Origin of the sequence: Chryseobacterium sp. T20, assembly GCF_047345655.1 — a bacterium.
GTDB lineage: Bacteria > Bacteroidota > Bacteroidia > Flavobacteriales > Weeksellaceae > Chryseobacterium.
In genome coordinates this window covers 1-57,671 of sequence record NZ_JBLFDU010000018.1, presented here as the reverse complement: position 1 = coordinate 57,671, position 57,671 = coordinate 1, and the positions used below count along the sequence as shown (strand labels likewise).

The 57,671-nt window shown below is 35.4% G+C and carries 42 protein-coding genes; 21 read left to right on the top strand and 21 right to left on the bottom strand.

The window, feature by feature from the left end; all coding sequences use genetic code 11:
• Positions 1–140 precede the first annotated feature (140 nt).
• Positions 141–1,010: a T9SS type A sorting domain-containing protein gene (locus ACMA47_RS24150; protein WP_413931845.1), complete on the bottom strand. Its 870-nt coding sequence runs from the start codon at positions 1,008–1,010 to the stop codon at positions 141–143.
• A gap of 155 nt (positions 1,011–1,165) precedes the next feature.
• Here ACMA47_RS24150 and ACMA47_RS24145 point away from each other — a divergent pair, with 155 nt between their 5' ends.
• A complete protein-coding gene (locus tag ACMA47_RS24145) occupies positions 1,166–4,393 on the top strand; it encodes a hypothetical protein (protein ID WP_413931844.1) in 3,228 nt (1,075 codons plus the stop codon).
• Positions 4,394–4,469: 76 nt separating this feature from the next.
• Here the strand turns inward: ACMA47_RS24145 and ACMA47_RS24140 are convergent, their stop codons facing one another.
• Positions 4,470–6,437, bottom strand: a complete 1,968-nt coding sequence (locus tag ACMA47_RS24140; RefSeq protein WP_413931843.1) for a T9SS type A sorting domain-containing protein — start codon at positions 6,435–6,437, stop codon at positions 4,470–4,472.
• A gap of 198 nt (positions 6,438–6,635) precedes the next feature.
• Between ACMA47_RS24140 and dusB the strand changes: the two genes are divergently transcribed.
• Complete coding sequence (dusB, locus tag ACMA47_RS24135; protein ID WP_413931842.1) at positions 6,636–7,631, top strand: tRNA dihydrouridine synthase DusB; 996 nt, start codon at positions 6,636–6,638, stop codon at positions 7,629–7,631.
• Positions 7,632–7,682: 51 nt separating this feature from the next.
• Here dusB and deoC read toward each other — a convergent pair whose 3' ends face one another.
• The 5 genes from deoC to ACMA47_RS24110 all read right to left on the bottom strand — a co-directional run bounded on the left by deoC (position 7,683) and on the right by ACMA47_RS24110 (position 12,176).
• Positions 7,683–8,426 carry a deoxyribose-phosphate aldolase gene (gene deoC / locus ACMA47_RS24130; RefSeq protein ID WP_413931841.1) on the bottom strand — a complete coding sequence of 248 codons (744 nt, stop codon included), beginning with the start codon at positions 8,424–8,426 and terminating at the stop codon, positions 7,683–7,685.
• A 4-nt stretch (positions 8,427–8,430) separates the two neighbouring features.
• Positions 8,431–8,901 (bottom strand): Lrp/AsnC ligand binding domain-containing protein, encoded by a 471-nt coding sequence (locus ACMA47_RS24125; protein ID WP_002976659.1) that lies wholly within the window; start codon positions 8,899–8,901, stop codon positions 8,431–8,433.
• 27 nt (positions 8,902–8,928) lie between these two features.
• Positions 8,929–9,864 carry an endonuclease/exonuclease/phosphatase family protein gene (locus ACMA47_RS24120; RefSeq protein WP_413931840.1) on the bottom strand — a complete coding sequence of 312 codons (936 nt, stop codon included), beginning with the start codon at positions 9,862–9,864 and terminating at the stop codon, positions 8,929–8,931.
• A gap of 381 nt (positions 9,865–10,245) precedes the next feature.
• Positions 10,246–10,917: a tRNA (guanosine(37)-N1)-methyltransferase TrmD gene (gene trmD / locus ACMA47_RS24115; protein WP_034694892.1), complete on the bottom strand. Its 672-nt coding sequence runs from the start codon at positions 10,915–10,917 to the stop codon at positions 10,246–10,248.
• Positions 10,914–12,176, bottom strand: a complete 1,263-nt coding sequence (locus tag ACMA47_RS24110) for an NAD(P)/FAD-dependent oxidoreductase (RefSeq protein ID WP_413931839.1) — start codon at positions 12,174–12,176, stop codon at positions 10,914–10,916. The genes trmD and ACMA47_RS24110 overlap by 4 nt, the downstream gene beginning before the upstream one ends.
• Positions 12,177–12,242: 66 nt before the next feature.
• Here ACMA47_RS24110 and ACMA47_RS24105 point away from each other — a divergent pair, with 66 nt between their 5' ends.
• Entirely contained in the window at positions 12,243–13,106 is an 864-nt protein-coding gene (locus ACMA47_RS24105; protein WP_413931838.1) for a glycoside hydrolase family 25 protein, read from the top strand.
• 114 nt (positions 13,107–13,220) lie between these two features.
• Here the strand turns inward: ACMA47_RS24105 and ACMA47_RS24100 are convergent, their stop codons facing one another.
• Both ACMA47_RS24100 and ACMA47_RS24095 read right to left on the bottom strand, forming a co-directional pair.
• Positions 13,221–14,876 (bottom strand): alpha/beta fold hydrolase, encoded by a 1,656-nt coding sequence (locus ACMA47_RS24100; RefSeq protein WP_413931837.1) that lies wholly within the window; start codon positions 14,874–14,876, stop codon positions 13,221–13,223.
• 121 nt (positions 14,877–14,997) lie between these two features.
• Positions 14,998–15,510: a 5' nucleotidase, NT5C type gene (locus ACMA47_RS24095; protein WP_413931836.1), complete on the bottom strand. Its 513-nt coding sequence runs from the start codon at positions 15,508–15,510 to the stop codon at positions 14,998–15,000.
• Positions 15,511–15,728: 218 nt separating this feature from the next.
• Between ACMA47_RS24095 and ACMA47_RS24090 the strand changes: the two genes are divergently transcribed.
• A complete protein-coding gene (locus ACMA47_RS24090) occupies positions 15,729–17,621 on the top strand; it encodes an ABC-F family ATP-binding cassette domain-containing protein (protein ID WP_413931835.1) in 1,893 nt (630 codons plus the stop codon).
• A gap of 151 nt (positions 17,622–17,772) precedes the next feature.
• On the opposite strand, the gene ACMA47_RS24085 is transcribed toward ACMA47_RS24090, so the two are convergent.
• The gene (locus ACMA47_RS24085; RefSeq protein ID WP_413931834.1) at positions 17,773–18,828 is read right to left on the bottom strand and encodes a Gfo/Idh/MocA family oxidoreductase; all 1,056 of its coding nucleotides are present in this window, start codon (positions 18,826–18,828) and stop codon (positions 17,773–17,775) included.
• Positions 18,829–19,805: 977 nt separating this feature from the next.
• Here ACMA47_RS24085 and ACMA47_RS24080 point away from each other — a divergent pair.
• The 3 genes from ACMA47_RS24080 to ACMA47_RS24070 all read left to right on the top strand — a co-directional run bounded on the left by ACMA47_RS24080 (position 19,806) and on the right by ACMA47_RS24070 (position 23,513).
• Entirely contained in the window at positions 19,806–22,043 is a 2,238-nt protein-coding gene (locus ACMA47_RS24080; RefSeq protein ID WP_413931833.1) for a TonB-dependent siderophore receptor, read from the top strand.
• Positions 22,044–22,137: 94 nt separating this feature from the next.
• Entirely contained in the window at positions 22,138–22,653 is a 516-nt protein-coding gene (locus ACMA47_RS24075; RefSeq protein ID WP_413931832.1) for a hypothetical protein, read from the top strand.
• A 269-nt stretch (positions 22,654–22,922) separates the two neighbouring features.
• Positions 22,923–23,513, top strand: a complete 591-nt coding sequence (locus ACMA47_RS24070) for a hypothetical protein (protein WP_034694879.1) — start codon at positions 22,923–22,925, stop codon at positions 23,511–23,513.
• Positions 23,514–23,610: 97 nt separating this feature from the next.
• Here ACMA47_RS24070 and ACMA47_RS24065 read toward each other — a convergent pair whose 3' ends face one another.
• Complete coding sequence (locus ACMA47_RS24065) at positions 23,611–24,246, bottom strand: peroxiredoxin (RefSeq protein ID WP_413931831.1); 636 nt, start codon at positions 24,244–24,246, stop codon at positions 23,611–23,613.
• Between the two features lie 94 nt (positions 24,247–24,340).
• Here ACMA47_RS24065 and ACMA47_RS24060 point away from each other — a divergent pair, with 94 nt between their 5' ends.
• The gene (locus tag ACMA47_RS24060) at positions 24,341–25,228 is read left to right on the top strand and encodes a mechanosensitive ion channel family protein (protein ID WP_413931830.1); all 888 of its coding nucleotides are present in this window, start codon (positions 24,341–24,343) and stop codon (positions 25,226–25,228) included.
• 291 nt (positions 25,229–25,519) lie between these two features.
• Here ACMA47_RS24060 and ACMA47_RS24055 read toward each other — a convergent pair whose 3' ends face one another.
• Together ACMA47_RS24055 and sucC are read right to left on the bottom strand one after the other, a co-directional pair.
• A complete protein-coding gene (locus tag ACMA47_RS24055) occupies positions 25,520–27,721 on the bottom strand; it encodes a reprolysin-like metallopeptidase (protein WP_413931829.1) in 2,202 nt (733 codons plus the stop codon).
• A gap of 402 nt (positions 27,722–28,123) precedes the next feature.
• On the bottom strand, positions 28,124–29,314 hold the full coding sequence (sucC, locus tag ACMA47_RS24050) for an ADP-forming succinate--CoA ligase subunit beta (protein ID WP_045500844.1): 1,191 nt from the start codon (positions 29,312–29,314) through the stop codon (positions 28,124–28,126).
• Positions 29,315–29,773: 459 nt separating this feature from the next.
• On the opposite strand from sucC, the gene ACMA47_RS24045 reads away from it, so the two are divergent.
• The 3 genes from ACMA47_RS24045 to ACMA47_RS24035 are packed head-to-tail and all read left to right on the top strand — an operon-like array spanning position 29,774 to position 34,149.
• Positions 29,774–31,447 carry a peptidase domain-containing ABC transporter gene (locus ACMA47_RS24045; RefSeq protein ID WP_413931828.1) on the top strand — a complete coding sequence of 558 codons (1,674 nt, stop codon included), beginning with the start codon at positions 29,774–29,776 and terminating at the stop codon, positions 31,445–31,447.
• Position 31,448: 1 nt separating this feature from the next.
• Entirely contained in the window at positions 31,449–32,762 is a 1,314-nt protein-coding gene (locus tag ACMA47_RS24040) for an HlyD family secretion protein (protein ID WP_413931827.1), read from the top strand.
• Complete coding sequence (locus tag ACMA47_RS24035; protein WP_413931826.1) at positions 32,746–34,149, top strand: TolC family protein; 1,404 nt, start codon at positions 32,746–32,748, stop codon at positions 34,147–34,149. The genes ACMA47_RS24040 and ACMA47_RS24035 overlap by 17 nt, the downstream gene beginning before the upstream one ends.
• Positions 34,150–34,240: 91 nt before the next feature.
• On the opposite strand, the gene ACMA47_RS24030 is transcribed toward ACMA47_RS24035, so the two are convergent.
• The 4 genes from ACMA47_RS24030 to ACMA47_RS24015 all read right to left on the bottom strand — a co-directional run bounded on the left by ACMA47_RS24030 (position 34,241) and on the right by ACMA47_RS24015 (position 38,474).
• Complete coding sequence (locus ACMA47_RS24030) at positions 34,241–35,518, bottom strand: chloride channel protein (protein ID WP_413931825.1); 1,278 nt, start codon at positions 35,516–35,518, stop codon at positions 34,241–34,243.
• 2 nt (positions 35,519–35,520) lie between these two features.
• Positions 35,521–35,907: a DUF423 domain-containing protein gene (locus ACMA47_RS24025; RefSeq protein WP_034694871.1), complete on the bottom strand. Its 387-nt coding sequence runs from the start codon at positions 35,905–35,907 to the stop codon at positions 35,521–35,523.
• A gap of 1 nt (position 35,908) precedes the next feature.
• Positions 35,909–36,979, bottom strand: a complete 1,071-nt coding sequence (locus ACMA47_RS24020; RefSeq protein ID WP_413931824.1) for a hypothetical protein — start codon at positions 36,977–36,979, stop codon at positions 35,909–35,911.
• A gap of 166 nt (positions 36,980–37,145) precedes the next feature.
• Complete coding sequence (locus tag ACMA47_RS24015; protein ID WP_306595131.1) at positions 37,146–38,474, bottom strand: hydroxymethylglutaryl-CoA reductase, degradative; 1,329 nt, start codon at positions 38,472–38,474, stop codon at positions 37,146–37,148.
• A 156-nt stretch (positions 38,475–38,630) separates the two neighbouring features.
• Between ACMA47_RS24015 and ACMA47_RS24010 the strand changes: the two genes are divergently transcribed.
• Both ACMA47_RS24010 and ACMA47_RS24005 read left to right on the top strand, forming a co-directional pair.
• Positions 38,631–39,890 (top strand): putative DNA modification/repair radical SAM protein, encoded by a 1,260-nt coding sequence (locus ACMA47_RS24010; RefSeq protein WP_413931823.1) that lies wholly within the window; start codon positions 38,631–38,633, stop codon positions 39,888–39,890.
• A 171-nt stretch (positions 39,891–40,061) separates the two neighbouring features.
• On the top strand, positions 40,062–40,820 hold the full coding sequence (locus tag ACMA47_RS24005; protein ID WP_413931822.1) for a TIGR03915 family putative DNA repair protein: 759 nt from the start codon (positions 40,062–40,064) through the stop codon (positions 40,818–40,820).
• 433 nt (positions 40,821–41,253) lie between these two features.
• Here the strand turns inward: ACMA47_RS24005 and ACMA47_RS24000 are convergent, their stop codons facing one another.
• Positions 41,254–42,054 (bottom strand): DNA alkylation repair protein, encoded by an 801-nt coding sequence (locus ACMA47_RS24000; RefSeq protein ID WP_413931821.1) that lies wholly within the window; start codon positions 42,052–42,054, stop codon positions 41,254–41,256.
• 94 nt (positions 42,055–42,148) lie between these two features.
• Here ACMA47_RS24000 and ACMA47_RS23995 point away from each other — a divergent pair, with 94 nt between their 5' ends.
• From ACMA47_RS23995 to gap, 4 genes are all read left to right on the top strand, one after another.
• Positions 42,149–42,499, top strand: coding sequence for a winged helix-turn-helix transcriptional regulator (locus ACMA47_RS23995; RefSeq protein WP_413931820.1), 351 nt, complete (start codon positions 42,149–42,151; stop codon positions 42,497–42,499).
• A gap of 62 nt (positions 42,500–42,561) precedes the next feature.
• Positions 42,562–43,440, top strand: a complete 879-nt coding sequence (locus ACMA47_RS23990; RefSeq protein WP_413931819.1) for a DUF4846 domain-containing protein — start codon at positions 42,562–42,564, stop codon at positions 43,438–43,440.
• 83 nt (positions 43,441–43,523) lie between these two features.
• The gene (gene pfkA, locus ACMA47_RS23985) at positions 43,524–44,510 is read left to right on the top strand and encodes a 6-phosphofructokinase (RefSeq protein WP_413931818.1); all 987 of its coding nucleotides are present in this window, start codon (positions 43,524–43,526) and stop codon (positions 44,508–44,510) included.
• 32 nt (positions 44,511–44,542) lie between these two features.
• On the top strand, positions 44,543–45,547 hold the full coding sequence (gap, locus tag ACMA47_RS23980; RefSeq protein ID WP_047096698.1) for a type I glyceraldehyde-3-phosphate dehydrogenase: 1,005 nt from the start codon (positions 44,543–44,545) through the stop codon (positions 45,545–45,547).
• Positions 45,548–45,613: 66 nt separating this feature from the next.
• Here the strand turns inward: gap and ACMA47_RS23975 are convergent, their stop codons facing one another.
• The gene (locus ACMA47_RS23975; protein ID WP_413931817.1) at positions 45,614–46,933 is read right to left on the bottom strand and encodes a hypothetical protein; all 1,320 of its coding nucleotides are present in this window, start codon (positions 46,931–46,933) and stop codon (positions 45,614–45,616) included.
• A gap of 151 nt (positions 46,934–47,084) precedes the next feature.
• On the opposite strand from ACMA47_RS23975, the gene ACMA47_RS23970 reads away from it, so the two are divergent.
• The gene (locus tag ACMA47_RS23970) at positions 47,085–48,275 is read left to right on the top strand and encodes an oxygenase MpaB family protein (protein WP_413931816.1); all 1,191 of its coding nucleotides are present in this window, start codon (positions 47,085–47,087) and stop codon (positions 48,273–48,275) included.
• 463 nt (positions 48,276–48,738) lie between these two features.
• Positions 48,739–49,740 carry a recombinase RecA gene (recA, locus tag ACMA47_RS23965; RefSeq protein ID WP_034694853.1) on the top strand — a complete coding sequence of 334 codons (1,002 nt, stop codon included), beginning with the start codon at positions 48,739–48,741 and terminating at the stop codon, positions 49,738–49,740.
• 306 nt (positions 49,741–50,046) lie between these two features.
• Here the strand turns inward: recA and ACMA47_RS23960 are convergent, their stop codons facing one another.
• Both ACMA47_RS23960 and ACMA47_RS23955 read right to left on the bottom strand, forming a co-directional pair.
• Entirely contained in the window at positions 50,047–51,480 is a 1,434-nt protein-coding gene (locus ACMA47_RS23960) for a hypothetical protein (protein ID WP_413931815.1), read from the bottom strand.
• A 141-nt stretch (positions 51,481–51,621) separates the two neighbouring features.
• Entirely contained in the window at positions 51,622–54,516 is a 2,895-nt protein-coding gene (locus ACMA47_RS23955; protein ID WP_413931814.1) for a prolyl oligopeptidase family serine peptidase, read from the bottom strand.
• Positions 54,517–54,674: 158 nt separating this feature from the next.
• Here ACMA47_RS23955 and htpG point away from each other — a divergent pair, with 158 nt between their 5' ends.
• Together htpG and ACMA47_RS23945 are read left to right on the top strand one after the other, a co-directional pair.
• Positions 54,675–56,567: a molecular chaperone HtpG gene (htpG, locus tag ACMA47_RS23950; protein WP_413931861.1), complete on the top strand. Its 1,893-nt coding sequence runs from the start codon at positions 54,675–54,677 to the stop codon at positions 56,565–56,567.
• A gap of 543 nt (positions 56,568–57,110) precedes the next feature.
• Positions 57,111–57,503: a helix-turn-helix transcriptional regulator gene (locus tag ACMA47_RS23945; RefSeq protein ID WP_413931813.1), complete on the top strand. Its 393-nt coding sequence runs from the start codon at positions 57,111–57,113 to the stop codon at positions 57,501–57,503.
• Positions 57,504–57,671 lie beyond the last annotated feature (168 nt).

Genomic DNA, 57,671 nt, shown 5'->3' with positions numbered 1-57,671 from the left:
GAAATGGATTAAAAATAAAACATCAAAAACAATACCACCAAATTAAGAAATATATAGGATACAAAAACTTAAAAACCAGGAAACAATCACAAAAAAGCCACTTCAGTGAAGTGGCTTTTTTATTTTTATCTAAAAAGAAATTAGTCTTTAAGAACTTTCTGAGAAACCGGCTGGTTGTTTACTGTACCTGTAACGATGTAGTTTCCTTTTGCCAATTCAGCTACACTTACAGATTCGTTTTGTTTTACTGAAGTTTCTTTTACAAGTTGTCCGAACATATTGAAAACTTTCACGTCTTTTACATCAGATCCGAAAACAATCTCATTATTTTTAACGAAAGAGTTCTTTACGAAGTTTCCTGACTTTGCGTTTTTAGCATCAATAACCGCTAAAGAAGCAGTAGATGAAGTAATTGTCAAAGAAATATCATCTATTCTCCAGTTGGCAGTACCAAGAGATGGAGTTCCTGTACCAGGGCTATCACTTCCGTAGATTCTTAAGGTAACCGGAGCTGATTCTGCCCCTATTAAATTAGATCCTGAAAAAGGAATATTATTCAATGTCCATGTACTATTATTGTTAACAATTACGGTACCTATTGCTGTTGCATAGTTATCAATACTTGAATATACTGTAATTTTTCCAGGTCCTGTAGAGGTTCCTCTGGATCCTAAATTTAAAGAATTTAAAGTTACTTTATTACCCGCAACAGGAGTTACCGTTACACTAAAATAAGTACTTGTAGCAGTTGAAAGAACCTCTTTAAAAGCTGCAGCGCCAAAATTACTGGATCCGCTTGCTCCTGTATATCCTGAAGAAACAGATGAAGTCGTAATTAAATTAGTAGTACCATTATTATTTCCCTGAGTTGCTGCAAACGCTACACTTGAAATATTAGCATTAGTACCAGAAATGGGATTTACAGAACTACCATCCCAAAGGTAAGTTGTTTGTGCAAAAGCAACTGCGCTTATCACAACTGTTGCAAAAAGAGAATAAAGTTTTTTCATGATTTAATTTTTTTGTTGTTAATAATTTTCTTTCCGTAACAAAACTACATTCTAATTTTTTTTTTGGGACAATAAAGAGGTTAAGTTTTTGTTAATTATAGTTGACCTCTTAATGTTAACATTTTTTAATTATTTTTACGAATTATTTTTAAAAGTTGCGGAATTTTGTCATTCTATTCGTTTTGTTCTTCTTAGGCATATTTTCAGGAAATGCTCAGGTCTTTTCGTGGAAAAATCCCAATGTCCCGGAAGACAGCATCAAAAGAGACAGTATTCTTGCAGCAAAGCTGGAACAGGACATCTTTGCAAAGGACACTCTGGATTTCATAAGAACGCATAATAAGATCATTATTGATGAAGCTGTACTCGCCAAGAATGATAAAAAAAGATTCTTAGGAGAACTTAATTCAAAAGGTTCTATCATCCGGGGGATTACTTTTGGTAATAATCAGGGGCAATCTGTACAAAGTTCTATGGATCTTCAAATTTCTGGACGGTTATCAAAAGATGTAACGATTTTAGCGAGTATTTCAGATCATAACCTGCCTATACAAGCTGATGGCTATACCCAGACTTTAGAGGAGTTTGACAAAATCTATATGCAGCTTAATATTAAAGATAAGTCTATCCTCAGAGCAGGACATCTTGATCTTGTAGAAGCTAAGAATTATTTTGCCAAATACCAGAGAAGAAGTATGGGACTTCAGTTCCAGACAGAATTCGGTAAAGAGAATAAGACATTCGTAGATATCTCTGCAGGTGTGGCACGAAGTGAATTCCACAGAATACGTTTTCAGGGGGTTGAAGGTAACCAGGGACCTTACCGTCTGACAGGTAAGAACGGTGAACAATTTATCACGCTGATTTCCGGTTCTGAACAGGTTTTTATTGATGGAATTTTAATGAAGCGTGGTGAAAACCAGGATTATATTATCAATTACAATACAGGTGAAGTTACCTTTACCAGTTTCCGTCCTATTTTCCAGCAGAATTTCATTACCATTTCTTATAACTACGCCAACAGGAATTATTCAAGGTATTTGTTTACAGGGAAGCTTGAGCATCAGAGAGAGAAATTCAAAGTAGGATTCAACTGGTTTATGGAAAATGACAACAAAAATGCACCTCTTTCTCTAAACCTTTCTAAAGAAGATGAACAAATTCTTGCAGAAGCTGGAAATAATCCTGACCTGATGTATGCTCCTTCAGGAGTGATAACGGAATATGATGTCAATAAAATTTTATACAAATTAAGTGCTGCAGGAAATTTCTATGAATATTCTACGGATTCAAGTTTAACGCTTTATCAGGTTTCTTTTACCTATTTCGGAGTTAATCAGGGAGACTATAAAATAGCACAGACCACTAACAACGGACGTGTTTTTGAATATGTAGGCCCTAATGGCGGAGATTACAGAGCCGTAAGAAAACTTCCTTCTCCTCAGAAATCGCAGGTATACTCTCTGAACTCAGAATACCTGTTAAATGAAGGAAAAATAGGCGCTGACATCTCTCTGAGTAACTATGATGTCAATTTATTTTCATCAAAAGATTCTGATCAGAACATGGGGTATGCATGGCGTATTTTTGGAAATAAAAGTTTCACAAAGAATACATGGAGAGGAACTCCAAGCTTTGAATATCAATATATAGACAGACAGTTTCATATCCTTGACCGTATCAATGATGTGGAATTCTCCAGAGACTTCAACCTTACACAGGAATTCAATAAAAAGACCCAAAACAGATTTACCTTCAGCTTCCTTAATAAATGGAATAATAAATCTACGCTGAATTACCGCATCAATTACCTGAATGAACAGGATTCCTACAAAGGGATTAAAAATGACCTTGACTTCGGCTGGCTGACGGGAAAATTCTTTACGAAAGGGAATCTGTCTTATCTGAGTACCAATGCTACTCTTCAGGATACAAAGTTCATCCGTGGTGGAGTTTCAACAGAATTTACCGGTAAAAAAGGAAGCTGGGCCATTGGTGGAAGCATGGAGCATAACGAGAAAAAGTACAATGATACTCAGCTTTTGGATGTCACAAGTTTCAGCTGGAAAGAAATCTTTTTGCAAAAGAAAATCGGTGACAGTACAAGAACCAAATTATTGGCGAAAGTATATATGAGAGATAATGACTCAGTACGTGATAACAGACTTCAGAATATGAACAATATTTTAGGGATCATGGCTGAAAGTCAGATTATCAAGACCGAAAGAACCAGTTTAAATGCTCTAATTCACTACCGAAAATTCTTCTACGCAGGTGCAGAAGGTGAAGTAACCCGTAATAATGATTTTGTTGTTGGAAACATCTTATACAATCAACAACTGTTCAGAAACGGTATGCGTCTTCAGGCTTTCTATGAACTGGGGAACGGACAGGAAGCCCAGAGGGAATTTCAGTACATCAAAGTAACGGACGGACAAGGTGTCTATAAATGGACCGATTATAACGGAGACGGCGTTCAGCAGCTGGACGAATTTGAAATTGCCGAGTATTCCGATCTTGCCCAATACATCCGTGTGTATACTAATTCTGTAAGATATATTCCTTCCAATAAAAATAAATTGCAGTTGGCCTTATTTGTTAATCCGGCTATTGTTTTCAACTCTGAAAATGGATTTTTAAAACGTTGGAATTTCAATATTTCATTAAACTCTCAAAACTCATTCTACAAAAAGGAAAAAGTACTTGTTCTGAATCCTTTTGAAAAGAACAGTGACCAGATTCTTAAAAATCAGAACATTCTTGCTTCTGTACAGTTTAATCCAACCGATAAATCAGGCTGGAACGGAAATTACAGATTCATCACCAATGATAATCTCATCAATGCGAATTTCAGTAATGAAGAACGTGAGCAGACTTCTCATTTCCTGAATATAGGATATTGGTTCAATAAAGAATTCAGAGTGGATTGGGAAAACTCGGTGCACGATATTCAAAACTCTTCACAATTATTTAAAACCAGAGATTATCGTCTCAATAATTTTGAAACCAAGCCAAAAGCAACTTATAAATTTACAGATGCTATCCAGGCTGAATTATCTTCTGCTTTCCGTCAGAAACAAAGATTGGATGGTGAAGAACTTCTTAAAGCATTTGATGTTACGGGAACGATTCAGTGGGAGCGAAGAAAAACGTCTATCCGTGGAAACTTCTCATTCATCAGTAACAACTTTACAGGAAACAATTTCAGTATTGTAGGAAACCAGATGCTGGATGGGCTTAAACCTGGAAAAAACCAGGTATGGAGTGTATTTATCCAACAGGCTATCAACTCGTTTATCCAGCTGAATCTTAATTACGAAGGAAGAAATTCCGGTGACCGTACCATTCATATCGGAAGTATGCAGGTAAAAGCAAGTTTCTAATAATGACCATTATTTTTGACAATAAAAAATCCCCAATATCGCTATTGGGGATTTCTTTTGGTTATTAGTTTAACAGTTATTTTTTAATGATTTTCAAGGATTGAGATCCTTTTTCTGTATTTATTTTTAGAATATAAACTCCTGCAGTGACACGTCTCATATCTACAGAACCTTTTTCAGCGTTAATTGTTTCGCTAAGAACTCTCTGGCCTGAAACATTATACACTTCAACATCTTTAATCCTTGTATCATTATTGATATAAAGGAAATCTGTAACAGGGTTTGGATAGGCATTTACCGTATTCTTTTTCGCAGCTTCATTGGCCGCTAACACTGCGACTGTAAATTCAAAGCTTCCAAGATCTGGTGTTAAAGCATTTCTTATATTACCATCTGCATCCAGAGTTACTTCAACAACCGGAGTTCCTTTGTTATCAAGAGCTGCATTTCCTGTAGCTGATAAATGGAAATCAGTAGCTGATAAAAATACTGGCAGAACATTCAAAGAATTTACATTTCCTCCGAATCCTGCCTGGATATCTGCAAGTGTTGCTTTTGCAAGACCTCCAATATAGCCCAGATTAGTTCCTGAAGAATAGAAATTATTAAAATTAATGGAAGAGAAAACACCACTTGCTGCTCCTGCATAAATAGTATACCGGTCTCCTGCCTGAGTCTGGGTATTCACAAAAAGATTATTTCTTACATCAATCCCTCCCAAACCGGTTACTCCACTTGTGATATTTAAAGCCGATGGTCTTCCTGCAACAGTCTGGCTTAAGTTCATCACAACGGTATTATAGTAAAGTTTATATCCACCTCCTGCACCAATAACGATTCCGTTTCCATTATCATTTACACCTCCGGTGGTTGCATATCCATAACCGGCTACCCCACTCACTACATTATTGGCAACTAAGGTATTAGAGGTAAGGCCTGTTGCTGCAAGATAAATCCCCTGTGCTCCATATCCTGAAACATTGGTGTTTTTTATCCCGTTAATTTTATTATTATCTATAGTTACTCCGGTGGTTGCTGCTGCTGCGTAAATCCCTGCAAAAACAGTTCCTGTTCCGCTGGAGTTAAAGTTGGAAATTGTATTCCCTCTTACGATGATATTGGCCGTTGCAGAAGCTCCCGTATTACCAGCGGTTACAGTTATCCCTGCAGCTCCTCCGGTAGAAGTTCCGGTATATCCAAGATTGGTAATAGTATTGGAAATAATGGAAGAATTAACAGTGGCAGTGGCAAACCAAACTCCTCTCTTGATCTCAGCAATGGTAGTCTCGAAATTACCAATCGTGTTATTGCTTACCGTTACTCCATCTGCTCCCTGTACATAAATTCCGCCAAGGCGGATAGCATCAGTTCCTGTAGCACTTAAATCATTTCCTGTCACCAGAGTATTCGCGCCATTACCTGCCGCTGTAGCAGCAAATAAATACATTCCCATATACGCTTTCTTCACTGCATTATTCTGAATGGTAACATTATTAAAGAAGCCTCCTGTAGGTGTCGCTGCACCATCATACATGACAAAAGCAGAAGAAGTATTGATACCATTTACAATATTCAGGTTTTTAACCATAATATTAGTATTTGCGGCGGCAGCGGAAGCCGCTATAAAAGTAAGTACCTGCGGGGCTGTAGTAGAAGTATTGGTAAGAGTAAGATCTCTTGTAGTTCCTGAAGCAGCATTGCTTCCATCCAGGGTAATGTTACTACCCAGTATTCTTACTAAGGGCGCACTGGCAATATCACCGGAAATAGCAGCTGTAACTCCTATTGCGGGTTTTATAGCAACAGAAGTATAGCTTGTCGCTCCGCCACTGGCATTCAGACTCGCGGTGGCTGTTTCTGTTGTGTTTGCTGTGATACTGATTGTAATTGCTCCCTGGTGTGTTCCCGCATTAATAGCATCGAATGCTCCTTTTAATGTGGTATAGGTTCCTGTAGCTGTTCCTGCCGTGGCAGAGATATTCACTTGTGAATAAAAATTTGATGAAACCAAAATTGCCATCAAACAAAATAGAATTTTTCTCATGACATTAATTTTTATTATACTAAATATAAAAAATAATTATCAATAAAATTCAATAAATATTGATAATCAATTAAATATATTAAATAAAAATTAAACATAATATCATAAAATCCCTTAAACAACCCTACTCAAACAAAACACAATACCACATTTTAATTTATAAAAATTTGTTTTTTCAGAATTTCGTAAATTTGCACCATGATAAAAATAGGCAACATAGAACTGCCGGAATTTCCACTTTTGCTGGCTCCGATGGAAGACGTAAGTGATCCTCCGTTCAGACGTTTGTGTAAAATGCATGGTGCAGATTTAATGTATTCGGAATTTATTTCTTCCGAAGGGTTAATTCGTGACGCTATCAAGAGTCGTAAAAAGCTGGATATTTTCGATTATGAAAGACCCGTTGGGATACAGATTTTTGGTGGTGACGAAGAAGCTATGGCTATGTCTGCAAGAATTGTTGAAACGGTAAATCCGGATCTGGTAGATATTAATTTTGGATGTCCTGTAAAAAAAGTTGTCTGCAAAGGAGCAGGAGCTGGTGTTTTGAAAGATATCGACCTTATGGTACGTCTTACAAAAGCTGTTGTAAGCTCTACTCATCTTCCTGTCACTGTAAAGACCCGTTTAGGATGGGACAGTACCAGCATTAATATTGATGAAGTAGCAGAACGTCTGCAGGAAACAGGAATCAAAGCGCTTACCATACATGCAAGAACCCGTGCTCAAATGTACAAGGGTGAAGCAGACTGGGAACATATTTCAAGAATTAAACAAAATCCTAATATTGAAATTCCAATTTTTGGGAATGGTGATATAGATTCTGCTGAAAAAGCATTAGAATATAAACAAAAGTATGCATGTGACGGTATTATGATCGGACGTGCTGCCATTGGATATCCATGGATCTTTAATGAAATCAAACATTTCTTTAAAACAGGAGAGCATTTACCTGAACCTACTATTTCAGACCGATTACTGGCTGTTCGTCAGCATGCAGAATGGAGTGCAGAATGGAAGGGAGAAAGATTAGGATTGGTTGAAATGAGACAACATTACAGCAACTATTTCCGAGGAATTCCTCATTTCAAGGAGTTCAGAAAAAAATTCCTGGAAGTGTTTACTATGGAAGAAATGAACAGTTTGATTAAAAAAACCCAACAATTCTACGAAGAATATCAGGCACAACTATAAAAATAAAACCATCAGCAAAACTGATGGTTTTTTTATATTGAGAATTTAATATTAATATCCTTCTGATGAAGATTCGTTTTTAATTAATCCCAGAGCTGAAGAGGTTCCAATTCTTTTAACTCCCATTTTGATCATTTTTTCAGCATCTTCAGGAGTTCTTACTCCGCCTGCTGCTTTTACAGGAAGTTTCCCAGCATTGCTGAGCATAATTGTTATTCCTTCAAAGGTTGCTCCGTTAGGCTTTCCTTCGGCAGTCTGATAAAATCCTGTAGATGACTTGACAAAAATTTTCGACAATTCATTTTCAGAAAAATTCTCTTCTGCCCAGGTAGAAATCTTTTTAGTAAGATCTGCAATTTGTTCATCTGTTAGTGCTGCAATTTCAATAATCCATTTTGCAACTTTATGATGTTCAAGAGATAATTTTGTACATTTTACAAATTCTTTTCTTACCAGTTCTATATCTCCCTGCAGATAAGCCGTATAATTAGTAACAAAATCTAATTCATCTGCTCCGTCTTCTATTGCTTTTGAAGCTTCTGCAAGTTTTTCATCAATAGAGTACGTTCCTTCGTGGAAACCTATTACAGTTCCTACTACAACATTTGAATTTCTTTCCTGAATAAATTTTTTGATCTCAGATACATAATCCGGTCGAATCATCACGGCAAAAATACCATTGTCTATTGCTTCCTGAGCAAGTTCTTTATCTTTTTGAAGTGTTTCTTCGTGGGAAATACCTGACTGTTCTGGTGTTTTCAGGTAAGTTGAATCCAAATATTGGGCTATGTTCATATTATTATACTTTCAATTGTCTGTAAATACCTTGTTCTAAAGATATAAAAGTTTCTGTTCTTGTTACTCCCTTCAGCTTTTGAAGCTTACTAAGGATTTGCATTAAATGATCATTGTCTTTACAAAGCACTTTCAGGAAAATGGTATAATTTCCTGTAGTATAGTGGGCCTCCACCACTTCGTTGATATCATGCAAAGACTTTACCACTTCCGGATAATGGCTTGGTTGATCCAGAAATACACCGATGTAGGAAATCACTTTGTATCCAATTTTCTTAGGATTAAGAAATGAAATTGAATTTTCAATAACTCCTGCATGTTCGAGTTTTTTGATTCTTTGATGCACTGCAGTGGTGGAAATTCCGACATTTTTTGAAATGTGGGCTAAAGAAGTTTTAGCATTATCCATCAACATGTAGATGATTTCTTTGTCAATAGAATCTAAATGGTAGCTTGTGTTGCTCGAATTTTTCATTTTCTACTTTTTTATTATTTATGTTTTTTAATGTAAATTTTTAAATTTTACAAAAACCGGAAAGTGATCGCTATATCCACCTAAATACCGGGTACCGGCATAAGTTCGGAATGGCCGTCCTTCAAAATTTCTGGTTCTGCTGCGGATTTTTTCAGAATTAAATATATGGGCATCCTGAAAAGCCAGCGTCTTATTATCAAGCAAAGATCTTGACATAATGATCTGATCATACAGCAATCCAGATTTATAATGAAAAGTAGAATAATTTCTTGTAGAAAACAATTGTTGAAAAGGGTTCATTAAAACCTTCTCATGGTCATTGTCATAGAGAATCTGTACTAAATTTTCATCATCCGGGTTTTCGTTAAAATCACCACACAATATAACATGCTCTTTATCAGCATTTACAATTTTCATAATCCGTTGCCGTATTTCATTCAATATAAAGGTTCTTTTAGGTTTATTGATATCTTTTTCGCGCTTAGAGGGAAGATGGGCGACAAAGACATTAATAATTTCCCCTTTATATTTAATTTTTGAAAAAAGTACGTCTCGGGTTGTGTCGTAATTTTCTGTGTTTTTATTTACTATTTCAAAAAAGAAAGTAATGGTTTCTGAATCTATTACCTCTACTTTATTTTTATCATATAACATGGCTACATCCACTTTTCGTTCGTCCATAGAATTGTAATGTACAATTCCGTATTCCGAATTAAAGGGCTCCATTTCTACTAGATCTTCCAAAACTTTCCTTCCGGAAACTTCAGATAATCCTATTACAAATGGTAATACTTCATTATCCTCCTTCATCAACTGAAATACATGAGAGATTTTGAAAAGCTTATTTCTATATCTCTTTTCATCCCAATTCCTTAATCCTGACCGGGTAGGATCTAATTTGTGGACAGGTTTCGGATCGGGTAAAAATAAATTTTCAACATTATAAAAAGAGAACAGCTCCATCTACACTAATTTCTATACTTTTAATTTATTATGTCCTTTTTACTTTAAGATGTAAATTTATTATTTTTTTTCAAATTTTCGTGATTTACCTCTAAAACAGTAAATCAATTTCCAATAAAAAACAATTCAAATATAGTAAAAAATACTAATGAAATAAGTCATTATGAATTAATTTTTCAATCATCCCGCAGTTTCGATATATTAATCAAAATTGAGACAATAAACAAAATATGGAATAATAGAAATAAATTTTCAATTTAAAATCAGAAACATTAATATTTTTCACACTTATTAAAATTACAACAAATATTATTCCATTTATCTATAATAAATGGAATTAAATATTGAAGCAAAAATTAGATCATTTCTGACAATTTTCGCTTACAGTAAATCGGGGCGTTTTTCCTTTGTAATTCTTACGGCTTCATCATGACGCCATTCTTCAATTTTTCCGAAATTCCCACTCAACAGGATTTTAGGAACATCCAGGCCTTTATAGCTTTCAGGTCTAGTATAGATGGGTGGTGAAAGAAGATCATCCTGAAAACTGTCTGTTAAAGCGCTTTGTTCATCATTCAAAACTCCAGGAAGCAATCTGATAATGGAGTCTGCCAAAACACAGGCAGCCAGTTCTCCTCCTGTAAGAACGTAATCTCCAATTGAAATTTCTTTGGTGATATGAAGATCTCTTACCCTTTGGTCTATCCCTTTGTAATGTCCGCAAAGAAAAATTAAATTTTCTTTGATAGACAATGAATTGGCTATTTTTTGGTTTAAAGTTACCCCATCCGGAGTCAGATAGATCACTTCATCATAATTCCTTTGAGATTTAAGCTCTGATATACATTTATCCAATGGCTCAACCATCATTACCATTCCTGCTCCGCCTCCGTAGGGCTCATCATCAATTTGTCTGTGCTTATTGATTGCCCAGTCTCTCAGATGATGAAAATGTACTTCTACCAGTCCTTTATCCATTGCTCTTTTCAAAATAGAAGTTTGGAACGGACTCTCCATCAATTCCGGAAGTACGCTTATTATGTCAATTCTCATTGTAATGTTCCGTTTTTCTTAGTAGGTATAATAATTAATCTTAAAGAAGAATCTTTGTTGATATAACTCCACATCCAGTTGAAGAATATGGCCAGTTTATTTCGAACGCTCAAAATTAGCATTAAATGGAGAAACATCCAGAAATACCACGCCAGAAATCCCTGAAATTTTATAAACGGCAGATCTACAACCGCTCTGTGCTTCCCAATAGTCGCTAAAGAGCCTTTGTCATCATACTCGTATTCTTTCCATTCTTCCTGGCTTTTCTTTAATAGATTTTTACCTAAATTTTTTGCCTGATTAATGGCTACGTTGGCTACCTGAGGATGTCCCTGTGGATATTTAGGAGTTTCCATATAGGCAATATCCCCGATAGCATAAATATTATCGTAACCCTGTACTTTATTATATCGATCTACAATATATCTATTTCTTACTAATTTTTCTTCCGGAAAACCTCCTACAACATTTCCTGTAACTCCGGCTGCCCAGATCACATTATTGGATGGAATTTCTTTTCCGCTTTTCAAATGAACTTTATCTCCGTCATAATCTGTCACTACTTCTCCACTCATAAAAGTTACTCCAAGATCTTTAAGGTATTTTTCAGATTTCTCCTGAGCCTCACTACTCATTACTGCAAGTGGTTTTTCGGTAGAACTCACAAGAATAATCTTCAAGTGATCAAAGTTCATATAAGGATAATCTCTTGGAAGAATATCTTTTTTCATTTCAGCAAAAGCTCCAGCCAGTTCTACTCCTGTAGGACCGCTTCCAACGATAACAATATTCCAGTTTCCGTCATCGCTTCGGCTTTTTTCAATAATCAGTTTTTCAAAGGTCATCAAAACATGATTTCTGATACTGATGGCTTCCTGGGTATTTTTCATCCCGAAAGCTTTTCCTTCCAATTCTTTGTTTCCGAAAAAATTAGTCTTACAGCCCGTTGCGATGATGAGTTTATCGTAAGTAAATTCTGCTTCGTCTGTAATGACTTTATGATTGGCAGGATCTATTTCTTTGACTTCCGTCATACGGAACTGTGTGTTTCTGGATTGCTGAAAAATCTTTCTGAAGGGAAAGGAAATGTTGGAAGGTTCTATCCTTCCTGAGGCTACCTGATAAAAAAGCGGCTGAAACATATGGTGGTTCATCCGGTCGAGAACAATGACCTTTTTGTTCTTGTTATTCAATGTTTTTGCAAGCTGCAGCCCCGCAAAGCCTCCTCCAATAATGATGATTTTTTCGCGTGTTTCCATAATACACAAATTTACTGATTTTATTTTAGCATTTAGCAGTGAAAAAAGTTAGTTTTGCAAAACTTTATGACACCAAAAAAGTACACCAAAAAAACTGCCAAACAAGTCCATAAATCAAGACGGAAGAAGTATTTTTTCCGAAGATGGGTGATATTGGCTATTTTAATGATAGCATTAGTAGGAACAGGGCTTTATTTAAGACAGTCTATCAGTTATTACTATGCATTGTACTTTAATAAATTTAAGCATAAAAAGCTTCATAACAGTGAAAAGGAAGCCGCAAGAATTCAGAGAATATTAGCCAGCAACCTTGATAAAACCTATGGTTTTGATGTTTCTCATTATCAAAACCGTGAAGATATCAAATGGGACAGTCTCAGCATTGGAAATAAAACGATTCCGTTAGAGTTTGTTGTCATGCGCGCCACGATGGGAAACCGAAGTGCCGATAAGCATTTTGACGAATTCTGGGAAAGTGCTAAAAAGCATGATCTTATCCGTGGTGCCTATCATTTTTACAGAGCTGATGAAGACCCTGTGATTCAGGCTAATAATTTTTTAGAGAATGTAAAACTTGAGAGCGGAGATCTTCCCCCGATTCTTGATATTGAAAAAATTCCAAAGCGTAAAACCAACAAAAAACTGATTGAAGATCTGAAAGTATGGTGTAAAATTGTAGAAGATGCCTATGGCGAAAAGCCGATTATCTACACCTACTATCATTATTATAAAGATTTTCTGAAAGGCGAGTTTGAAGGTTACCCTTTATGGCTTGCCAATTACAATGACGTTCCGTCTCCTTCACCTGATGATGAGTGGGATTTCTGGCAGTTTACAGAAAACGGAATTGTTCATGGTATCAACGCTAAAGTGGATCTTGATATTTACAATGGTAATTCGTGGTCATTAAAAAGATTGACACTGGATTAGAAGAAAGAAAATGAAAGCAGAAAAATAGGAGTTGATAAAATTTCGATGAGCCAATTTTTAAAATAAGCTGACTGATATCACTTTCATCCTCCATCTCCCTGCCTCCAGCCTTTATTAATTACTTTTTCCTAAAAAATCCAGAATATCTGTATTGAGCTGATCTGCGTTTTCAAAAGGAATCATATGGGTGGCCTTGTTGTAGATTTTAAGTTCAGCATTGGGTATTTCTTGAGCCATAAGTTCGGTATGATCACGTTTGATCACATCATTCTCACCGGCAATAACCAATACATTACTTCCAATTTTATTTAAATCTTTCTTCGCAATGCGCGGCTGTGTCAGCATAATTTTCAAAAGCCTTTGTTCATTAAACTTTTCCGGATCCTTCAGCTCTTTCATCACCAGCATTTTATTTTCAAAATGATCAGTAAGCCTGTCATCTACTCCATCAGGAAATGCATTGGCTCCAATTACAATCAGCTTATTCAGTTTTTCAGGATATTTCAGGGCAAATTCCAGTCCGGTATTTCCGCCATCACTCCAGCCTGCAATATTTACTTTATTGAGTTTTAATTGATCTGCGACTGCTTTTACATCATCAGCAAACATTTTGTAGGTAAAATCCTTTTTAGAAGAATCTGTACTTTTCCCTTGTCCTCTTGTATCTATAGCAATTACTTTATACTGCTTTGATAAAACAGGAATCTGCTGATAAAAATCTTTAATACTTCCTGAATTGCCATGAAGCAGAATCAATGGTTCTCCTTCACCATAAACCTCATAATAAAGGTTGGTATCCTGAAGTTTCAGATAGTTTCCTACGGCTTTATTTTGACCATACACTGTTTGCTCCGATTCCTGAATATATTTTGATACATCGGGCATCAGTGCTTCTGCGCTATCATCTGCAAAACCGTTTTCATCATCCATATTTTTGTCTCCGTTTTTATCCATTTTTACATCGATATTAATGGCAGGTGCGGCAAGAGTCATTTTTGTCCATTCTCCGTAAAATTTCCTTATAAATCCTGTTTTAAACAATGCTGCACTTATATTGACTCTCCCTTCAAATTCTTTTAAAAACTGAATTCCTATAAAAAACTTTCCATGAACCCAGATATTACGGTCATTAACATCCAATGTATAAGTTCCGTCTTTAATCATTTCGCTGGTAAGTTCAACAGTAATCTCCTCATCAAGAATATTATTATCCGGAAAACCATCTTTTTCACTATAAATAGTATACCGCATGATGACAGGCTTATCAGAAGTATAGCTGGCTATATTCAGGTTAATATTCTTAATCTTTGATTTCTTTTTAGCATTAAAAGCCAATGCGGTTTCACCAAGAAAATCTTCTTTTCTGAGATGTGGATTTACAGAGTACATAACACTTTTTGTCTTGGTATTGACTCCCCAGTTTTTATCAACAAGTTTCTTAGGCTTAATGGTAATCTCTTTAATATTTTTAATTTTCTCTGTTAAAAATATTTTTTGCTGATCATTTTTTTTAAAATTCTGTATTGTTTCCTGGTAAGGGTCAAATCCCGGTACTTCTATTTTTATTTTCTGCTGAGGATCCGTATTGGAAAGATCAATTGAAAAATTTCCTTTTTCATCCGAGATTGTTCCGATTGATTTTTTTTCAATTCCAATTTTCACATAAGGAATTGGATGGTTTTCATTTTTAGAAATAATGGTTCCGGAAATAACCTGGGCATGAAAGGCTGAAGCTGTCAAAAGGAAGAATAAAGTATGAGATATTTTCATGTTAAAAGTTTGACGCAAACTTATTTATTTTCAACAGTCCACTATCACAACACTTTATTAAAATTATTCTCCCTTTAGTTAAAGTTGTTTTAAATATTTCCTCATTATAAATATTTCCTACTTAAAGGATACTCATAATTTCTTCCCAGGAATGAACTCTTTCGTAAGTATCATTTTCTATCAGTTCATTATGAGGTTGGGTAAATATCAGTCTCTGCCCTGAAAAATGATCTAAATTTTTAGGATAATCATCAATCATTACATCTCCGGCCACTACTTTTTTACTTCCGCAAAGAACAATCTGTTCCCAGGTAATGAATGGAAAATGCTCTGCCAGCCAATCGTACTTCTCTCTTAAGCTGTTCGGAAACTCCATTCCGGCAGATACAATATAGAGTTCATATTTATTATTCAGATATTCCATTGCCTCACGGCTTCCTTTCATGACAGGTAAGGTTCTGAAAAAACCTACTTCATTCACGTGTTTTTTTCCATTGGGAAAAGATTCTATTTCAGGCTTACCAGCCAAATCACTGATTTCAATTTCTCTTCCTGTATCTCTTTTTTCAAATTGTACCAGCTGATGATATACATCCGCCATTACCCCGTCCATGTCGACAATAACTTTTTTCATTGTTTCAATCAGATTTTTGTATTATTTATTACTATTTTAAAATGTGTATTTCATTGTGGTTGATCAAATTTACTGATTAGTTTTTTCAGGCAAGGGACACAGTCTATTAAAAAATCATAAATATTCATTTTTATAAGAGGCGTTCCGGAAAGTTTTATGGCTACATTTTCGTATTTTTGCGACTTAGTTAAAAAATAAAACCAAACTATTAATTCCCAATGAATTACGTTTCTGCAGAAAATCTTACCAAATCTTACGGCATCAAAGTTTTGTTTAAAAATATTGCTTTCCACATCAATGAAGGAGATAAAATAGCGATTGTTGCCAAAAACGGAAGTGGAAAATCTACCCTTCTGAAAATATTAATGGGTAAAGAAATTGCAGACAGCGGAACTGTGGTCATCAATAAAGATATCCAGGTAGTATTATTTGACCAGGAAATTGATTATGATCCTAAGCTCAGCATTGAGGAATTCATGATGACCCTTGATTCTGAGCCTATCCTGGCCCTTAAAAACTATCATAAATCACTTCATTCTACAGATAATGATTTTATTGAGAAAGCTTTGGCTGATATGGAAGTTCATAAAGCCTGGGATCTGGAGAATGAAATGAAACAGATTCTTTCCCAGCTTAAAATCACTGATCTGGATGCTAAAATGGGCACTCTTTCCGGAGGGCAGATCAAACGTGTCGCGTTGGCTAAACTTTTAACAGAAACAAGAGCCGAGCACAGGCATACCCTTCTTATCATGGACGAACCTACCAACCATCTTGATGTGGATATGGTAGAATGGCTTGAAAACTATCTGAACAAAGCAAAAATCACTTTATTGCTTGTAACCCACGACCGATATTTCCTTGACAGTGTTTGTGACATTATCTGGGAAATGGAAGATCAGAATCTGTATGTTCATAATGGTTCTTATGCTACTTACCTTGAGAACAAGATGATTCGTGAGGAAAATCTTAATGCAACAATTGACAAGGCCAATAACCTTTACAGAAAGGAACTGGAATGGATGCGAAGACAGCCGAAAGCCAGAACCACAAAATCAAAAAGCAGAATTGATGCTTTCTACGAGACTGAAAAGGTTGCCAAGACCGACACCAGAAAAGACGGACTGGAACTTGATTTTGAAATGAAGCGCCTGGGAAATAAAATTCTTGAACTTAAACATATTGATAAGAGTTTTGGCCCTAAAGTTTTATTGAAGGATTTCAGCTACCAGTTTCAACGTGGAGAAAAAGTAGGAATCATTGGAAAAAATGGGGCAGGAAAATCTACCCTGCTTAATATTATTCAAGGTTTTGAAAAAGCCGACAAGGGAGAAATTGAAACTGGAGAAACTATTTCTTTCGGTTATTTCTCACAAAAAGGTCTTACTTATAAAGAAGATGAACGTGTGATTGATTTCATCAAAGAAATTGCAGAATTTTATCCTTTAGCTAATGGCAAAAGTTTATCAGCATCACAGTTCTTAAGATTATTCTTATTTGATGATCAGACACAATATTCTCCTATTTCTAAACTCTCGGGTGGTGAAAAAAGACGACTTCACCTGATGTATATCTTGTATCAGAATCCTAACTTCCTGATTTTTGATGAACCTACAAATGACCTGGATCTTCCTACATTAACAGTTCTGGAAAATTTCCTTCAGCAATTTCAGGGATCTTTAATTATCGTTTCCCACGACAGGTATTTCATGGACAGAATTGTAGACCATGTTCTGGCTTTTGAAGGAAACGGAAAAATCAGAGATTTTGTAGGAAACTTCTCAGAATACAGAGAAGCAAGAAGCCGTGAGGAAGCTTTAGAAAAAAATGCAGCGATAAAACCTGAACCGGTTAAAGAAACGGCTGCCATTGTAGAAAATACCACATCTTCCTGTGCTAAACGAAAATTGACTTTTAAAGAACAAAGAGAACTGGAAACCATTGAAAAAGAAATGCCTGAATTGGAAGAACAGCGCACTAAAATTCTGGATAAGCTCAACAACGAAGCTGATTACGAAAAAATAGCCACACTATCTTCAGAGCTGGAAAGCGTTTCAGAAAAACTGGAAAACCATGAAATGAGATGGCTGGAACTTCAGGAACTCCTTTAATAGTTATGAATTAAAAATAATGAATTATGAATGAATTCAAAGAGTTTGAGAGTAAACGAGTTGAAGACTTCGAATCACAACCGTTATCAACCTTGAACTTTAAACCTTAAACTTTGAATCTTGAATTCATTCATAATTCATAACTTATCATTTATAATTCTATTATTCTTTCTTCTTTTGCACTTTCAAGAGAAGCGTCTATGATTTTCATATTCTGAATAACTTCTTTTCCGGGAGAGGGTAAAGCATATCCAAAAACGATGTGTTCATAGATCTGCTGGTAATAATTCATGTAGTTTCCGGCTTCACTGGAGGTAAAAACTCTTTCTGTTTCGGAATCGTCATTCAGGAAGTTTAAAATTCCGTCCGGTTCTTTTAGAGGCTGTGTCCATTCTTTACCATATTCAGGAATAGCGCCTGCTACCAGTTCATTTTCCTGATTATCGGTTCTTTCCTGCAAGAAAGTTCCTCGGTCTCCATGAATTGTGTAAGCATAGTGACCTTCTTTACTGAAAACAGACGATTTCAGCCTCACTCTCAGATTATCTTTATAGAATAATAGAATTTCAAAATAATCGTTAGCGAACTCAGTTCCTTTCATAGAAAAAACATCTGCAAACAGTTTTTCAGGATATCCAAAATACTGTACAGCCTGATCTACAAGATGGGCTCCCAGATCGTGAAGTGATCCTGATCCCACCTGGTCAGGACTTTCTTTATGCTGCTTTCCGCTAGCGGTTATACGGAATCTGTCAAAGCGGATTTCAGTTTCTTTAATATTGCCTATTTTCTTATCATCCAGAATCTTTTGAACCTGTAGAAAATCACGATCAAATCTTCTGTTTTGATATACACTTAAAAACAATCCTTTTTCTTCTGCCAATTGTACCAGCTCTTCTGCTTCAGAAACATTTACTGTAAAGGGTTTTTCCACAACAATGTTTTTTCCTGCTTCCAGTGCTTTTTTAGCATACTCATAATGGGTCTGAACCGGAGTATTGATAATCACCAATTCTACATCAGCATGCTGAAGCATTTCTTCCACAGAACGGTAGATAGTTGCTTCCGGATACTTTTCCTTCGATTCTTCCTTGCTTCTTTCCACCACAGCAGACATAAAAAATCCCGGATGTTCTTTTAAGAAGGGAGCATGGAATACTTTCCCACTCATTCCAAAGGCGCAAAGCCCTGCTTTTACCAATTGCATATTATAATTTTTAACAAATATCATAAAAACTCTTCAATATTATCAAAAGCTTGTGACAAAGTCAAAGTTGAAATTCTACATTTTCGACCGTTTCTCTTTCAAATACATATTAATTAGTACAGTAATAAAGACAGAAAATTCTATTTTTTTCTTAGTATTTACCTGAAAATGCGTACAAATACCCATTTTATCCTATTTTACAACAAGGGTGTTTAAACGTAAAAAACTAAGTTTCAGTACATTAATAAAAAATGTTTAACTGATAAAATACGCCAAAATAGGAATTTTTAAAATACCATCCCAAAAACCCTTTATTTAAAGGAAAATTTGATAAATGTTGAAAACTTTTTAAAAAAAATCACAAACGTTTTATTAACTTTGAGATACAAATAAACTCGAGCGCTAACTCGAGTTTATTTTGAAATTCCAAAATGGAAAATATTAATTCGTTTCTGGAACTTATAGTAGTTCTTATTCAACTTTTCAAGGAGATCAAACCTTTAATAAAGAAGAAGCAATAAGATCTGTTCTAGTAAAAGCCTCCTACTTTAGGAGGTTTTTTTAATTAATTTGTTGTTTTGTTGAGACAACAAATTGATATAACAAATTTATAAAATTTTGTTACATAACAAAATTTTTATATCATCATTTAATGTTTCTGCATTATCTACAATATTTAAGACCGCTTAAAACATCTCAACCATAGTTAACAATAATCTTTGGATCTATAGAAAAAATTACCTCGCTATCTACATAAAATTCAAAGATATGCTTTTCCTTTCTTAAGATATAATCTATCTTACTATTTCTTAGCTATCCAAAAAACTATTATACTGATTCTTTGCTTTCAAAAAGTATAGAAATAATCCATCTCATTAACTCATTAAATATGATTTAAATCATAAAATTATTTTTATCTATTCTAAACAAATACTTACATTTGCGCCTTATTTAAAACTGTTCTACATAAAAATAAAATGAAAAGACAATTACTTTCTTTAGGTCTTCTATTCATCGCTGTTTCAGCAAGTTCACAGATGAAAAATGCGGAAGCAGACACCATCAGAACTCAGACCATTGAGGATATTAATCTTCACAAAACGGGAAATCCTAACCAGGCAAGACCATTATCGACAAAGTCAAATCTGACGGTAATGGAAAACCCACAACCTATTGCTATTGTTACTCACGAAATCATTGAGCAGCAACAAGCGAAGCAGCTGAGTGATGTTCTTCAGAATGTAAACGGAATGTACGTTACTTCATCAAGAGGAAATTCTCAGGATAGCTTTGGTGGACGTGGTTTCATTTTAGGAAATGATAATATCTTCAAAAACGGAACAAGAGTAAACAGTGGAGTTTTTCCTGAAGTAAGCGGACTTGAAAGAGTTGAAGTTTTAAAGGGAGCAAATGCAATGTTATTTGGTAATGCTGCAGCAGGTGGTATCATCAACATGATTACAAAGAAGCCTAAATTCAATTTTGGTGGAAGTGTAGGACTCAATGGCGGAAGCTGGAATTCTTACAAACCAACTGTTGATATTTATGGCCCTCTATCAAAAAATATTGCTTTCAGAGTAAATGGAGCTTACGAATATGCAGAAAGTTTCAGAGATGTTGTAGAATCAGAGAAATATTACTTCAATCCTTCATTCCTTTTCAATTTAAGCCCAAAATCGCAATTGATCGTTGAGGCAGATTATCTGAAGAATAATTTTACTCCTGATTTCGGTCTTGGATCTATCACTAATCCTGACGGAAGTTATAAAATCAATGATCTTCTCCCTAAAAATGCTTTCTTAGGTGCGGACTGGCAATATCAAAATGTAGAACAAGTTTCTACCAATGTAACTTTTAATCACCAGTTTACTGATAAGTGGTCATTAAATGCTGTAGCTTCTTATCAGAACTATACTAAAGACTACTACTCTACTGAAAGAGTACAATGGGGATATGAAAAGAATACAAACCGTCTTTTCTGGCAAAGACCTTTAAATAAAACATTTAACGAACAAAATTACACTTCATTACAAGTTAATATTAATGGAGAGTTCAATACTGGAAAAATCAATCATAAGGTTTTAATTGGTACTGACGGGGACTATGGTGTTCAAAATAACTATACTTACACCAATCCAACAGTTTATGGGACTAATGGTAATACAGCTACCATTAATAATAACCTTTATTTAGATGATTCATCAACTTGGGCTAGTGGAAAAATGCCTGACGCATCCTTAAAAGATAGAACAAGAATCCCTACACAAAGATTTGGTATATATATTCAGGATTTCATAAGCCTTACCAAGCAACTTAAAGTAATTGCTGGTTTAAGATGGTCTTATTTGGAAACAATGACTAATACTAAAAATACATTTTCAAATGATCTTGGAGATGTTGATCAAAAAAATACAGCAATATCTGACAGAGCATTTTCACCAAAAGCAGGTTTAGTATATATGCCAAACGATAACCTTTCCGTATTTGCAACCTATACCAACTCTTTTGCTCAAAATACAGGAAAAGATATTTATGAACAAGCATTAAAGCCTACTACTATTGATCAATATGAAGCAGGAGTAAAAAAGAATTTCTGGAATAATGCTTTAGCTGTAAACCTGACAGCTTATCAAATTGTTTACAATAATTATTATCAAACCGCACCTCAATTAGCAAATGGGCAGGCGAATTCAGATTCATTCTATAAAGAATTCGCAGGAAAAATGAGAAGCCGTGGTGTTGAGTTGGATATTACAGGAAACCCAACAGAAAATTTATCAATTATCGGTGGATTCTCTTATAACAACTCTGTATATCTTGATACACCAGACGGTTTTGGATATGTTGAGAAACAAAGATTAGTAAGAACGCCAGCTACAACAGCAAACGCCTCTGTATTTTATAAATTCACGCGTTATGCAAAAGGACTTAAAGTAGGTGCAGGTGCATATTTCATCGGTGACAGATTAGCCGGATGGAATGATACAAAAAATGGTTCTACAGGCCTGGGTGCAAGAAACGGAATCAGCAGATCATTTGCTTTAAAAGATTACACTACCGTAATGGTATCTGTAGGATATGAGTGGAAAAAATTCTCTATCCAAGGAAAAGTGGGGAACCTGTTTAATGTCGAAAACTACAATGTTCATGAGAATTATTCAGTGAATCCTATTACTCCTAGAAATTACTATTTCACATTGACATACAGACTCTAGAATTTTTTATATAATAATTCTTTCATTAAAAGTGGAAATTGCATTTTTGCAGTTTCCACTTTTGAAATTTTAAACAAAAACAAAACAATAAGATATGGATAAGATTAAAGACACAAGAAGTTTCATGAGAATTACCCACCGTTATCTGGGATATTTCCTTGCCGGAATTATGGCGGTATATTCGTTAAGTGGAATTCTTCTGGTGTACAGAGACACTGATTTTCTGAAAAGCGAAAAGAAATATGAAAAAAACATTGCAGCTAATCTTTCAGAGAAAGAACTGAAAAAAGAACTGAAGATGAAAGGTCTGGAAGTGGAAAAAACTGAAGGTAGCATTCTTTATTTTAAACAAGGAACTTATGACAGCGCAACCGGAAAAGCCAAATACACTAAAAAGGAACTTCCTTTCGTATTGGATAAAATGGTTTCTCTTCACAAATCACAATCTAAAGATGCCATATCTCCTCTAAGCGTATTCTTTGGAGTTTCCCTGTTCTTTTTTGTAATATCAAGTTTCTGGATGTTTAATCCTAAGACAAAAGCATTCAAACGCGGAATCAAGTTTACGATTGCCGGATTGATCATTTCCGTAATTCTTTTGTTTATTTAATATAATACGAAGGCCAATCAAAAGAAAAAACAGCAATTTGGAACATTAATAACATGACCTCTGTTTTTATCATTTTCATTCCAAAACGCCTGTTTTATTTTCTTTATCATTATGATATCCTCAGATAATCTGTTAAAAAAGTAAATTATATCTTACTGGCAATCTTAACGTTTATTTAGATAAATTACGTAAAATTAAGAGTCTGGCACATTTATTGTTTTTTCTATAATTCGTGAATAATAAACATTTAATTATTAAAATAATAAATTATGAAAAAACTTATTTTAACAGGAATATTAGCCGTAGCAGGCTTAACAGCAACTGCCAACGCTCAGATTCAGAAAGGTAATTGGATGGTAGGAAGTAGCATCGTTGCAAGTAATTTTGGCTTAAATACAGGTGGAGGATATAATATTTCACTACAGCCAAAAGCAGCTTATTTTATTCAAGATAATGTAGCAGTTGGGGGATATGTAGATCTAGGATTCAATAAAGTAACAAATGGATCACCTACCAATTTTGTATATAAAGTGGGTGCACTAGGTAGATACTATGTTTCTCCAGGAGAAAAAGGTGTTGACAACTTACTACACCACGGAAGATGGTTCTTCGAAGGTAATGTAGGTGTTGGAGGTACTTCTACTGAAGGATCTAACTCTACAACTGGTTTAGACTTTGGAGCAGGACCTGGTTATTCATACTTCATTACTCCAAACATTGGTGTTGAAGGTTTAGTAAAATATAATGGTGTTGCAGGATTTGGTAGCGAAGGATTAACTTCTACCTTAACTTTCAACGTAGGATTCAGTATTTATTTACCAACTTCAAAAGGTAAACAAATCATCAACGACGTTAAGTAATCACTGAAATACTTATAAAAAATGAAAGCGCCCCGGAAATAAATTTCCGGGGCGCTTTTCGTACAAATTAAAACTAAACTATAAAAAATCAAATAAATCATGTATTAGGTTGTGGGGTGTATCTCAAATACGGTTTTATTTCCGTTACACCTTTTGGGAATATTTTTCGTGCATCTTCTGTAGAAATGGTTGGAGGTACAATAACATCTTCTCCGGTTTCCCAATTCACAGGAGTTGCAACACGATAATTATCTACCAACTGTAAAGAATCCAGCACTCTAAGGATCTCGTCAAAATTCCTTCCCGTAGAGGCCGGATAGGTAATAATCAGTCTTACTTTTTTGGAAGGATCAATAATCAGAAGAGAACGTACTGTAGCTGTAGCCGAAGCATTAGGATGAATAAAATCATACAGCTCAGAAACTTTTCTGTCTTTATCAGCAATAATGGGAAACTTCACAGTGGTATTCTGAGTTTCATTGATATCTTTCACCCAGTTTTGATGATCCTCTACTCCATCTACACTCAGAGCAATCACTTTGGTATCTCTGGCATCAAACTCAGACTGCAGTTTTGCTGTATACCCCAATTCTGTAGTGCATACCGGCGTATAATCTGCCGGATGCGAAAACAAAATTCCCCAGGAATCTCCCAGATAATTATAAAAATTGATATCACCTACCGATGACTCTGCCTGAAAGTTGGGTGCTGTATCTCCTAGCTTGATTGACATAATGTTTCTTCTTTATAGTCTACAAATTTAGTAGACTTTTTGGAACTGGCAAATTTTTTGATGAAAATTTATATATTTAACTAAAATTTTATCCATGGAGAAAACCGGATTAAGGTATCTAGATGTTGTTTATAAGGTATTGGAAAGTTGGTATGTAACCTTTGCCGCGCTTACCCCAAAGCTGATTGTCGGAATTTTAGTATTTACATTCTTTCTTATCAGCAGTAAATATTTAAGCAAAGGGGCTGTAAAATTATTTCACAAATTTTTCCCGAAAAGTCAAAAAGAGAGTTCATTAGTCACCCTGATCAGTATATTCAGATTTCTGATCATGCTGATGGGTACATTTATTTCTCTTGAAATAATGGGTTTCAGTAACTTTCTTTGGAAATTTATCGGAAGTTTAGGAGTTGCAGGGGTTATTGCAGGGGTTGCCTTGAAAGACCTTGTTTCAAGTATTTTTTCCGGAATGTTGATTGGAATCGATAAAGCATTTAAGGTTGGAGATTATATTACCATCGGAGCCCACTCAGGAACGGTACAGGAAATTGGTTTTTTAACTACGAAAATTCTTACGGATGATGGGAAAAAAGCTTATATACCCAATCAAGTAGTATTCAATGCTCCATTTTACAATATTACCGCTTCGCCACAGCGTAGAATTATTTTGAATTTTGAAATTCCAGCCGATGAAGATATTAGCAAAGCACAAAAAGGAATTCTTGATGTAATTAAAAATCTTGACAATGTAGATAAGCTGGATACTGTAGAAGTGATTTTTACAGATTTAAAACAAGGCGCATTCAATCTGCAGGTAAAATTCTGGATAAAGGTCGGGGCTAATCTTGCACAGGTAAGAAGCAAGGCTTATTTAGGTATTAAAGAACGCTTTGATACGGATAAAATTCAGTTGGTAACGCCTACAAGTATTAGTATTACAAGTGGAGAGGCTAACTTGCCGGAAAGCCATCAGGATAAGTAAAATTATTTATAAAAATAAAAAGACCATTTCAAGTATTGAAGTGGTCTTTTTTATGATGATTGATTGAAGATGTTTAAACCTTATAGGTTTGGAATTCAAAATGCAATTTCTCTCCCTCTATCTTTATTTTATCTCCAATAAAATATATACTGTATGGTTTTTATTCAATCTCACGCTGATTTTGCAAATTACGCGGATATTATAAAAAACTGCACAACGGAAAATATGGACAAATAAAAAAGTCGGAAGAATAATTCTTCCGACCACAGCCACCAGAAAGTGGTTTTTATTTTATTTATTAATAATAAGCTTCTCTACATATTTATTTCCATTCTGTACATTGACATGTATCAAATAGTTTCCGGCAGGAAGATCATACACCTGAATTCTTACAGAACCTTTCAGATTTCCTTTTTTTACAATCCTTCCTGAACTGTCCATGAGGTAATACTGAGCATCATTAGCTTCATCATCAAGCCTGATATTCACTTCATCATGAGAAGGGTTAGGATAAACAGCAAAACGATTAGTCTTTATTTCTTTTTTAACCAGCGAAGCTTTTTTCGCTATGGAAAAATTAGTTGAATTCACAGCGAAATATATATTTCCAACCGCCTTTACCATAATTCTTGCATTGCTTATATTTTCGTTGGGAAAGTTAACCGCAGCAGAACCATTGTTAGGGACACTGGAAGCAAGAACCGTATCAAAGTGATAGCCTCCATCTTTGGAAAGAAGAATAGTGACATACTTTGTATTTACTGCTCCGGTATTGGTACCTGCAACATCCCACTTTATAGTATTGATACCTGAAGCATATGATTTTCCAGTATGTGAAATTACTTTAAACGGTCCTGCATTCGTTACCGTAACTACCATGGCATCACGGGCAGTTTGATTTCCAGTTGCTCTGTTATCATTAACAAGCAGGGAGAAATTCAATGTTCTTGCCACATGAGGAGTAACTTCCCATCTCGGTGTCAAATTATTAGACAATATGGCTGACAAATGAGGAAAATATCTCATTTTCTCCGTTTTTGGTAATCTCGAACGGTATACAGGTCCTGCAACATTGGAAGGAAGTGGTGGCTGTATATTATTTCTACTGTCATATTGCTCCCATAAGTAGGTAAGCGGATCATTATCAGGATCTGTTCCCTGCCCTGTAAGTACAAATGCTGTTCCTTTAGGAATAGAATAATCCGGACCTGCATTAGCAGTAGGAACCCTGTTAACCATTCGCCTTTTAGCAGAACAATCAGTATCCCTTGATATAGAATAGTACATTTCTTTTACACTGGCCGCATGGAAATAAGCATCACTATGTGGCTGGATATTATTACCTCCACATATCCCTGCATACCCCATAATGGTACTCCCGCTCCCCGGTTCATACGCTGTTCTGTTATTTACATTTCCATTACAAGCCAAGGTATTAGCCCTGAAGGTATGATTGGCCCCAAACTGATGTCCCATTTCATGAGCAACATAATCTATATCAAAAGGATCATTAATGGGTGCACTGGAACCTGTAACTCCTTCTGCTTTCGATTTAGAACATATGACCCGCAGCCCTGCAATACCACCGCTGTTAACTCCAAAAACATGACCTATATTATAATGTGCAAACCCTATCACATTATTGATATTTTTTACATTCTCAATAAGCATTTTAGTCTCATCGCCATTAGTATAGGGATCAGTTACCGGATTTTTGTAGATAAGAAGATGGTTATTAGCAACCATGACCATGGTAATGGCTATCGTTTTTTCATATACTCCGTTTACTCTTGTCATCGTGGTGGCCATTGCAGCCATTGCCCCATGTATTGTTCCGCCGTGATACCTGGTATACTCTCCCGTAGCCGCCAATGCCAGTTTATACGTTCTGAATAATCCATCTGAAACCATCGGTTTGCCGGAAACAAAATTATCTAATCTCTGATCATTACCCAATAGCTGATCGGCATCTTCCTGTATACCGCATCTGAAAGGCGTAGGATTTTCCGGAAGATCTTCTCTTTTATAATAAATAAAAGAAGTATTATCTTTGGTAAAGGCATCCAGATAACTGATATCCCATCCTTTGAAATACATTACACTGATTCCTGTTTCCGGACTGATACTGAACCTGATGGTATTTTCCGGATGACCTTCTTCCCAACCGGTGTAAGAACGGATGTCGGAGAATCTTTCCTGCAGTTCAGATTCCATTACTGACGCTTCCTGTACAATATAGTCATGAAACTCTCCATCATCATCCGGAAATTTCAGAACCAGACTATGATCTTCAGAAAAGCGTTCGGGAGCTCTTTTCAGTTCTTCCTTAATCTTATCAAGATCAAGATTATACAAGGAAAAGGTTTTCGGCATTACATTTCTGGGAGCAAGCTCTTTTTCTTTCTCCCTTTCCGTTTTTTTCCAATAGTTTTGTTGCCCAAAAGTTAATGCTGCCGTCAACATACTGAAAAAAATAAATGTTTTGTTTTTCATAGATTTTTCATTATTTGTGTTAAACAATTTTTATGTTTCCAAAAGAAATTAAATCCTTACAAAATAACTCATCTTTTGTACCTCATAAAATCATCCATAACTTACAACATTCATAAATAAATTCTTTGATAAAGAATAATAAACATTTATTTCACAAACCCTATTTATTATATAATTTAAATTACTTTTTAAATCTTCTTTTTTACATAAACAATTGATTTTTATTGAAATTGGAATTGAAAAAAACTTATGAAAAAACATGAATTTCGTCTCATAAAGTGATCATATATCCGATTTTTATTGTTGCTTTTTTAAAAAAATGAAGCATATAAAAATAGATAGGCAACAAAAAAAACCGTTTCAACAATGAAACGGTTTTCTTATTTATCTGAAAATTTTAGATTATGCTAAAACTTCTTTTACTTTGTTTGCAGCTTCCTCTAAAGTAATTGCAGAGTGTACCGGAAGACCAGACTCGTCAATTAATTTTTTAGCTTCTACAGCGTTAGTTCCCTGTAATCTTACGATCAATGGAACCGGAAGGCTACCCATAGCTTTGTAAGCATCTACAACACCCTGAGCAACTCTGTCACATCTTACGATACCTCCGAAGATGTTGATCAAAATAGCTTTTACGTTTGGATCTCTTAAGATGATTCCGAAAGCAGTCTGTACTCTCTGAGCATCTGCAGTACCACCTACGTCAAGGAAGTTAGCAGGGTTACCACCTGATAATTTGATGATATCCATAGTTGCCATTGCAAGACCAGCTCCGTTTACCATACAAGCAACGTTACCATCTAATTTTACGAAGTTAAGACCAGCTTCACCCGCTTCAACATCCATTGGATCTTCTTCTCTTGTATCTCTAAGCTCAGCTAAGTCTTTGTGACGGAACAATGAGTTGTCATCTAAAGTTACTTTAGCATCTACAGCGATAATCTTGTTATCAGAAGTTTTTAATACAGGGTTGATTTCGAAAAGAGAAGCATCAATTCCTGTGTAAGCATTGTAAAGAGATGAAATAAATTTCACAAATTCTTTGAATGCATTTCCTTCAAGACCTAAGTTGAAAGCAATTTTTCTAGCCTGGAATCCTTGAAGACCAATAGCCGGATCAATTAATTCGTTGTGGATCAAATGAGGAGTTACTTCAGCAACGTGCTCAATATCCATACCACCTTCAGTAGAATATACGATTGTATTTTTACCTTCAGCTCTATCTAAAAGAATAGAAACATAAAATTCTTTAGTTTCAGATTCTCCAGGATAATAAACATCTTCTGCAATCAAAACAGAGTGTACTTTTTTACCTTCAGCAGAAGTTTGTGGAGTTACCAACTGCATTCCGATGATATTCTGAGCGTTCTCTTTAAGCTTATCCATGTTTGGAGAAAACTTAACACCCCCACCTTTACCACGACCACCTGCGTGAATCTGTGCTTTTACAACCCAAGCCTGTGCTCCGGTTTCAGCAGTCAATTTTTCAGCAGCTGCTACAGCTTCATCTACGTTGTTTGCAACGAAACCACGTTGGATAGCTACTCCATACTTTGATAAAATCTCTTTTGATTGATACTCGTGAAGATTCATATTATTTTTATTATTTTATTTTAATATTTAAAGGTTGACAAATTTACTAAAAATGAATAAGGTTAAAAAGAAAATTATAGAACTTTTAACGCATTCTGTAAGTTTATCTGCGATCTTATCAGATTCAAGGTGGTGAATCTATGAATAATATGATAATGATCATAAAAAAACTAAATCTCACGATCATATTCTAATGACATTTTAATGTCATTCTAATGTAGATAAGAATATTAACAAATCCCATCTATTATCTTTGAAGCCCGGAAATAAAAGATATCTATTTCATGAATTTTCAGATGAAATTCAATCCAGGTAAAAGTCCTTATTTCAGAAAAAAAGTGATCACCAAATCCTCATCAATTCCCTGGGAAACAAAAGTTATTTCCAGAGACAACAGATGATATTCAAAGGAAAATTCACAACTCAAAAAAAACAGTTAACCTTTTACTAAAGAAGAAAATGGAAATACCAGCTAATGAACAAGGAAAAAGGCTCATACGCTACATTACAAAAGAAAAAAAAGATGTTACCAATATTTATTTCTATGCCATTCTGAATGGTTTAGTACTGCTGAGTGTACCTTTAGGAATACAGTCTATTGTAAGCTTTGTGATGGGAGCCACCATGACAACTTCCATTTATATCCTCATATTTTTTGTTGTAATCGGAACCTGGCTTGCCGGATATTTCAGATTAAAAGTGATCCAGATTATTGAAAAGATACAGCAGAAAATATTTGTAGAATTTTCAATTGCCATAGCAGACAAAATCCCCAAAGCAGATCTTTCCTACACAAGGAAATACTACCTTCCGGAACTTGTCAACCGGTTTTTTGATATTCAGAATCTTCAGAAAGGAATTTCAAAAATATTACTGGAAATTCCTACTGCTTTAATACAGATTGTTTTTGGGATTCTTTTGCTCTCTTTTTATCACCCTTGGTTTTTAGCATTTGGAGGTCTGGTTATTCTCTCCGTGGTAATTATTTTCAGATATACCATGGAAAGCGGAATCAAATCCAGCATTGAAGAGAGCAATAAAAAATACGATACAGCAGCCTGGATAGAAGATATTGCAGGTTCGGTAAAAACATTTAAAATGCATTCTGAAGATGATCCTCATTTAAAAGGAACCGATGAAAGAGTGATAGAATATCTTAAACACAGAACATCTCATTTTAAAGTACTCGTTTTTCAGTATAAAACAATTATTGCTTTTAAAGTCATCATTACTTTAGCAATGCTGGCCATTGGAACCTATCTTCTGATCAATCAAAAACTGAATATCGGAGCTTTCATTGCTACAGAAATTGTTGTTCTAAGCATCATGTCTGCAGTAGAAAAACTTATTGTAAGCCTTGAAAGTTATTATGATCTGATTGCGTCTTTTGCCAAACTCTCTAAGATCACTGAACTTAAAGAGGAGCCCAACGGAGAAATCACTTTATCTCAGAAAGAAAAAGGGACAGAAATTGAATTTAAAAATGTAAGCTTTTCATTTAATGATAATGCTCCCATCCTTTCCGACCTTAATTTCAAAATTAAAGAAAACAGTCTGAATATTCTAACAGGAAAACTGGGAGCAGGAAAAACCCTTCTGCTCAATATGATCACAGGATTCTTCGAGCCCAGCTCAGGAACAATTCTGATTGACAAAATTCCCTTAAAAAATATAGAGAAAAAACACTGGAGAAATCATGTTGGACTTTATCTGGAAAATATGAAGATCATTCAGGGAACAGTTAAAGAAAACATCCTATTGGAAAGCAGCAAGAGCCATACAGAAGACATCCTTGAGCTTTCTGAAAATATGGGTATAGAAAATATTTCAAGTATGTTCAGTAGCGGTTTCTTTACAGAGGTAAGTGAAACTGATCCTGAAATCACATTCAGTTCAAAGAAAAAAATACTGTTGCTTCGTGCTCTTCTCGGTGACAAAAAACTTATCATTCTGGAAAATCCTTTTGCAGGAATCCGTGAAGAATATCAGGACAAAATGATAAAATATCTTCGGAAAATCAAGGAAAACACAACTATTATTATTGTTTCACAGGATACAGAACTGCTACAATATGCCGATCAGCATTTTCATCTGGAAGGAGGAACATTAAAAACACTTCAAAACAATCAGTAAAATGAAACTACAGTCGTTTGACAATATCTATCATATTCACAAAAAATCAAGGGTAAAAAGATGGTTCCTGTTTATCTTCATAGGAGGTATCATTACCTTATTTCTTCCCTGGACACAGAATATTAAAGTGAAAGGAAATGTAACCTCTCTTTATCAGGAGCAGCGTCCACAACAGCTCCACTCTCCTATTCCGGGGAAAATCATCAAATGGTACGTTAAAAACGGAGATTATGTAAAGAAAGGAGATACTTTGTTGCAGCTTTCCGAAATAAAAGATGATTATTTAGATCCGCTTTTGGTACAGAGAACACAGGAACAGGTAAATGCTAAAAAGGGAGTAAGAAATTTCTATGAAGCAAAAGTAGGAACAGTGAAAACCCAGCTTGAAGCCTTACATTCAGCCAGAAATTTAAAACTGAATCAACTCAAAATAAAAATAAGCCAGCTTAATAATAAACTTACCGGTGAAGAAGCAGAACTCACTGCTGCCACTAATGAACTTAAGCTTTCAGAAGACCAGTTTGCGCGGCAGAAAAAAATGTATGAGGAAGGTTTGGTTTCTCTTACCCAGTTTCAGCAGAGAAGTATTTCTTATCAAAATGCTGTTGCCAAAAAAACAGCATCAGAAAATAAAGTGGCTCAAACCCGTCAGGAAATTATCAATATAGGTATTGAGCAAAATTCTGTGATTCAGGATTACACAGAGAAACTCAGTAAAATAGAAGGAGACCGCTTTCAAAACATGGGGCAGATTGAAGGCAGCGAAGGTGAAATTGCCAAGCTGGAAAATCAAGTGGCCAATTACAAAGCAAGACAGGGCTTATATTTCATTATTGCTTCACAGGACGGTCAGATTGTACAGCTTAACAAAACAGGAATTGGTGAAGTTTTAAAAGACGGTGAAAATATTGGGACGATTGTTCCCACAGCAGTAGATTATGCAGTTGAGATTTATATAAAACCTGTGGATCTCCCGCTTGTGAAAGAAGGACAGCGTGTGATGTGCATTTTTGATGGATTTCCTGCCATTGTATTTTCGGGATGGCCCAATTCCAGCTACGGAACATTTGCTGGCAAGGTGGTTGCCGTGGAAAGCAATATCAGCGCAAACGGACTTTTTAAAGCCCTGATTATTGAAGATAAAAAGGAAAAAAGATGGCCTCCAAAAATTAAAATGGGAGGAGGTGTACAGGGAATTGCCATTCTTAATGATGTTCCTATCTGGTATGAGCTGTGGAGAAATATCAACGGTTTTCCTCCGGATTATTATGAAGTAAAAAATGATCAAACGGTTAAGTATGAGAAAACAAAGTAAACTTCTTTTTATATTGATCTTTCTTTTTTTCCAATATAGTAAAGCACAGGACTCTCTCATGATTTCAGCGAATGAATTTCTGGCGGTGGTAAAAAATTATCATCCAATGGCATTGAAGTATCAGTTGCAAAACAAAATTGCTCAATCTGAGATTACTAGAGCCAGAGGAAATTTCGACCCTATTTTAGGAGGAAAATTGGGCGAAAAGAACATTGACGGTGTACAATATTACAGGCAGAAAAATATTGAACTTGGTATTCCTACCTGGTACGGGATTGATCTTACAGCAGGATATCAATATCTGGATGGTGAAAAACTCAATTCCAGTGAAACCAAAGGAGGTCTTTACAGCATGGGGATTACAGTTCCTTTAGCTAAAAATCTTTTGTATGATAAACGAAGAGCAGCCCTGGATCAGGCGAAATTTGCTTTAAAGATGACAGAAGCTGAGCAAACTGTACTCACCAATGAACTTCTTCTTGAAGCAGAAAACACCTATTGGGAATGGGTACAAAGTTTCGAAGTTTACCAGCTGCAAAACAAAGCGGTTGAGATCAGTAAAAAACGTTTGCAGCTCACCCAACAGACTTTTGAATATGGAGAAAGGGCAGCTATCGATACCGTTGAAGCAGCTTCCCAGCTACAAAGTTTTGAACTTCAGCAGAAAGAAGCTTATTTAAACTTTATCAAAAATACCCAGCAGTTGCAGTTATTTCTTTGGAAAGAGAATCGTGAAATTTATGATATCTCACAACTTATTTATCCTTCAGATCATCTTTCAGATCATACTGCCTACTCAGATTTTGAATTTCTTCTACAGGAAGTCAAAACAAAAGAAACCACCAACCACTGGTCTGTACAGTATTATACTCAGAAACATCATATTTTAGAAAGTGAGCGGAAGCTGAAATGGCAAAGTTTTCTTCCTAAGCTTGATTTCACTTATAATTTTTTCAACAAAGAGAATTATCAGACCGATTATCTTCCTCTTTTTGACAATAATTTTCAATATGGATTAAAACTTGAAATCCCCGTATTTCAAAGGGAAGCCAAAGCCAGTTATCAAATGGCCAGAATCAAAATAGAACAGAATAAGCTTGATACCGAATTCAAGAAAAGAGAGCTTACCACGAAAATTGAAACCTATAAAAACGAACTTTTAAATTACCATACCCAGGTAGCCCTTTCACAAAATAATCTTGTGAATTATCAAAAACTTCTTACTGCCGAGGAAACAAAATATACGAATGGTGAAAGTTCCCTTTTCCTGATCAATTCAAGGGAAAATAAAATGATTGAAGCACAGGAAAAGTTGATTTCCATCAAAACGAAATTTCTCAAAAGCTTTAATAAACTTAAATGGATGAATGAAAATTTCTCTTTATAAAAACAAAAAAGTTCAGGAAACTCCCTGAACTTTTTTTATTAATATTCTGATCTAAAAAATACACCAGAAATTGTTTTATAAGTCAATATCTCTATTCTTCCACTAATTTCTCAGACTGAGATCCGATAAACGGAATTTTCGGAGCCAGAAAATATCCGGTAAGGCTGGCAAATAAAATCGGGACAAAATAGGTAAATCCAGTAAGTGTTCCCAAAATGATTGTTGTACTCATCGGCGTCCTTGTCACACAGGCATTGATTGCAGCCATACAGCTTACAATGGCCAACGTGGTATCAACCGTTGGAAACAAATTATGAATAATTAATCCCAACGTTGTTCCTACAAAAAACAATGGAATGATAAATCCACCTCTCCATCCGGAAGTTACTGTAATAGCAATAGCCAATATTTTAAAAATAAGAATCAGAATTAAAAAATTCAGTCCGAAGTTTCCACCGATCAGCTGATTGATCTCGTTGTGCCCGAAGTATCTTGTAATCGGAAAATTATAGGCGATGACTCCTAAAATAATTCCTCCTACTAAGGTTTTAATGTAAATCGGGAATTTTCTGTACTCAAATATCTTTTTGAAAAATTTAACTACAAAAATGAAAATCCAGCCAAATAAAGTTCCTACAATTCCAAATGCAGTCGCATAAGCAAAATCATAAACTCCTGTATAATGGTAAGCTTTCAAATCCCAGGTTGCCCCAATTCCCAAATGAATAATCAAAGCAAACATCAGATAACTGAAACAACTTGCTACCAATGCCGGAATAATGGCTTTGTAATATTCTACCGCATGTTTATGATGTAAAATTTCCAAAGAAAAAAGACTTCCTCCAAGCGGAGCCCCAAACAATGCGGTAAAACCAGAAGCCATACCAGCAATACTTAAAGACCTCAGCTCTTCACCTTTCAGTCTGAAAATCTTCCCCAGCCAGGTTCCTGTAGATCCGGTGACCTGTACCAAAGGAGCCTCAGGACCTAAACTTCCTCCTGATGCTACACAAAAAAGAGAAGAAAGGATCATCGAAGGATTATTCTTCGGTTCCAGTTTTCCTTTATTGAATCTGATATTATTAACAATCAGATGAATTTCTCCCGGATCACCAATAAAGTGGATGACCAGTCCGGCCAGCAATCCGCAAACTGCCATGGTTGGAATCACCTGCCAGCCTTGAAATTCTGCTAAAAACTCTGTGAAATGTTCCAGCACAATCCAATATCCTCCGGCAATAATACCGCCTACCAGACCTGTAACAGCCCACATAAAAAAAGTACGGCTGAACACAAACGGATTGAATCTGATAGGTTGATCTAAGAGATTGAATGTTCGTATTAACCGTCTTCTTCTGTTAATTTTCATTCTTATATTCTGTTTTTAGCAAAATATAAGATCAGCATTCCCCAGCTTAAGATCATCATCAGACCTCCAAGCGGAGTGATAGGGCCTAAGAATTTAAGATTCATTCCCAGATAATCCTGCATGCTCAGGAAGTAGATGCTTACTGAGAACAAAAGGGTACCTGCAATCATTAAAATGGAAGTCCATTTTTCAGCAGAGGTTTCGAATTTTAAGATATACCCAATGATCAGCAGGAAAAAAGCTGCATACATCTGATATCTTACGCCTGTTTCAAAACTTTCCAGTCTTTCCACAGCTAATATTTTCTTTAAAGCGTGTGCTCCGAATGCACCCAGGATTACAGAAACCATTCCGTAAACTGCTCCAAAAACTAAAGTAATTGTTTTCATTTTATAACTCTTCTAATTCTAGGGTTAAATATTTTTTTGTTTTCTCATCCTGCCAGGTTCCTATAATTTTCCTGCCTTGCAGATCCGCTTCCACCAAGGCTTTGAAAATCCACTGGTTGGTTTCTTCACTATAATAATCGTTTTCTATGATGGAGATATGATTACCTTTTAGCTTTCCGTTCCACTCAATCAGCTTTTTATTTTTATCATACCAGTATTTTGCAGAAAAAGAACCATCATCATATACCTCACTGATCAAAACAGTAATGGGGTACTTTCCATCAATCTTTCCCTTATACAATTTATGAGTAAGACTGGTTATCTCTGTTTTTTCAGAACCGGAAATTAAGTTTCTCGCATAAGGACTCCAGTATTTTTCCAGCTCTTTGTAGGAAAACTCTATGTCATGACTGCCCAGGTCATCCAAAGCTCTCATTGCATGATTAGAACATCTTCCGGCAACAAAAGTCAGTTTATCTTTTCCAAAGAAATATCTGATACCTTCCAAAGTATGTTCCGTAAAACAGTCTTCATACATAGCGATCTGATCTTGAGTTTCCTCTGCAGGATTTTTCTCAGCTTTCAGTGTAACAAGAAAATCAGAAATTCTTTTCTTTACTCTTTTCTGAATAATTCCCTCAACAGTCTTCACTGAACCGGGTTGAAATAAATCTTTGGCATTAATAAAATTTCCTGTTCTCAGATCAAAATTCTTCCAGATCAGAAAACCTTCCGGATAAGCGCCTGAAGCTTCACCATCTATGGCAATGCTCAGAATATTCTTAGGCGTTTCAATTTTATCCCAACTATAAAAATAAAGATAGTTGGAATAGGAATTGGTGGCTGTAGAAGCCAGTTTAAAAGGATTGCCGCCAGATCCCGGAACATATTCCAGCTGATCTACCTGCAAAAATGTATTGATTTTATTTTCTACCCGAGGATTTTCAGAATAAGAAACAACCGGAAAAACGGTATCTTCAGTTTTAGGCTGCAGATTACTTATTTTCACTTTTTGCTGTTGTGAAAAACTTAACCCCGAAATCAGTAAGAAAAATACAATACTCCTTTTCACTATTTTGATTTTAAGTACATTAAAATGAACTTGGCCACCAAGGTAGAAATCCCCAGTATGATAAACATATTGGCAAATTTCTTGGAACTTCTGAAACCTTCATTATTTGTTTTCTTCAGAAAAAATCCAAAAAGAAGGAATACAATGGGCAAAATGATCTGTAACATTAGTTTCCTCTCATTCTGTTAAACTCATTGATCACCTCATGGTGGCTCACGGTCTTATCTTTAAAATAGGTCACAAAATGCTGTTTTTCTTCTTCGGTAGCTCCCAACTGATTCAGAATATTCAATAAGTGCATTTTCATATGTCCTTTTTGGATTCCTGTGGTTACCAAAGAACGTAGTGCTCCAAAATTCTGAGCAAGACCTGAAACAGCAAGAATACTCATCAGCTCCTGTGCAGAAGGCTTTCCAAGAAGAGCCAGAGAGAATTTTACCAGAGGATGAAGATTGGTAAGCCCTCCTACTACTCCTACAGAAATAGGAAGATCAATCCAGAATCTGAAAATTCCGTTATCTGTTGTACAGTGAGTTAAAGACCTGTATTGTCCGTCTCTTGCAGCATATGCGTGTGCGCAGGCTTCTGTAGCTCGGAAATCATTTCCGGTAGCAATTACAACAGCATCTACTCCGTTCATTACTCCTTTATTGTGAGTGGTTGCACGATAAGGTTCAATTTCGGCAATGGTAACGGCCTGTTTGAATTTAGCAGCAAATTCCTCAGGAGAAATTCCGCTGTCATCTTTTAAATCTTCCATTTTACATGAAACCTCAGCTCTTACAATACAGTCAGGCGTAAAGTTGGAAAGAATATTCATTACAATCTGTAGTGAATTCTTTTCTTCCTGAGTAAAATCTTCGCTGGTAGCAACTTCCTGTCTCAATGTTTTTCCAAACTGCTCAAGACATGAGTTGATAAAGTTCGCTCCCATTGAATCTACGGTATCGAAGCTTGCTTTCAACTGGTAGTAATTCGGCATTTCTGCTGTTTTATCCACCAGACTGATATTTAAAATACCTCCACCACGTTTTCTCATGTTGGATGTAATATCCTCAGTAGTTTCAAATAATTTTTTCTTTAAACTGAAATTAAAGAAATGTAATAATTTATGAGGTTCTACATTAAAAATAAAGTGGGTATGTCCCAGCTTTTCTGTATTGATAATGGTTGTTTTAAAACCTCCTTTGTCGATCCAGAATTTTGCAGCTTTGGAAGCAGCAGCTACTACAGAACTTTCTTCAACAGCCATTGGAAGTGCCAATAGTTTTCCATCGATTAAAAAGTTCGGAGCAATTCCGTAAGGCATATAGAAATTGGAGATGGTGTTCTCAGAAAATTCTTCGTGAAGTTTCTGAAGATCTGCATCATCATTCCAGTATTGTTTTAATATATTTTGATATTCCTGGTTTCCTTCAAGATATTCGTTTACGAGCCATTCGATTTTCCCCTGCTTTGGTAGCTTGGAAAAACCTTCGATTGGTTTATGATTCATGATATAAACTTTAATGAGCCGTAAATATAATGATTTTGAGACTCTTTTTTGTTGATAACTTCTATGAAAAAAGATTGACTTTTATCAATTTTGGAACTAAATTTGAACAAAATTAAAATACACCTTTGATACAAAACAGATCAATTCTTTTAAAATATGAATTTTGACCGCCTTAAAGAAAAGCTTGAAATCCTTGCTGATGCAGCGAAATATGATGTTTCCTGTTCATCAAGCGGAGGCACTAGAAAGAATAAAAAAGGAGCTTTAGGAGACAGTTCCGCAAGTGGAATTTGTCATACCTATACAGAAGACGGCAGATGTGTTTCTTTGCTTAAAATTCTATTGACCAATCATTGTATTTATGATTGTGCTTACTGTGTTTCCAGAAGTTCCAATGATATCAAAAGAGCAGCATTTACGGTAGAAGAAGTGGTAGATCTTACCATCAATTTTTACCGCAGAAATTATATTGAAGGCTTATTTCTGAGCTCGGGAATATTCAAAAATGCAGATACAACCATGGAAAGACTGGTAAGAGTTGCCAAAAAGTTACGATTGGAAGAGAACTTTAACGGGTATATTCATCTTAAATCTATTCCAGGAGCGAGTGATGATCTGATGCAGGAAGCAGCTTTGTATGCAGACCGGTTATCAGTAAATATTGAAATTCCTACAGAAAGCGGATTAAAATTGCTGGCCCCTGAAAAAAACAGGCAGGATATGATCAGCCCAATGCGGTATATTCAAAAAGGGATTATTCAATATAAGGATGAAAAGAAAATTCTGAAAAAAGTTCCCAAGTTTGCTCCTGCCGGACAATCCACCCAGATGATTGTGGGGGCAACCAATGAAAACGACTTACAAATTATCAAAGTTGCCGATCATTTTTATAAAAACTTTAATTTGAAAAGAGTCTACTACTCCGGATATGTTCCGGTGTTGGAAGATCAGAAGTTACCTTCTTTAACAACGGAAGTTCCTATGCTTCGTGAAAACCGTTTGTATCAGTCGGATTGGCTGATGAGATTTTATGGTTTTAAAGCAGAAGAAATTTTAGATCCACGTGTTCCTTTCCTTGATCTGGAAGTAGATCCGAAATTAAGCTGGGCGTTGCGAAATCTTGATCAGTTTCCGATTAACCTGCAGACTGCAGAATACCAGTTGATTTTAAGAATTCCGGGAATTGGAGTAAAAACGGCTCAGAAAATTGTGAGCGCAAGACGTTTTCAGATTTTAACAATAGATCATTTGAAAAAATTAGGTGCGGCTGTCAACCGGGCAAAATACTTTATTGATTTTAATGCTGGAAATGCCTATCTGAAATATCTAACGGATAAAAACTTCAGAAAGCTGCTGATAGGGGGAAGTTCATCCAAATTTCACAACCAGTTTTCGCAACAGCTGACTTTATTTTGATTTTAAACACTAATAACACCAATATTTTCACAAATGGTCACGAATGTATTACTTCGATCTAACAGCATATTTGTCATTCTGACGAAGGAAGAATCTCTCCTTTAAAACAGATTCTTCACTTCATTTTATTTCGTTCAGAATGACAACCCAACTAAATTTTAAATTAAATACATGACAACCCTACTCTACGATGGCAGTTTTGATGGTCTTTTCACTGCAGTATTTGAAGTTTTCGAATACCGATATAAAGATGTGGAGATCAAATACAGAGAAAGGTTTCACCAGGAAAATATTTTTGCGGAGATTCACGAAGTCATTACCCAACTGGACAAATCTGAAAGGGTTTTGAATAAACTGGAGCTGAATATCGGGAAGCAAGGCGTTTACAGACTTTTAAAAGTTTTTTTATCTGAAGATCCGGATCTGGAAAACCTCATCTTATCTGTAGTAAAGCAGTCTGTGAAAAATCCCGAAAATAATATTCTTGAAAACTTTGCTGATAATGACGTTTTGAAAATTTCAAAAATCTGCAAATCTGTAGACCGGGAAAGGCATAGGATGACTGCTTTTGTCCGCTTTGAAAAAATGCAGGATGGTGTTTTTTTCTCTAAAATAGATCCTGATTTCAATGTTCTTCCTTTAATCAGAAAACATTTTAAAGACCGATACCAGGATCAGAAATGGATGATCTACGATCTTCGAAGGAATTACGGACTTCTCTATGATCAGGATAGCTGCGAATTCTTCTATCCTGATGAAACACTTGATCTGAACCATTATCAACAGAAGTTTCATGATGAGGAAAAAAGTTATCAGGTACTTTGGCAGCGTTATTTCACGAAAACCAATATTGTGGAAAGAAAAAATATGAAACTCCATATTCAGCATGTTCCGAAAAGGTACTGGAAATATCTGACAGAAAAATGGTAAACACATTCTCAAAAAATTAAATATTGTTTCTCGCTGATTGAGCAGATAACGCAGATTTTTATCAATAGAAATATTCTGATATTCTATGATACGTCAGTCCAAAATTGAATCAATAATTCCATATTGTGGATAACTTTTTCTTTTGTCCCAAAAACATGTGAATTCGAGTCCTTTTTTCAAGAGCATTATTTAATCAACTCATTTTATGAAAGATATAATCCACATTCATCGAAAACTCATATTGTGGATAACTTTTTTCAGTTAACACTCCGTTAATATTAAAATTTTTTCAATGTCACTTTTTAAAGAAAATTGAGCAGAAACTTACCTTCCCATTAAGAATAGTGGGTTTGAAAAAATCATTTAAAAACATGAAAATCTGCATCATATGCAGTAAAGAATCACATTAACGTTTCTGTTTTGTGGATAACTCTTACTTTTTAAGGGTTCGCAAAGCTTTTTTAACGATATACTGTGTTTCTTTTGTCGGACTTTCCCGAAGCCATTCATCGCAGATTTCCACTACAAATTCAGGTTGAGATTTGCTCGCATCATTCAGCCAGTTGCCTACACTGTCCTGCACATATCTGGAGGAATCGGATCTCAAAGGTTCCAGAATTTCCAGTCCAAGCCCCGGATTTTGTTTTAAAGCATCGATATGTTCACACCAGACGCCTCTTGGTCTTGTGGATTCACTGGCAAAACGTCTCACATTCTCATTGTCATGCGTTGTCCACGTTGATAATATGGATACACTTTCTTCCAGGTTTCTGGAAATATCCGGGCGCACAGTCATCCAGCAGATTTCCCTCACTCCAAAATGAGAGTCAGAAGCAAATGGCTGAATTTTGTCTAATTTTTCCTTAAGCTGTAAATCATTATTTCTTCCAATCGTATAAGCTGCCCAGCAACGTACCAGATCTGCGGGATGAACTGACAATTTCAAAAGAAATTCATCATCTTTATTTTTCGCAGCCAGATTAAGAAGCCCAACCCCAATTGTTTCATTAATGGTATTGACAGTTTGTTTCTTCAGTTGATTCACATTATCTAAAATCGGATTCAAATATTCTGTACGGTTGTTCTGCTGAAGAAGATTTTCCAGCAGCAACCTTTGATCCACTGCCAGCCATTCTGTAAGATTGGCGGTTTCAATTTCGCCTCTGTTCAGCTTTTCTAAAATATCTGGTGGAATATCTTTGATGGAGCGGGCTCCTTTTCGTTTTTCTGTCATACTATTTAATGATTATCTTTACAAAAGTCTGAAAGTGGGCGGAGAAAAACAATACCGCATATTTTTCACCCATAGAGATAAAAAAGTCAATTTTATGGAAACAAAGGAAAGAGCTGAAGAAAATAAAATTTGTCCGTTGGAAGTCGCAGTCAATACCATTAGTGGAAAATGGAAAGTTCCTATCGTGTGGCAGATCAATGAAGGAAAAAAACGTCCCAGTGAATTTCTGCGTGGTATTGCTAAAGTGGACCGGAGAGTTCTCAATCAGCAGCTGAGTGAAATGGTGGAAGACGGCATTTTAACGAAACAGTCTTTCAATGAACTTCCTCCAAGGGTTGAATACGCATTGACGGAACTTGGCGAAAAGCTGGTGGAAATCCTCTGGCAACTGAATGATTGGGGAAAACTATTGATTCCTGAAAAAGATGAGGTATTAAACCCATAAGTTTTCATATAATATATTGGCAGATAGGTGAAAAAAAATGATATTTGTGTTCACTAAAACACATGAAAAGAGTTATCACCGGAATCACAGCATTATTCATTCTCACAGGCTGTACAAAAGAAAAAGTATCTGACCGTCTATTGGCTGAGCCAGATAAGAACGAACATTTAATTGCAGAAAATGCTTTAAAAATCAATAAAGAAAAAAATACCATTAGGGAAAGATTTTCACCTCCGGAAGGTTATGAATGGGTGGAAGAAAAACCTGGTTCTTTCGGATATTTTATTGAAAATTTCAAACTCAAACCTTACGGCAGTCAGATTGTAAAATATGACGGAACGCCTATTTCTACCCAACATCTTCATGAAGCGGTTTTTGATATTGATACAGGAAATAAAGACCTGCAGCAATGTGCTGATGCCGCTATCCGTATAAGGGCTGAATATCTTTATAAGTCTAAAAAATTTGACGAAATTAAATTTCATTTTACAAGCGGAGATCTTCTCAGCTGGAATGATTATAAAAATGGAACAAGAGCTTTTGTGAATGGAAATTCGGTCAGCTTCAGAAAAACAGCAGCTTTTGATGATTCTTACCAGAGTTTCAGAAATTATCTGGATCTGATTTTTAATTACGCAGGAACGATTTCATTAAATAAGGAAACCAAGCCGGTCACAAAAAACTCTGATCTGAAAACAGGAGATATTCTGATCACACCGGGAAGTCCGGGACATATTGTTTTTATTTCCGGAGTCTGCAACAATAAAAAAGGAGAAAAATTATTTTTATTGAGTGAAGGATTTACACCGACACAGTCTGTTCATGTGCTTTCAAACCCGTTTAATCCCTATTTTACGCCTTGGTACGATCTCGATATCCATGCTGAGGAAACGAAAACTGCACGATATTTTTTTAAACCTACAAACTTCAGAAGCTTTTAATAATTTATATTCAAAACTATTGGAAACTTACTACGATAATCTGAACTTGTTTTTGTAAATTTGTGTTCGAAATTTTTTACTTGATGAAAGAGAGTGCTGTAAAAAAAATTGCAGTTCTTACTTCAGGAGGTGACTCTCCGGGTATGAATGCGGCGTTAAGAGCGGTAGTAAGAACCGCCAATTATTATAATATCGAATGCTACGGAGTAAGAGAAGGCTACAACGGTCTTATCAACAATGATTTCCTGAAAATGGGGGCTCGTTCCGTAAAAAATATAATCAACCAGGGTGGAACCATTCTAAAGTCTGCCAGATCCACTGAGTTCAGAACAAAAGAAGGCCGTCAGAAAGCTTACGATAATTGCGTAAAACTTGGAATAGACGGATTGGTATGTATTGGAGGAGACGGAACTTTTACCGGTGCCAAAATCTTTAATGAAGAATTCGGAATCAGAGTAATCGGTATCCCGGGAACTATCGACAATGATATTTTCGGTACAGATAATACCATCGGTTACGACACTGCCTTGAATACTGCCATGGATGCTATTGACAAGATCCGTGACACTGCCACTTCCCACAACAGAGTTTTCTTTGTAGAGGTGATGGGACGTGATGCTGGTTTTATTGCTTTAAACAGTGGATTAGCTGCCGGAGCTTTGGATATTTTAATTCCTGAGAAAAAAGACAGTATTGATGAGCTTTTCATAAAATTCAGAAATGCTGAAAAAACAGGAAAATCATCCAGTATTGTCGTGGTAGCAGAAGGTGAAAAGCTAGCCAACGTTTACGAACTTGCTGAAAAAACCAAAGAAACATTCCCTGATTATGATATTCGTGTAGCCATTTTGGGACATATGCAGAGAGGAGGTTCTCCAAGCTGTGCAGACAGGGTTTTGGCAAGCAGACTGGGTTACGGTGCTGTAACAGGACTTATGGAAGGACAAACCAATGTAATGGCAGGAATGCGTTCTAACGATCTTACGTATACACCGATAGAAGAAGCCATTAAAAAACATAACGAAATCAATAAAGATCTTTTACTGATTTCAGAAATTTTAGCAATCTAATTATTTTTATAATCTAATAAAAACAAACTATTATGTCAACAATTAAAGTAGGTATCAACGGTTTTGGTAGAATTGGACGTCTTGTTTTCAGAGCAATGACTGAAAGAGACAACATTGAAGTTGTAGGAATCAATGACCTAATCAATGCAGAATACATGGCTTACATGTTAAAATATGACTCTGTACATGGTATTTTCCCAGGTGAAGTTTCTGTAGAAGGAAATGATCTTGTTGTAAACGGGAAAAAAATCAGAGTAACTGCTGAAAAAGATCCAAGCAACCTAAAGTGGAATGAAATTGGTGCAGATTACGTAGTAGAATCTACTGGTTTATTCTTAGATAAAGAAAGCGCTGCAAAACACATTACTGCAGGTGCAAAGAAAGTAATCCTTTCTGCTCCTTCTAAAGATGATACTCCAATGTTCGTAATGGGTGTAAACCACAAGGAACTTACTGATGATATCAAAATTTTATCAAACGCTTCTTGTACTACAAACTGTTTAGCTCCTTTAGCTAAAGTAATCCACGATAACTTCGGAATCGTAGAAGGTTTAATGACAACTGTACACGCTACAACAGCTACTCAGAAAACTGTTGACGGTCCTTCAATGAAAGACTGGAGAGGTGGTAGAGCTGCTCTAAACAACATCATCCCTTCTTCTACAGGTGCTGCTAAAGCGGTAGGAAAAGTAATCCCTTCACTAAACGGAAAATTAACAGGTATGTCTTTCAGAGTACCAACTGTTGACGTTTCTGTAGTAGATTTAACTGTGAGAATTGAAAAGGCTGCTTCTTATGAAGAAATCTGTTCAGTAATCAAAGCTGCTTCTGAAGGTGAATTGAAAGGTATCCTAGGATATACTGAAGAGGCTGTAGTATCTCAGGACTTCGTAGGAGATAAGAGAACTTCTATCTTCGACAAAGATGCTGGTATCATGCTTTCTCCTAACTTCGTGAAACTTGTTTCTTGGTATGACAACGAAATGGGTTACTCTAACAAGTTAGTTGATATGCTTGTACACGCTGCTTCTTTATAATAAGTAATGAGCGATAAGTAATAAGTAATATAAAACCTTCCCGATGGGAAGGTTTTTTTGTTATCTTTAAAATAATTGATTAAGCGGAACTCCAAATTTTACGCCCCAAAAACTTTCATCTATTCCTATATCATAATTATCAAAAGATGTTGATCTCCAAAAAGGTTCAATATTTATAGTAGTTTTACCTTCTTTATCTCTTAATGGGAACATAATTCCAACACTATAAATATTTTTATTACTCGTAAAAGTTTTGGTACCTGGAGTAATAAATTCCTTATTTTGATATGCTAAATCTAAACCTACTAAATTTCTTTGACCTATAGGAACAAAACATAACATTTGTATTGATACATCTTTTTTATATCGTTTTTCAAATTTACTAAGATCTGCGATATAAACACTCTGTTCCCCCATATCATAATACACTGTATTATTTGTTCCACTACCATATTGAATCTTATTCCAATCTACTGTTGAAAAGATCTCTGACAGAGAAGTTTTTCTAGAATATGAAAGTTGGGCATTCAGGTAAAATCCCCATCCATTTCTCAAACCATAAAAAATGCTTCCTGACAATGAGAAATAACCACCTCTAATATTTTTATTAATAGGATCTATAACTGAATTTTGAATATTAATGCTATCTATTATTTTTAATTTATCTTCAGCATAGCCAATATCAAGTTTCGTCCAAGCTAGAAGCTTTGCACTCCATACATTTTTATATGCTTCCAGTTCATATTTTTCAACTTCTTGGTGGTATAATTCTTCATAACTTTTAATATCTATTGTACTACTCTCAATTTTTAGTCCATTAATATTATTCACTTTCTTCATAACATTTGCTTTTGCTAAATCATAAATTTTTGAATACTTTTCTTGTTTGCGTGGGAATGTATGGTAATATTTTGAAAACCAAAGAGCAGTCCAACTCCCTCCTACTTGTAATTTTTTTCTATTTGAAAAATCAAAAAAGCCATCGTTATTAAGCTTTCCACTTGTATTTATCCCTAACATATGCTTAAATTTCTTTGTACCATCATTTCCGTTGATAATATAATTAATGGGACTAAATGAAAAACTTTGTTCTTCCTTATCTACAGAAAGAGCTGCATAATTTCCAACTTGAGCATTTTCTGAAGATCCTGTAATTAGCATAGAAAAATCTTTCTTGACAAGTTGAGTAAATGTATAAGAGCTTACTAAAGGGCCTCTATCATTATTAGCATCATTTAATCTTTCCTTTGTATATTCTTTATCTATTCTTATTAATTCATCTAATCGTTCAGATAATTTTTCTAAATCTGTTTTAACAATATTTTTCTGCCCAGATACCATTCCCACAGACCCAAGCAGAAATAGTAGTAATAAATAAGTTTTCATGGTTATTAGTTTTGTTTTACACAAAGTTTCAAATTATATAGACACAAGTAAATTACCCGTTTGTGGTATTTTTTCGAAAAATTTTCTTGGATAGCTGACAAATCTCACCAGAATATTTCAGCATAAAACTTGTACTTTTATAGGTAAAGGAATGAACATGATACAACCCCGTTTTAAAGACGCTCCCCATTTCAGAGACTTTTGGGAACATGGCAACGGAAAGCAGCTTATTGAATTTTCCGGAGCAGAGGTGAGCTTTGAAAAATTTGAAAAATTTGCGCCCTATTTTCATCATGTGGATGAAACCGGTGATGAGGTGGTTAAAGATGTTTATTTCACTAAAAAATTTCATGAAGCTTCCAGAGAAATCGAGCACTACATCAGAAATGGAGTTTCGGAAACTGATGATGTTCCTGAAAGTGTAAAAAAAATGTTCAGTCAGACTCAAGAAGTTCCAGACTGGCTGGATTATAATCTGCTTAAAAACGGTGCAGAACTTTGTATGAGAAGTAACCTGGATTCTTTAATCTCGCTGAGAGATTATTGTCTGATTGGCGGTTATGATTATGCTTACCTCAACAAACCGCTTATTGTCACAGAAGCCCTGAAAAAAGGTGCAGTGAAAAGGCTTTCGGAAACATTGGATTTTTGGGTGAACGCTACCCGCTATAATGCATTGGAAGTTCATGCAAAAGGCTACGAGTTTGCAATTAAAACCCGTTTGATTCATTCTTACGCAAGACTTTCCATTAAGAAACATTATAAAGACTGGGACACTGAAAATTGGGGAGAACCTATCAATTCATGGGATATGATGGCCACGTATATCGGATTCAGCCTGGTATTTCTTCACAGTCTTCAGAAATTGGGAAATCGTTTTTCTGTTGAAGAGGAACAGGGAATTTTTCATCTCTGGAAATACGTAGGTTATCTTTTGGGAATTCCGGAGCAGCTTCTTCCTGATGATAAAAAACAGGCAACAGAATATTTTTATTTATGGACTTCTGTTCAGCCCCCTTCGGATAAAGATTCTGTTCTTCTGGCTCATTCTCTCCTGGATGAATCACTGGAAAACCCAATTTTAAAATATGAATTTCAAAGAAAAAATTTAAAATATCTGCACGTCTGCTGTACCTGGTTTCTTTTGGATGAAGAAGTGTGTAAAAGATTACAAATTCCGGAAGCTCCTTTAAAAAATCTGTTTCCAAAATCGAAAATACTTTTCAATAAAATTTATGATCAACTCGTCAGTCGTGAAAAGAGAATACAAAGAGGAAATAAGGATCAGATGAAAGTATTGGAAGATTATCTTGCAATCACTAAAAACTCAAATTTTCATTAAAAGTAATTGTTGGAAATCGCAAAGGCGCAAAGGATTTATAATTTCATACTTTTTCTAAGGCGCAAGAAAATCGAAGATTTTCAGCAGGGGAATTATATAATTTCAGGTAAAATTCTTGCAATCAACCAGACTTTCATTAACATCTGTTTTATCTGCAAAATCAGCGTTAGGTAAAAAACATATACACTACTCAATTTTATCGGAGATAAAATCTTTGCGTCTTAAAGCATAATTAATATTAAAAGAATTGCGCCTTTGCGATTTCAAACAAAAACAACTCATATTACTTAAGTAAAAAATATTTAAAAATACTTTAGATACTACATTCCACATGTGCTTCGTTATGAAGAAGATCAACCATAAAATTTTATCATTTTTTAACTCTAAAAACAACTTTAGGAAATAAAATATATTAGCTTTTAATATTTAAATTATGTATTTTTGAGAAATTATATTAATAGAGATGAGTAACATTGATGATAAGAAAAAAGCACTCGCTTTAGTGCTTGACAAGCTAGATAAAACATATGGAAAGGGAACGGTAATGACTTTAGGTGATGAATCTATAGACAATACTATTGAAGTAATTCCTTCCGGTTCTTTAGGGTTAGATATTGCTTTAGGAATAGGCGGATATCCAAAAGGAAGAATCATTGAAATATATGGACCTGAATCTTCAGGTAAAACAACATTGACCCTTCACGCTATTGCTGAAGCTCAAAAAGCAGGTGGTATTGCAGCATTCATTGATGCAGAGCACGCTTTCGACAGAACGTATGCTGCGAAATTAGGAATTGATCTTGAAAACCTGATCATTTCTCAGCCGGACAACGGTGAGCAGGCGTTGGAGATTGCAGATAACTTAATCCGTTCAGGAGCTATTGATATCGTTGTCATTGACTCTGTTGCTGCTCTTACACCAAAAGCAGAAATTGAAGGTGAAATGGGAGATTCTAAAATGGGTCTTCATGCAAGATTAATGTCTCAGGCATTAAGAAAGCTTACAGCTACTATTTCAAGAACAAAATGTACCGTAATTTTCATCAACCAGTTGAGAGAAAAGATCGGTGTAATGTTTGGAAACCCTGAAACCACTACCGGAGGTAACGCTCTTAAGTTCTACGCTTCTGTAAGAATTGATATCAGAAAAGCAAGTGCACCTATCAAACAGGGTGATGAAGCAATCGGTAGCCGTGTGAAAGTGAAAATTGTGAAAAACAAAGTAGCACCTCCTTTCAAACAAGCAGAATTTGACATCATGTATGGAGAAGGAGTTTCTAAAGTAGGAGAAATTCTTGATACCGCTGTAGATATGGGAATCGTGAAGAAAAGTGGATCTTGGTTCAGCTACGAAGAGACTAAATTAGGTCAGGGACGTGATGCTGTAAAAGATGTTTTAAGAGATAATCCGGATCTTGCTGAAGAATTGGAAGGTAAGATCAAGGAAGAAATGAAAAACAAATAATTTTTCAGAAAAATATAGAAAAGGCAGTCTTAGGATTGCCTTTTTCTGTTTTTAAAATAAAGATTTTTTTAACGCAAAGGTTTCATCTGTATGCTGTAATATTTTTAAGAGAGCAAAGAGAGGAATCAATTTCATTGATTCTTACTAAGCAAACGCATCATTTACCACAAAGCTCCATCAGCGATGCGCCCTTATAATCAGCTTTCAAATCATATATTTTTTGCGTTTAAATAAATGAAGGATCGGAAAATAAAAAAGAGGTCATTCCGTAGAACAACCTCTTTTATATTTTATATTTTAAAAAAATTATTCAGCAATTTTACCTTGCAGTTGAAGTGCTCCGGTTACCTTCATTCCTTTTGTTGGAGTTTCAAATCTCATATTCTCTTTATTCACAAAAGCATCAATGGTGAAGAAATCTTCATTCTCTTCATTGGTGATCAGCTTCAACTTCAAAATATATCCTTTAACACTTCTATCTTCAAGCAATTCTGTTTCCTTAAAATCTACAACCTGTCCAATAAAGTCAAAACATGCATAATTAGGAAGATCCTGGCTTGGTGCATACGTTGTGAAATCTTCACTCATTTTAGTCCCATCTGGCAAATCTGTGTTTGTGTGAACATCAAGAATAAACACAATTCCACTGATATTTACCTTCAGATGAGGCTGTGTCATATAGGTATTTTTGTTTTCAGCATAATCTGTTGCAAAGAACCAAACTGCAAAAGTTTCTCTGGCAGGTCCTGCTACAATCGCCTGTAAATTCAATGCATTTTCCCATTCCCTGATTGATCTTGTTTCAAAATCCAATGTATAATCCGTTGTTACTTCCGGAATGATAATGCTTAATTCCTCCGTTAAAGTAGTTTTAAATGTTACCCCATCAAATTCTGTTTTACTCTTAATATCCACTGATGGATCAGAAGATTCAGACTGTGTAAGAATAGCATTAAGATACTGACCGTAATCTTTAGTCTGGAAATTCTGATGACCAAAAATTCCACTCCACGTATTCATCATGTTATGAACATTGGATTTTCTGATGATGATTCCTGCCTCATTAGTCATTTCAGGAGCTGCAATTCCTTCTGTGTTCTGGAAATAATTTTGTCCTTCAATCAACTGATGGTTCATGATCGCATTATTTTCTTCATGAGAAAACTCTGCAAAACCTTTATAAGTAATATTTTGGTTTTCGAAAACATAAGGCAACCCTGTTTTCTTCTTTTCATCACCGGCAAAGTGATAAGCAAGTGAAATTCCTTTGAATTCTCCTTCCTGAATTGCCGGAGTGTGATTACCGTTATGATCAAACTGAGAATGATACAGGATCACATAAGATTTGATCTTTCCTTCCTGAAGTTCACTTTCAAACTTTTCTTCCATCTGTGCAATCGCTTGTTGTGGAGAAAGTGCATAAGCATCTTCAGTTACCATATACGCAAAGCCTTCTACCTCGCCATTTTCTTTTTCAAAAGCAGAAAGAAGCGTATACTCACCTCTTAGCTGAAGGGCAATAGAATACACGATATAATCATTATAAATCCTGATTTTTTCATATTCTTCATTTACTTTCGGCTCTTCTACCGGCTGCGAAGGGATTTCCGGTATTGTTTCCACAACTTCTTCCACCACTTCCTCTACTACTTTTTCTTCCGGCATTTCCATTTCCTGAACCGGAGTACTTACATTTTCCTGACTGTTATTTTTCTTCTTAAAAAAATCAAAGATTCCCATACTGTTATTTATAATTGGCGGTAAATATAATAAAAGTGCTCAACAGACCCAACATAAAAAAAATGCCATTGTGTCAGTTTCTCCTTCATTGGTTTTGTAATAAAAAATTCCGGCGGAGCCTTTGGCTCCGCCGGAATTTTATTAATTAGGCTTATCATCTGTCAGCTCAAATCCCCAATCTTTTCCTTTTTGGGTTGCCGGGATTCCTTTTGTCATCCAGACCGGAGCTTTAGCACCTTTAAGATAGTAATCAAAAAACTGCTGTTCGCGGATTTGAATATCTTTTCTGTTCTGGCGTTTAATAAGATTATGATCATCACCATTATAATTCAGAAGCCATACTGGTTTTCCGAGACGGCGTAATGCAGTAAACATTTCAATTCCCTGATACCAAGGCACAGCTCCATCTTTATCATTACTCATAATAACTACCGGAGTTTTTACCTGATTAATGGCGAAGAGCGGAGAGTTCTTAATATAAAGATCCGGTGCATCCCATAAATTCTTTCCTAGTCTGCTCTGCGATTTTTCGTACTGGAATTGTCTGTTCATTCCGGAAGTCCATCGGATTCCTCCGTATGCAGAAGTCATGTTGACAACAGGAGCACCACTCCATGCAGCCGCATACATATTGGTATGAGCAATAAGATAGGCTACCTGATAGCCTCCCCAGCTTTGTCCCTGGATTCCTATTTTAGTACCATCTACCCATGAGTTTTGCTTTAGCTTTTCAACTCCTGAATTAATGTATTCCATCGCAGATTCTCCCGGGAAACCATCTGTGTAAGAAATATCAGGTGTGAAAACCAGATACCCGTTGCTCACAAAATAAGAAATATTTAATCTTGAAGGCGTAGGAGCTGGCGCAACATAACGGTTTAAATTATCCGAAAGCTTTTCGTAGAAATAAACAATCATCGGATATTTTTTATTCGGATCGAAATTTTCTGGTTTGTATAAAACCCCTGTGGAAGTATTTCCTTTTGGTGTTGTCCAGTTTACCAATTCATCTGTTCCCCAGTTATATTGATTTTGCTGTGGATTGGTATTGCTCAGTTTTTGTTGTTCTGAGAAATCAGATGTTGCAAAAATATTGGGAGAATCTGTATACGATTCTTTTACCAAAATATATTCCTCAGCATTTTTTGCTTTTTGAAGAGTTCTGTATCCCCAGACATTTTCCATCTGAATTTTTACAGGATCAGAATTCTTCTGAATGGATGTTTTAAAAATACCATTCGCCTTGGTTGTATTATCAAACGCTGATAAATAAATAGTCGATTTTCGGTTTAAGCTTTTAATATCTTTATCTAAATCATAAGTATCGAATGTTATTTTATGCTTACGACCAAATCCATTGGTAATATTTCTCGGCTTTTTTGAACCGTCCAGGAAAAACTCCCAAAGATCGTAACGGTCTCTGATAATCACAGATTCATCATTATCTGTCCAGGATGCTATCCCGTAAGAATTTGGAAAATCCGGCATATCAAATTCTTCATCCACAAAAGAAACAGGTAAGCCGGTATTTAATGGAAGGGTTTGCTTTGTTTTCACATTATAACTCATCCACTTCCCTTTTTCTTTATCAAAGATGACAACAAATTTACCAAGCGGAGATACCGCAGCAGCTCCATTTAGGTTTTGAATAATTTCCGTTCTGTCGCCCGTTTTATTGTCGATTAGAAAATATGTTTTCTTTGTGGCGCCTTCCCATTGTGAAGAAATACGATTGTTGATACTGGTAATTCCCAATGCAAATTCTGCATTTCCTTCATTTACCAATCGTAAAGTATCTAAATCTTCTCCATCGATATTTCTGAAGAAATCCGGTTTTTCTGTTTGCATTACTGCAGCATATGATTTCTTCAGATCATTTTTCAATTCTTTTAGCTGTACTGTTTGCAAATAGTCATCTCTATAGTTCCAGACATCTACTACCGCGTGGTCATTTGCAATCATTGCCGTATCTTTTGCAACAGGTTTTGGAGCAACACCAAAATACAGCTGTTTCCCATTTTTACTGAACAGAGGTGAACGGTTTTCAGAAATCACCCAATTTTTTTTCATCTGAGCATTCTCATTGGTGACAATTTCTTTTTTGTTTCCTTTAAAATTAAAGTAATACAACTGATATAATTTCACCAGATCATTCTGTGCGGAAGAAGTGCCTACATAGGCTAATTGATTTCCATCTTCATCAAAAGATAACTGTAAAAAATCACCTTCCATTTCAGAAATTTTATTCACCGTTCCTTTTTGCAGATCTACCACCTGAACAGTTTGCAATGCATATTTCTTCGGCTTTGATTTGTCGGTATCTTTTTTATCTGCAGATTTTTCATCTGTTGATTCTTTTCCTTCTTTTTTATCCTTTTTTTCGTCTGGCTTTTTTGTCACAAAAACAAGTTGTTTCCCATTTTTACTGAACTCGTAGCGTATTACATTATCATATGTTGTACTTTTTCCATCCAATAGATTTCGCACTACAAGCTGTAAAGGTTTTACATTTTTGTCTTCGTCTTTATTTTCATCTCCATCTTCTTTATCAGAAGCATCATCCGAAGATTTGTCTTTTGTATTTTCCAAAAGGTAAGCAACATAAGAACCCGCTTTTTCAGGAATCTTAAACGATTTTACATTAGGAATTTTCTCTGTTTTATCATTGACGAAATCAACAATAGCCAGGCTATCTTTCGTTAGTTTATTTTTCTTTAGTTTTTTATCTTTTACCGCTTTTATATCTTTATACTGCGGTCTGATTTGAAAAACAGCAAACCTTGAATCATTGGTAAAATCTACTTTTGTAGCTCTTTCAAACTTCTTTGTTGTTTTATTTTTAACAGAAAATAAAGAAAGGTTAGAATTTCCTTCCTGAGCATCTACAGAATAGGCAACCCATTTTCCATCATTTGAGATTTTTCTCGAGCCGATATTTTGCCAACTGTCATAAACAGAATGGTCTAAAGGCTTTTTCTGCGCATACACGAAACAAGTCATGATGAGCAGAATAAAAACTGTACATTTCAACTTCATTTTTAAAATATTTTAAGAATTAAAAATAAGGTATTTCTTTGAAAAATCCATAGGATATCCCTATTGGGCTATAAATTGGAAAAAATGTCAATCTGTCACATTCCTCCGGATGGTATTTTTTTTGAGAAATATTTGAAAATTAAAAATTATAAAATATGATGACTAAAGGAAATATTAATGTATCTGTGGAAAACATTTTCCCACTTATTAAAAAATTTCTTTACAGTGACCACGAAATATTCTTAAGAGAATTAATCTCTAACGCAACGGATGCTACTCTAAAACTGAAGCATTTAACAAGCATTGGGGAAGCAAAAGTGGAATATGGAAATCCAAAACTTGAAGTTAAGATCGACAAAGATCAGAAAACGTTACGTATTATCGATCAGGGTATTGGTATGACGGCTGAAGAAGTTGAAAAATATATCAACCAGGTTGCTTTCTCAGGTGCTGAAGAGTTCCTTGAAAAATATAAAGATTCTGCGAAAGATTCGGGGATTATCGGACATTTTGGTCTTGGATTCTACTCTGCATTTATGGTAGCAGAAAAGGTAGAAATTCTTACAAAATCTTATAAAGATGAACCGGCAGTACGTTGGATCTGCGATGGAAGCCCGGAATTTACACTTGAAGAAACTACTGACAAAACAGACAGAGGAACGGAAATCATCCTTCATATTGCTGAAGATTCTGTAGAATTTTTAGAGGAAGCAAAAATCCGTGAACTGTTATTAAAGTATAACAAATTTATGCCTGTTCCGATTAAATTCGGGACTAAAACCCATACACTTCCATTACCGGAAGACGCTCCTGAAGATGCTGTGGCTGAAACGGAAGAGGTAGACAATATCATCAACAATCCGGTTCCGGCATGGACGATTGCTCCAAACGAACTGACCAATGAGGATTATATGAAGTTCTACCACGAATTGTATCCGATGCAGTTTGAAGAACCATTATTCAACATCCACCTGAATGTTGATTATCCTTTCAACCTTACCGGAATTTTGTTCTTCCCGAAGCTGAGCAACAATTTGAATATCGACAAAGATAAAATTCAATTATACCAAAACCAGGTATTCGTAACAGATGAAGTAAAAGGGATTGTTCCGGACTTCCTGATGTTGCTGAGAGGGGTAATTGATTCTCCGGATATTCCATTGAACGTTTCCCGTTCTTATCTTCAGGCAGACGGTGCTGTAAAGAAAATTTCATCTTACATCACGAAAAAAGTAGCCGACAAAATGGCTTCTCTGATCAATGAAAACCGTGAAGATTATGAACAAAAATGGAATGACATCAAGGTTGTAATCGAATACGGAATCGTTACTGAAGAAAAATTTGCTGAAAAGGCAGACAAATTCACATTATACCCTACCACAGACGGTAAATATTTCCTTTGGGATGAATTGGTAGAGAAAATAAAACCAAGCCAAACCGATAAGGATAACAAACTGGTTGTACTGTACGCTACCAATGCGGATGAACAGCATAGCTACATCCAGTCTGCGAGAGATAAAGGATATGAAGTTCTGTTATTAGACTCTCCTATCATTTCACACGTGATTCAGAAACTGGAAACTTCAAAAGAAAATATTTCGTTTGCAAGAGTAGATGCTGATCATGTTAATAATCTGATCAAAAAAGATGAGCCGATAATTTCAAAATTGAATGAAACGGAAAAAGAATCTTTGAAGAAGAATGTAGAGGAAGCAATTCAGGATTCTAAATTTACGGTTCAGCTTGAAGATCTTGATAGCAATGATGCTCCGTTTACTATTACACAGCCAGAATTCATGAGAAGAATGAAGGAAATGCAGGCGACAGGCGGAGGCGGTATGTTTGGAATGGGAGGTTTCCCGGAGATGTACAATCTTGTGGTGAACTCAAACAGTGAGCTTTCCAATCAGATCTTAAAGACTGAAAGTGCTGAAGAGAAAGAAAGTTTAATCAAATATGCTCTTGATCTTGCCAAGCTTTCACAAAACTTACTGAAAGGAAAAGACCTGACAGATTTTATACAGAGGAGCTATAAGCAACTTGAAAAATAAATTACCAGAGACTGTTTCATTTTGAAGCAGTCTTTTTTTATCTGAAGAAAGGTTGGAAAAACGCAAAGGCGCTATTTTTTTGAATACTATGTGTTGTAAGATGCAAGGATTTTATCTCCGATAAATATTGTAGGCTGTTTTTTATTTTTTTATCTCTCGCTGATTTTGCTGATGACGCAGATAATAAAAATCTGTGCAATTCGGGTGATCTGTGGGAATATTTTAATAAAAATGAACTTCCATTCTTGCTGAAATTCTAATATTGAGCGAAGTTGAAATGTTCTTGCACTTTAAATTTTCATAATAAATAAAAACCTTATAGGTTTAAATGGCTTCTCTTACCACTAATCTTTGATCAATCAGAAATTATCATTAAATGAGAGGGCTAGCACGAAGAAAATTTTCAACAATTACATCAGATAATATTTGTGTTTTTAAGTTTGGTTTCCTTTTATCTTTAATCTTATTCTCTATCGCATATTTTTTTCTACTTTTTATTGTATAGCTTCTGCTTTTTTGCCATTTTTGTATAAAATGTCGGTCATGCAAAAAGAAAAATTACGCGTCATCAGAAAGCAAAAAGGCTATACTCAACAACAGGTAGCTGACTTTATCGCAACAGATGTATCCAATTACAGCAGAAAAGAAAGCGGTGATGTAAGAATTGTAAAAGATGAGTGGGACAAACTTGCCCGTTTTCTGGATGTACCGTTTGAGGACATTTATGAAGAGGATGAACCTGCAATAGTTATCAATAATGATCATCCTGTATTTAATGACAGATCATCTTCTGCAGGAGTAATTACTAACCAGAATAACTATGATAATATTCCGGGAGCTATCATTGAAAATCTACAAAACTATATCGCTCTGTTAAAAGAGGAAAATGAAAGGCTGAAAGAAGAACTGAAAGGTCTCCCAAGAGGAAGAAAATAATACGGTTTGAAACTGTAGAAAATATAGATGTCACTTCATATTAATGTATGGAGTGACATTTTTTTTTACGGAGGTCTTTGAGGTGAGCGCTTTTTTAACGTTCTATGTTAACTTGCAAATAAATATGCTAAAAAATTAAGTGCCTACTTGTAAATAGTTTTTCTGATA

Bases quoted from the DNA above. Each gene is read 5' to 3' on its own strand.
- ACMA47_RS23960 (WP_413931815.1), bottom strand. From the start codon at position 51,480: ATGGGAATCTTTGATTTTTTTAAGAAGAAAAATAACAGTCAGGAAAAT.
- ACMA47_RS24035 (WP_413931826.1), top strand. From the start codon at position 32,746: ATGAGAAAACAAAGTAAACTTCTTTTTATATTGATCTTTCTTTTTTTC.
- ACMA47_RS23995 (WP_413931820.1), top strand. From the start codon at position 42,149: ATGGAAACAAAGGAAAGAGCTGAAGAAAATAAAATTTGTCCGTTGGAA.
- ACMA47_RS24120 (WP_413931840.1), bottom strand. From the start codon at position 9,864: ATGGAGCTGTTCTCTTTTTATAATGTTGAAAATTTATTTTTACCCGAT.
- ACMA47_RS24060 (WP_413931830.1), top strand. From the start codon at position 24,341: ATGGAGAAAACCGGATTAAGGTATCTAGATGTTGTTTATAAGGTATTG.
- ACMA47_RS23975 (WP_413931817.1), bottom strand. From the start codon at position 46,933: ATGAAAACTTATTTATTACTACTATTTCTGCTTGGGTCTGTGGGAATG.
- dusB (WP_413931842.1), top strand. From the start codon at position 6,636: ATGATAAAAATAGGCAACATAGAACTGCCGGAATTTCCACTTTTGCTG.
- ACMA47_RS24070 (WP_034694879.1), top strand. From the start codon at position 22,923: ATGAAAAAACTTATTTTAACAGGAATATTAGCCGTAGCAGGCTTAACA.
- trmD (WP_034694892.1), bottom strand. From the start codon at position 10,917: ATGAGAATTGACATAATAAGCGTACTTCCGGAATTGATGGAGAGTCCG.
- ACMA47_RS24100 (WP_413931837.1), bottom strand. From the start codon at position 14,876: ATGAAAATATCTCATACTTTATTCTTCCTTTTGACAGCTTCAGCCTTT.
- htpG (WP_413931861.1), top strand. From the start codon at position 54,675: ATGACTAAAGGAAATATTAATGTATCTGTGGAAAACATTTTCCCACTT.
- ACMA47_RS24005 (WP_413931822.1), top strand. From the start codon at position 40,062: ATGACAACCCTACTCTACGATGGCAGTTTTGATGGTCTTTTCACTGCA.
- ACMA47_RS24105 (WP_413931838.1), top strand. From the start codon at position 12,243: ATGACACCAAAAAAGTACACCAAAAAAACTGCCAAACAAGTCCATAAA.
- deoC (WP_413931841.1), bottom strand. From the start codon at position 8,426: ATGAACATAGCCCAATATTTGGATTCAACTTACCTGAAAACACCAGAA.
- ACMA47_RS23970 (WP_413931816.1), top strand. From the start codon at position 47,085: ATGAACATGATACAACCCCGTTTTAAAGACGCTCCCCATTTCAGAGAC.
- ACMA47_RS24075 (WP_413931832.1), top strand. From the start codon at position 22,138: ATGGATAAGATTAAAGACACAAGAAGTTTCATGAGAATTACCCACCGT.
- ACMA47_RS24090 (WP_413931835.1), top strand. From the start codon at position 15,729: ATGAATTACGTTTCTGCAGAAAATCTTACCAAATCTTACGGCATCAAA.
- ACMA47_RS24055 (WP_413931829.1), bottom strand. From the start codon at position 27,721: ATGAAAAACAAAACATTTATTTTTTTCAGTATGTTGACGGCAGCATTA.
- ACMA47_RS24015 (WP_306595131.1), bottom strand. From the start codon at position 38,474: ATGAATCATAAACCAATCGAAGGTTTTTCCAAGCTACCAAAGCAGGGG.
- ACMA47_RS24080 (WP_413931833.1), top strand. From the start codon at position 19,806: ATGAAAAGACAATTACTTTCTTTAGGTCTTCTATTCATCGCTGTTTCA.
- recA (WP_034694853.1), top strand. From the start codon at position 48,739: ATGAGTAACATTGATGATAAGAAAAAAGCACTCGCTTTAGTGCTTGAC.
- ACMA47_RS24025 (WP_034694871.1), bottom strand. From the start codon at position 35,907: ATGAAAACAATTACTTTAGTTTTTGGAGCAGTTTACGGAATGGTTTCT.
- ACMA47_RS24000 (WP_413931821.1), bottom strand. From the start codon at position 42,054: ATGACAGAAAAACGAAAAGGAGCCCGCTCCATCAAAGATATTCCACCA.
- ACMA47_RS24150 (WP_413931845.1), bottom strand. From the start codon at position 1,010: ATGAAAAAACTTTATTCTCTTTTTGCAACAGTTGTGATAAGCGCAGTT.
- ACMA47_RS23990 (WP_413931819.1), top strand. From the start codon at position 42,562: ATGAAAAGAGTTATCACCGGAATCACAGCATTATTCATTCTCACAGGC.
- ACMA47_RS24045 (WP_413931828.1), top strand. From the start codon at position 29,774: ATGGAAATACCAGCTAATGAACAAGGAAAAAGGCTCATACGCTACATT.
- ACMA47_RS24140 (WP_413931843.1), bottom strand. From the start codon at position 6,437: ATGAGAAAAATTCTATTTTGTTTGATGGCAATTTTGGTTTCATCAAAT.
- ACMA47_RS24010 (WP_413931823.1), top strand. From the start codon at position 38,631: ATGAATTTTGACCGCCTTAAAGAAAAGCTTGAAATCCTTGCTGATGCA.
- ACMA47_RS24040 (WP_413931827.1), top strand. From the start codon at position 31,449: ATGAAACTACAGTCGTTTGACAATATCTATCATATTCACAAAAAATCA.
- ACMA47_RS24085 (WP_413931834.1), bottom strand. From the start codon at position 18,828: ATGCAATTGGTAAAAGCAGGGCTTTGCGCCTTTGGAATGAGTGGGAAA.
- ACMA47_RS23955 (WP_413931814.1), bottom strand. From the start codon at position 54,516: ATGAAGTTGAAATGTACAGTTTTTATTCTGCTCATCATGACTTGTTTC.
- sucC (WP_045500844.1), bottom strand. From the start codon at position 29,314: ATGAATCTTCACGAGTATCAATCAAAAGAGATTTTATCAAAGTATGGA.
- gap (WP_047096698.1), top strand. From the start codon at position 44,543: ATGTCAACAATTAAAGTAGGTATCAACGGTTTTGGTAGAATTGGACGT.
- ACMA47_RS23945 (WP_413931813.1), top strand. From the start codon at position 57,111: ATGCAAAAAGAAAAATTACGCGTCATCAGAAAGCAAAAAGGCTATACT.
- ACMA47_RS24095 (WP_413931836.1), bottom strand. From the start codon at position 15,510: ATGAAAAAAGTTATTGTCGACATGGACGGGGTAATGGCGGATGTATAT.
- pfkA (WP_413931818.1), top strand. From the start codon at position 43,524: ATGAAAGAGAGTGCTGTAAAAAAAATTGCAGTTCTTACTTCAGGAGGT.
- ACMA47_RS24065 (WP_413931831.1), bottom strand. From the start codon at position 24,246: ATGTCAATCAAGCTAGGAGATACAGCACCCAACTTTCAGGCAGAGTCA.
- ACMA47_RS24030 (WP_413931825.1), bottom strand. From the start codon at position 35,518: ATGAAAATTAACAGAAGAAGACGGTTAATACGAACATTCAATCTCTTA.
- ACMA47_RS24110 (WP_413931839.1), bottom strand. From the start codon at position 12,176: ATGGAAACACGCGAAAAAATCATCATTATTGGAGGAGGCTTTGCGGGG.
- ACMA47_RS24125 (WP_002976659.1), bottom strand. From the start codon at position 8,901: ATGAAAAATTCGAGCAACACAAGCTACCATTTAGATTCTATTGACAAA.